Raw genomic sequence first — 57,671 nt, 5'->3', positions numbered from 1 at the left:
TCGCGGATACTGTGAACAAGGATAAGGCGGTAAATGACCGGCTGAAGGTATTTTTCCTTGAAAATTATTCGGTCTCTCTGGCAGAAAAAATTATTCCGGCCGCGGACGTCAGTGAACAGATCTCCACTGCAGGGAAGGAAGCTTCGGGTACGGGTAATATGAAGTTTATGATGAACGGCGCATTAACCATTGGTACGATGGACGGGGCTAATGTGGAGATGGCTGAGCAGGTTGGAGAAGAAAATATGTTTATCTTCGGTCTACGAGCGGATGAAGTACTGGATTATTATCGTTCAGGCAGCTATCGTCCTAACGAAATTGTGCAGCAGGATGAACGCATTCGCGAAGTAGTGGAACAACTCGTTCATCCAGGACCTTTCTGTTGTCGTGAAGGCGAATTCTGGGATATCTATGATTCATTGCTGGCACATGGAGATGAGTATTTTGTATTGCGTGACTTTGCTGCCTATGCCGATGCCCACGCGGCCATTGATAAGGCTTATCGTGATGTGCCCGGCTGGTCCCATAAAACGATTCTGAATACGGCGCAATCCGGTATTTTCTCCAGTGACCGTACCATTAGCGAATATGCTACCGATATCTGGGGGATTCATCCGGTTTCGGGACACTGGAAGGGCTAATGTAAATAAGTCAGGAGATGAAGTCCCCTTGAAGCAAGGGGACTTTGTTGTGTTATTTTTATTGGAAAAAGGGTTTAATACCGCACGCAATATCAAAAAAATAAACTTCCGATAAGTGATAATCAAATCAAGGGGACAGCATTCATCTCTATTTCTACGAAGAAAGGGAAATTACTCGTTATGGATCATTACTCGCAAATACAACGGGCCATTGGGTATCTTGAGGAGCATTTGCAAGATGAATTCAACATGAGGGAGGCAGCGGCAGCCGCGGGTTTTTCCGCGTTTCATTTTCAGCGTTTATTCCAGGCGATCACCGGGTTTACCGTACTTGAATATGTGCGCAAGCGCAGACTGACAGAAGCAGCTCGGCAATTGGTGGACTCGGCAGATGGCATCCTCCATGTGGCCTTGAAGTGGGGATATCATTCGCAGGAAGCTTTCACCAGAGCATTCACTGCCCATTGGGGGACGACACCGGCCCGCTTTCGCAAGCTGAATGAGCTGCCTGCTTCTGCTAAGATTCAGCAGAGTATTGACTTTAATGACTATCGTACCCGGCTGGGAGGAGAGTTTACCATGAACAAACCACGCCTTGTAACCATGGAGGCCATCCAGATCATAGGCTACGCTTACCACACGAATTTGAATAACGACCAGCATTATAACGAAATTCCGGGATTCTATCATGATTTTGGTTCAGAACAGAAATTTATGAATATCCCTGAACGAGCACGTCCTGATTTGGCCTATGGTGTCGCCTGTCAGTTTGAGGATGATGGTGCATTCACATTTCTTGTTGGTGAGGAAACTTCATCTGGCAAGGCACTACTTCAACCAGGTTATACAGCATTTGAGATCCCGGGTGGATTGTACGCCGAATTCACAGTGGATGGTTCCGGACAGGATATCCGCAAGATGATTTATGGCAGCTGGCTGCCCCAATCCAATTATGAACGCAGGGAAGGCCCTGATTTTGAGATAACCGATGTGTGGAAATCCACCCCTGAGCAGTTGGACATGAAGATCTATATTCCGGTAAAATAAGGAAGCCGCGCTGCGGTAATCAATCCGGAGGATAAAGTCATGCAAAAAGGTAGGGGAATATACAAGCCCTGGATCGTGGTTTTGGTTGCCGTTTTTGCAATAGTGTACTTATGGAATATGGGGAATTTGTTATTTATCCATGGAAGGGTCTCAGGGGAGCGTTATCAATACAATCTGGTTCCACTTGAGACGATCGGACCCTTGTTACTAGAGAGGGAAAGATACAGTACGGAGGCCTGGGTGAAAAACCTGTTCGGTAATATCGTATTGTTTATTCCACTAGGCATATGGATTCCGTGGTTGTTCCGTCCATTCCGAACGGGGTTGAAATTTACAACGACCGTTATTATGCTGCTGCTTGCCGTTGAATTGGCGCAACTGGTTTTACGTGTGGGTTCGTTTGACGTGGATGATATCATCCTCAATACCCTAGGTGCCTGGATCGGTTATATTGCATTTCGTCTGTTTATACAGTTCATGAAGACAAGGAGATCAGAATAGAAGTCTGCCACTCAGGCGGGATTCATTTTGGTCTTTTTTGTGTGCTTCGGGATACGTTTGTGTTTATACAGACGGCATTTCGGATAAAACATATTAACGGGTTGTTCAGTACCTATATGACCTATGTTCATGACAGATATCGGAATAATGGGAATGTGCGGACAAAAATTAGTGAAGAGCGGAAACGGGGTGATCCACATCGTGTGGTGGAAAGAGAGTGTTGTATATCAGATCTATCCCATCAGTTTCAAGGATTCGGATGGTGATGGTCACGGTGACTTGCAGGGCATTTATGAAAAGCTTGATTATTTGACGGATCTGGGGATCGACGTCATCTGGATCTGTCCCATTTATGAGTCTCCCGGACATGATAACGGTTATGATATCAGCGATTACTATGCCATTATGCACAAATTCGGCACGATGGAGGATTTTGACCGATTACTCGAAGCGGCTCACAGCAGAGGGCTCAAAATCATGATGGATCTGGTGCTGAATCACACATCGGATGAGCATGCCTGGTTTGCCGAATCCCGTTCTTCCAAGGTGAACCCCAAGCGGGATTATTACATATGGCGATCAGGTAAAAACGGTCAGGTTCCGAATAACTGGGAATCTTATTTCGGCGGGTCCGTGTGGAAGCATGATCCCGAAACGAATGAATACTATCTGCATTTGTACTCCGAGCATCAGCCTGACCTGAATTGGAACAATGCTCAAATGGCCGAGGAGATGTACGAAATGGTGCATTGGTGGCTGCAAAAAGGGGTGGACGGGTTCCGTTTTGATGCGGTAGCCCATATTGCCAAGGCTGAAGGACTGCCTAGTGCACATAATCCTGACAATCTGCCGGTTGTCCCAGCATATCAGCTCTTCTCCAACCTGGAGCAAGTACATTCCATATTGAACAAGTTAAACGACATGATTCTGAAGCCGTATGGCCCCATGACCGTCGGAGAAACTTCAGGTCTGGGTCCGGAGCAGGCTCTTGCTTACGTGGGAACAGATCGCAACGAATTGAATATGGTGTTTCAGTTTGAGCATATGTTTGTGGACGCCAAATCTTCCGGGATAGGGAAGTGGAATTACAGGGAGTGGAAGCTGACCGAATTGAAGGAAATCATGAGCCGCTGGCAGACGGTCCTGCACGGCAGAGGCTGGAATGCCAACTATATGGGCAATCATGATCAGCCGCGCCCGGTTTCCCGTTTCGGAGACGACGGCCGTTACAGGGTTCGGTCTGCCCAGATGCTGGCTACCTGGATGCTCACACTTGAAGGAACGCCTTACATTTATCAAGGTGAGGAGATCGGCATGACGAACGTCGCATTTCCGAATATCGAGCAGTATCGAGACATTGAAACGATGAATTATTACCGGCATTATATCGCCCAAGGGCGGGACAAAAATGACATTATGAAGGCGATCTGGCTGAAAAGCCGGGATAACGCACGTACACCCATGCAATGGGATGACACGGAGCATGCAGGGTTTACGGAAGGCGAGCCTTGGATTCAGGTCAACGATAACTACACAGAGATCAATGTGGCTTCTGCCGAAAATGACCCCGGATCCATATTGCATTATTATCGCAAGCTAATTGCCCTCCGGAAGAAGAGCAAAGTGCTGATCTACGGTGAGTATGAACTGCTCTTGCCGGATGATCCGGACATTTATGCCTATACACGTACGCTGGATGACGAGAAGATGCTCATAATCCTTAATTTTCGAGGACATGAACCGGAGATGCACTGGCCAGAAGGCTGGACAGAGGAACGTGCGAAGCTGGTCATCAGCAATGTGAAAAGACGGTATTCAACGGATGAAGGTACCATTCTGCTGCAACCCTATGAAGCCAGAGTCTACCGTTTGCAATCCTGAAGGCGACATTTTGCTTCCCGCAAACAGTTTGATTTATAATAAAGTAGGTAAATGCCATCAAGATGGATGTGAACGCAGCGGAATTGTGAAATGAGATTGCTCACATCCAATCGTCAGGAGGAATTAAAATGTTGAAAATAACGTACCACGGACACTCCAGCGTACAATTGGGTACGGAGGAAAAGTCTTTAATTATCGATCCGTTCCTGCGCGGCAATGAACTGGCCGTGACCAAGCCGGAAGACATCAAAACCGATGCCGTTTTGCTGACGCATGCACATATGGATCATATTCTCGACGCCGAACCGATTGCCAAGGCAAATAATGCCAAAGTCGTCGCGATCGTGGAACTGGCTACATATATGTCCTGGAAAGGGCTGGACACCATTGGCATGAATATGGGCGGAACAGTAGATCTGGACTTTGCTCAGGCCAAAATGATTCAGGCATTTCATACTTCGGGGATTGTGCTTGAAGAGGAACAGCGGATCATGTACGCAGGACTGCCTGCGGGATTTATCATTAACATAGGCGGTAAAACCATTCTGCATGCCGGAGATACAAGCTTGTTCGGCGATATGAAAATGATTGGTGACCGCCATCAGATTGACGTTGCTTTTCTGCCGATTGGCGGGCATTACACTATGGACCCTGAAGACGCACTGCAAGCTGCAGAATGGTTTAACGCGAAACTGACCATTCCTGTGCATTATGATACATTCCCGGTAATCCGTCAGGATTCTGAGAAGTTTGTACAGCAACTTGCTGCCAAAGGACTGAAAGGCCAAGTCCTTGCACCAGGCGAATCAATCACGCTTTAATTGAATTGAATGATTCATAATACACTTCATGTACATGAAATATAATCTTTTTTGCGCATGAACCGATCTCTTATAAAAAATGAATATCCGTCCAAAGGCGAATATCACGTTATGATAACTGACGTGATATTCGCTTTTTTTCGGTTTCAGGTTCAAAAAGTGGGCTTGAAGTTGGTACATATAACAAAAATATTGAATTTTCATTGTTGCAGGCTGGTTGGGGATGTTATAAAAAACTACACGTAAACAACGTTCCGAATGGAACGGAAAATAGGGGGAACGTTCATGTCATTTATGAAATCATTGTTTTTCCAAATTATTGTGGCGGTGATCATTGGGATAGGTGTAGGTATCTTGTGGCCTGATTTGGGCAGCTTACTGCAACCGTTTGGAACAGGCTTCATCAAATTGATTAAAATGATTATTGCACCTCTTATTTTCATGGTGATCGTTACAGGTATTGCCAAAATTGGTGATCTGAAGTCGGTTGGGCGAATCGGACTCAAAGCGATTATATGGTTCGAAATTGCAACGACGATTGCTCTCGTCCTGGGTCTCGGTACAGCCAACCTGCTCCGTCCCGGTGCAGGCATGAACGTTGATCCCTCAACACTTGATGCAAGCGGCATTGAAGCCAAAACGAACGGATCCGAGCTGCCGCATGTGGTCGATTTTATCATGAACATCATTCCGACCAGTGTTGTGGATGCTTTCGCACAAAATGCATTATTGCAAGTACTGCTTGTAGCCTGTCTGTTTGGAGTGGCTCTGGCGGCAACCGAGAACAAAGCAAAGGAAAATGTGCTCACATTGATTGAAAATATACTGGGAATTCTGTTCCGGATTATTGGGTACATCATGAAACTTGCTCCAATTGGTGCATTTGGTGCTATGGCCTACACGGTTGGAGCGTATGGAGCCTCCACGCTCTCCTCATTCGGAATGCTTATTATTGCCTGCTATGGAGCGGCGTTGTTGTTCTTGATAATGCTTGCACTTGCGGCTTGGTGGATCACCGGACTTAACTTTTTACAATTTGTAAAATATACCCGTTCTGAAGTCATGCTGGCGATTGGAACAGGTTCATCCGAAGTGGTTATGCCCCGTATGATGGATAAGCTAACGAAAGCGGGATGTAACCGAGCAGTCGTTGGTCTCGTTGTTCCGACAGGGTACTCGTTCAATCTGGATGGTGCTTCAATCTATCTTTCCCTTGCAACCGTATTTCTGGCCCAAGCCGTAGGTATCGACCTGACGCTCGGACAAGAGATCACAATCCTGCTCGTGTTAATGCTAAGCTCTAAGGGGATGGCTGGTGTTCCGGGTTCTGCCTTTCTTGCATTATCGGCTACTGCCGCTGCGCTCAATGCATTCCCGATTGCAGCGGTAGCCCTGCTGCTTGGAGCAGATCGTTTCATGGACACGATGCGTGTCTTCACTAATCTGATGGGCAATTGTGTGGCCGCTTTCGTCGTAGCGAAATGGGAAGGCCTGCTGGATCAGAAGCGCATGCGCGCAGTTCTTTCGGGTGAGATCAGCGCCGCTGAACTGGAACGTGAAGAACAGGCCTCGCTATCATCAATGCCAGTACATAGGTCTGAACAAGGGAAAAGAGCCGTATCGCCCGAATTGCTTTAGAAAGGCCAGAGTCTTGATTCCAAGGACACCCCCTTACAAGGGGAACCTGCCAACCATAAAGGCGTCTGTTTTTGCAGTGCTATCACTGCGCAAGCAGACGTTTATTTGCGTTCACCAATACATGTATCAGGGAGTTGTCAAACGCAAACCTGCAAATTTATGTTACAGAGCGATTATTAATGGGGAATGTGTAGAAGAGGAATATTCTAGGTATATTGCAGTTTCAACTTGTATATACATGTTTACTTATGTAATATAGAAATGTAGTTAACTGAGATCTTGATCATGTGCAATACAACTTATTGGAGGCGTTAACATGAGTTCAAACGATACAACTTCCTCATCGTGGTGGAGAACCTCCACGGTGTATCAGGTATATCCCAAGAGCTTCAACGACACCACGGGTTCAGGTACCGGGGATATTCGGGGGCTGACCGAGAAGCTCGATTATTTGCAGCACCTCGGAATTGATATTGTGTGGCTGCAGCCGGTATATGTATCTCCGCAGAATGACAATGGTTACGATGTAGCGGACTATTATGAGATTAATCCGGACTTTGGTACGATGGAAGATTTTGATGAATTATTGAAGGGCCTGAAAGCTCGTGACATGAAACTGATGATCGATATTGTGGTGAACCACTCGTCAACCGAACATGAATGGTTCAAGCAAGCGCGTTCATCCAAGGATAATCCATACCGGGATTATTACATTTGGAAAGATCCGGCTCCGGACGGCGGCGTACCGAACAACTGGCAGTCCAAGTTTGGCGGACCGGCTTGGCAGTACGACGAGCAGACAGGTCAGTACTTCCTGACTTTGTTTGACAAAACCCAGGCCGATCTGAACTGGGAAAACGAACAGGTTCGCAAGGCTGTAAGGGACATGATCAAGTTTTGGGCTGAAAAGGGAGTAGATGGCTTCCGGATGGACGTCATTAACCTGATCTCCAAGGATCAGCGTTTCCCGAATGATGACGGCAGCGAAGGACCAGGCGATGGACGGAAGTTCTATACGGACGGACCACGTGTTCATGAATATATCACCGAGATGTATGAGGAAGTATTTGGTCCTTATAACATGGTAACGGTTGGAGAGATGTCTTCCACAACACTGGAACATTGCATCCGCTACTCGAATCCGGCTTCCCGTGAATTTTCAATGACATTCAATTTCCATCACCTCAAGGTGGATTATCCGAATGGGCAGAAATGGGAATTGATGCCTTATGATTTTGAAGCGATGAAAAACTTGTTCAGTGAATGGCAGACAGGAATGCAGGCAGGTGGAGGCTGGAACGCACTCTTCCTTAACAACCATGATCAGCCGAGAGCACTGTCCCGTTTCGCAGATGATGGAGACTATCGTGCCGAGAGTGCCAAAATGCTGGCAACAACCATCCATGGCATGCAGGGCACGCCTTATGTGTATCAAGGTGAAGAGATCGGAATGCCGAATCCCGTCTGGAATGACGTAAGCGAATTCCGTGATATTGAATCCACGAATATGTACCGTTTGCTTCAGGAAGAACGCGGAAAATCAGCGGAAGAAGCCTTTGCCATCGTGAAAGAGCGCTCCCGAGACAACTCCCGTACACCGATGCAGTGGGATGACAGCAAGAACGCTGGATTCACAACAGGTACACCTTGGATCAAAGTAGATGAACGTTATCCTTCGACAAACGTAGCTGAACAATTGGCTGATCCGAATTCGATCTACTATCACTACCGCAAGCTCATCGCACTTCGCAAACAGGTTCCCGTACTTACGGACGGTTTGTATGAACGCCTGGATGATGCACATCCCGAGGTATTCGCTTATGCCCGGACAAATGGAAATGCAACACTGATCGTTGTGTCCAACTTCAGCAAGAGAGAGGTATCCTTCTCACTCCCAGCAGCGGTCTGGAACGATCACGTATCGGGTAAAACGGCTGAATTGCTCATTGGCAACACAGAGGAGGCACCTGCTCTGGGTCAGGTCATCTCACTCAGCCCGTACGCATCTTATATGTGGCTTGTACCACAACAGGACTAATTCACATTATCTAGATAGGAAGTGACAATATGGCAATCGATAGAAAACAGGTTGAGGAGATCGTACGGGCTGTCGGTGGAAAAGAAAATATCGAAGCTGCGACGCACTGCGTCACACGACTCCGGTTCGCCTTGTATGATGAGAGTAAAGTGGATACTGAAGGTCTGGATCAGAATGACCTGGTCAAAGGGCAATTTTCATCACAAGGACAATTCCAGGTTGTTATCGGACCTGGCCTTGTCGATAAGGTATATGATGAGATGATCCAGATTACAGGCGGCGACCGTGCGTCCAAGGACGATGTGAAGGCAGCTGCCGGCAAAAAGCAAAATCCGATTCAGCGCGCAATCAAAACGCTGTCGGACATTTTTATTCCAATCCTGCCTGCCATTATTACGGCAGGTCTTCTGCTCGGAATCAACAATATTTTGACAGGGCCGGGCATATTCTTTGATGAACAATCGCTGGTTGATGTCTACCCTGCATGGAAGGATCTCGCGTCCATCATTAATACCATTGCAAGCACAGCCTTCACCTTCCTGCCTGCCTTAATTGGTTGGGCAGCGGTAAAAAGATTCGGCGGAAGCCCGCTGCTCGGGATTGTGCTTGGGTTGATTCTGGTACACCCTGACCTGCTGAGTGCCTACAGCTATGCGAATGCAGTAAATGAAGGCACCGTGCCGACCTGGAATCTCTTCGGCTGGCACATTGAGAAAATTGGTTATCAAGGCCAGGTTCTGCCGGTATTGGTTTCGGCTTACCTGCTGGCCAAACTTGAGATTTTCCTGAACAAACGAGTGCATGACTCCGTCAAGCTGCTTGTCGTTGCCCCTGTAACATTGCTTATTACCGGGTTCCTTGCGTTTACCATCATTGGTCCGGTTACGTTCGCTATTGCGAATGCGATTACATCAGGCCTGATCTATATTTATGAATCCTATGCTGCGCTTGGTGGTCTAATCTATGGTGGTCTATATGCATTGCTGGTTATTACCGGTATGCACCATACGTTCCTGGCGGTAGACGTGCAATTGATTGGTAGTCAGGGAGGTACCTTCTTGTGGCCGATGCTGGCGCTGTCCAATATCGCCCAAGGTTCTGCAGCGCTTGCGATGATGCTTGTTCTGCGCGAACAGAAGATGCGAGGACTTGCGGCTACTTCGTCCGTATCAGCTTTCCTCGGCGTTACAGAGCCTGCAATCTTCGGGGTAAACATCCGTTATCGTTATCCGTTTATCTTCGGTATGGTTGGTTCAGCCATTGGTGGCGTTCTGTTGACCATGAATAATGTTCAGGCGACTTCCATCGGTGTAGGCGGGGTTCCCGGATTCCTGTCCATTTTCCCGAACAAATGGGGAGTATTCTTCATCGGCATGGCGATTGTGCTCATCGTTCCATTCGTCCTGACGGTAATTTTCGGCAGAGCGAAATTGAGAAAGCAAGATCGCAGTACTAATGCTGAAGCGGTAACCGGAAGCAAAACAACACCAGTCTCCGCGAGCAATACAACGGTTTCTGGTACGAATGCAGCCGTAGCAGAACGCACACGCACAAACGCACAAGTGGGAGACGAACCGGTGAACACGCTGGAAGTCATGGCACCATTAACAGGAACAGCGGTTCCACTGGACCAGGTGCCGGATCCGGCTTTTGCCGAGAAACAGATGGGTGAAGGGGTAGCCATTGAACCTTCAGGCAATCGGGTGGTCGCCCCGTTTGATGCCCAAGTTGCACATGTTATCAAGAGCAAACATGCGGTCATTCTGGAACATGCAAGTGGCTTGCAAATTTTGATCCATGTTGGAATCAACACCGTATCGCTGAAAGGCGAGGGCTTCAACATGCATGTCGAAGCTGGTGAACATGTAAGAGCGGGACAGACGCTGCTCGAATTTGATCGTAATGTCATTGAAGCTGCTGGATATCCTCTCATTACACCAATCATTATTCCGGATGGTCAGGATATGGTTGATCGGGTAGAAGTCACTACAGGTGACGTTTCATCGAATCGCAATGGTATACTAACCGTTCATTTGAAGGGCTAATTGCCCATCTGAGCTAATAAAATTATCCGCTTTCTTCTATTAAAGACGAACCAGTACAGGTATGTGAGCCTGGAACTGGTTCGTTTTTCTTTGGGGTCATGATACACTATATATAACTAAAATTTGAAATAGACTATCGTTGATCTCCACGTGTATGCATGTTACGGATGAATTATTCATATGGTTCTGAGGAGAGTTCCTAGTGATAAGGACGATAGGAGGAGAGCCATGACTCGTGTAGCAGTGATGGTTATACATGGACTGGGTATGCAAAAGGATGATTATGCGGATAAGCTGATTTCACGTTTGCATAAGGAATTTGATCAAGTGATGGTCATGCGTGGTGCAGCGGAGAAATACTTGGATATTGAGCCGGTCTTCTGGGCAGAAGTCTTTGAAGAGAGGGAAGAAGCACTGTTCCAACAGCTTGTAAGCTCTCAGCGGTTGAATTATCAGGTGCTGCGCAGATTTGTTATTCACTATTTGGCGGATGCCGTCGCCTATCAGCCTGTTGAGCATCAAGGCCATAATTATGATGCTGTACACAGCACCCTGAACCTGGCCATGCATGCACTAGCACAGCGCAACGGTCCCGAAACTCCACTCTGCGTGATTGCCCACAGCCTGGGTGCTGTCATTGCAAGCAATTTTTTTTATGATCTCCAGTTTCCATCGAGCCGGGTTCCATCGATCGTGGATGTAACCTCTGCACTGGAGCGGGGAGATACGTTAACCAATTTCTATTCGTTCGGAACGACGCTGCCTCTCTGGAGTCTACGTTATCATGACTTTAGCAGTCCGATTCAGGTGCCATCCTCCATGGCGGCACAGCAGTACTTTCCCGGGCTTGAGGGGGAATGGGTTAATTTTTATGATCGGGACGATATTCTTGGATATCCCTTAAGACCTATTGATCCGGCTTATGAAGCCGCGGTCAAGGAAGATATAGAGATTAACTCGGGTGGCTTGATAGGGAGTTGGAATCCGCTCAGTCATGGGGGATACTTCGATAACAGTGCCATGAACCGCAGGATTGCCCAAGGATTGGCACGGACCTGGACTTGGGTGAATCGTGAATGACATTCAGCATCAAGATAGAAACCGAAGGAAAGGGGGAATTATTTTGGAATGCAGGACAGGCTGTGCCGCATGTTGTATCGCCATATCCATCTCATCACCGATACCAGGCATGGAAGATGGTAAACCGGCAGGTGTACGCTGCGTACAACTGACAGCCGATAATCGATGCAGCATCTTTGGTCATCCGGATCGTCCGGCTGTTTGCAGTGGATTACAGGCTTCGGTTGATATGTGTGGAGATTCGGATCAGGAGGCTTTTCATATTTTGAAACGGTTGGAGGAAGAAACGAAACCCGGATTCTAACGTGAAGTTGTTTTGTTGAAAAAGGGTAATTATACTTATTATGGAAGTTATATGCGTAGAGAGGAGCATGGGATTAATGCATCTGGTCAAACAATTTCTGGTCGTGACAGCGAATATGATCGCTGAACTGTGGATGGGATTCTATCGACGAAACTCGGACTTCTATGATAAGCAAACTTCTGGATCGAAAAGTAAAACCGGCTATTATGTTTTTGTGATTGCTGCTGCGGTGGTTGCAGTAGGTCTTGTCAGCTGGATGTATAATCGCATGTACTCATAAGTGTCTAAGAAGAATGAACCCTGCACGAAACAAGTTCAACGTGTAAAATCAAACCAAAGGAGTATCCATGGATAACAACCAAGGGATACTCTTTTTTGGGTGTGCTTGTCCCTCAGAATCTGGAGGAACGAGCACGCTCTTCTTTTTTCTTCAGCAGGTGTGTAAGAAGCAGTTTTAACACGGAGGATACAATGAAGAAAATAAAAAGGATCCGGAACAGCTGATACCCCGAAACCACGGACAAGTTGGCGTTCACTTCATGAGCCATGATACTCATCTGATCCATTCCACCTGGCGCCATGCTGAGCAGGGAGGTAGCGGCTGAAAGAGAGAACAGCTGCATGAGTACATAACTTAGCCCAAGCGAGCCGGCAATGAGGAGAACACTGCTGAGCACAGCGAGGGTAATGGTCTGTGTTTTGCGCTGCAGATGCTGAGGCCTTAGCATGAGACCCACATGACTGCCAATCATCAGCTGCGAAATATTCAGCAACGAGGAAGGCAAGGGTGATGTTTGCATTGTTGTAGTCAGATGAATGACACACATAACAATCATTGGCCCAAGCATAAACGCTGTAGGAAAACGAAGCTTACGAGCAACCCAGGCACCAGCTACACAGAGCGGACCATAGAGCAGGATCTCCGGAAAGAGATTCATCCATGACGCAGCCTGGGCCGCTTGTGGATCTGCTGCAGCGCCCGCAGCACCGCCAATCCATGGACTGAACACCAGGAAAGGCACACAGAATACAATCAAGATCAACCGAGTCACTTGCAGGAAGGTGACCAGCGTCAGATTAATGGACTTCATTTCTTCCGCAAGCGAAACCATTTGGGACAACCCGCCAGGAATACTACCGACCAGGAGAGAAGGGAAGTCAAAATCAGTTAGCTTGGATGCGATGTATGCCGTTAACGTACATAATCCAATCAACAGCAGGGTCATGAGCAGCATCACGGGAAGCTGGTGGAGAATGCCCTGCAATGCATCTGCTGTCAGTGACAACCCGATAGAATAACCGACGATCAGAATCCCATAATCCCGGATGGACGTAGGCCATAGGAGCGGCAGTTTAACAACCTGGGACCCAAGCAGCATAAATACCATGGGGCCGAGCAGCCAGGGAATCGGGGTGTGGATGGCTGTGAACAAAAGTCCGCCGAGTACCGAGACGCTCAGACTAAGAATGAACCGGAAAAAGGCGGAGGGACTGAGCTTATGCATCAGTTCCATCCGCTTGATCTTTCTGCTGGATCAGGTTGTATCGATAGTGAGTATGAGTCTGAATTAATAGTCTGAACCATGGGTGATCACTCCTGATGATAAAATACGTCCCTCACAAACCGCTATTTATGAATGAACTACGACATGTTAAGCGAACTTGCTACAGCTTGATTAGTTTAACCGAACACGTGCTGAAGGTTTGGGTTCTTTAAACATCATATAGTACATCAGCGAGGAGATCACGTATAAACCGCCCGTAATACTAAACGTAATGGCGTATCCCCAGTACGTGCCGTATGTGGTTACGAGGTAGGATTGAACAGGTCCCATCGTTGCCCACCCAATCATAAATGCAGTTTGCATCAGGGAATTGGCGATTCCGCGACGCTTGTCGGAAACTCTGTCTACCAGAATGGCAGATTGAATCGGATTCGCTGCATTCATCAAAGCTTGTCTGAACAAAAAGCTGACCGAAGCAATGAAAAGTACGTTCGTGAAGCCGGTCAATAACAAAAATGGAAGGGAAAACACCTGGAATATGACTACAGCTCGGACACTTCCGACTTTGGCGGCAAGCGTCGGCCCGATGAGCATGGAGACGATCGTCATAATTTGTCCAAGCGAAATAAGTAAGCTCATCGCACTTAGCGAAACGGAAAAGCGGTTGGTAAAATACAAATTCAGGTAAGGCACAACGAGTCCGGAACCGAACCCAATCAGTAATTGAGTGATAACAAACTGACCAATCAGTCGGGAATCTTTCTTTTTGTCCTGTAATTTCCCAGGCTGTTCGGTAGTAGACAGATTCTTATCCTCAGAGGAAATCGCCGCAGGAACGGCACCAGTAGTGACAGTCTGTGCGGGAGTTTTATCATCGGATACAAACAGCATCGGAATAAATGCTGCCAAAGTTGCTGCACCCCCAATGAACAATACGGTTTGCAGTCCAGTAACTTTGGCGATTCCCAGCGTATGCAGAAGGTCAGCAAACACTCCGCCGCCAAGACTTCCGAGCACCTGTGAGGCGAGCACAAGGGAGGAATAGTAGCTGAACATCTTCAACCGCTGACTCTTCTTCACATTCTCTGCGAGAAAAGGAATGGCCAGAACCTGAAAAACGCCTGCAAATAGTCCCGAAAATACAGCAAACCAGATCAGGCCGCTCGCCGAATAATCAAAAGAACGACCGATCAGGAAGATTCCGCTGAATAAAGCTCCTGCGATAAGCAGTCTTTTTCGGCTGAAACGATCACCGCCAAGCCCGATAGGTACAAACATGATCGCTGTGGCTAACGATTGAATACTTACAATCTGGCCGTTCATTGTATCATTGTAGCCCAGACCCTGAATGTACAGATTGTACAAAACCGAGAACATGCCATTTCCGATCTGATACAGGATGCTTGCCAGAAAAAAGAGTTGAATATTTCGGGACCAACCCCGAATCTCAGCATGAATCTGTCGTAAAACTCTCAAGTGTAATCCCCCAGTCGTTACCAGTGCAGTAATTCCAGTGTAACAGGAAAGGGGGATTTGCGGAAGAATTGACCACTGTTTATTTTGTCATAAGGCTTTAATTACGCAATGACACGAGCGATAACCAATCCATCATATCCTTTGCTGCCTACCGTTTGCAGTGCAGTGGCTTCAAGCCGAGGGTGATCGGCGATCAGCTTCAGGAATTGGCGTACGCCCTGCACCCTGGGGTCCGTACTCTCTGCATGGATCACTTCGCCATCTCTGACGATGTTATCCCCGATAATCAGACTTCCAGGCCGGGACAGACGGAGCGCCCATCGGAGATAATCGGGATTACTCGGTTTGTCTGCATCAATAAAGATCAGATCAAAAGGCTCTCTGTAGTCTTCTTGAACATCAGGAAGGGTCGTTAATGCAGGTCCAATTCTCAGATCAACCTTGTCGATTAGCCCAGCCTGCATCAGATTGGTGCGTGCGATTTCCGCATGATGCGGATCAGCTTCAAGCGTTACGATTTTTCCGTGCTCAGGCAGTGCTCTTGCCATCCAGATCGTGCTGTAAGCACCCAGCGTACCTATTTCAAGCACACGTGCTGATCCATGGATTTGAAGCAGAAGCTGAAGGAATTTTCCTTGGTTAGGAGCAACATCATGGGCTGGCAATCCGGCTTCCGTGTTCCTACGAAGCGTTTGTTCCAGCAGAGGCTCCGAGGGAATAAGCAACTGATTCAAATAGTCGTCGACCTGACTCCAAGTGTGCTCAAGAGAAGAATAATCAGTGTTTTTCATCAAGGTTTCTTCCTTTCCAAAAACGATAGTTTGAATTTCATAATTCAACTATAATGATTGCATATGTATAAATAAAATATATATTATATATAAGATCATAAATTAAACTTATATATTGTAGACATAGGAGTGACAGAAATGAATTTACACGGACTGCGACTGTTTCATGCCATTGTAAGATATGGTGGCGTCACCCGCGCTGCAGAAGAACTGAATATTAGCCAGCCTGCGGTCTCTTCACAGGTGAAGAAATTTGAACATGAACTGGGCATACGTTTATTTGTTTCAGAGGGTAGACGACTGGTTCTTACCGATGTGGGTGTGCAGTTAAAAGAATACGCAGAACGTCTGTTTTTGCTTGAACAGGATGTGGAGAACTTTGTGCAGGATATGCGGGAAGGGAAGAAAGGCATCATTCGGTTAACGGCAACGTACTTGCCTTCTAATTTTTTGCTGCCTGGATGGATTGCGAAGTTCAAGCAAACGCACGAAGATGTGGAACTTGTGGTCAGTACGACCAATACCCGGATGGCCTTCGATCAACTGCTGCGATATGAGGCTGAAATTGCCGTGTACGGGGGGAGCGGGGTTACACATCAAGGCGTACATTGGGATGAATTGTTTGAGGATGATATGTGGTTTGTCGTGCATCCAGCGCATCCGTATGCTGATCGGGAAGTGGACTTGGCCCAAATGGTAGCAGAACCTTTCATCATGCGTGAAGAAGGCAGTGCGACGCGTGAGCGGCTATTTTCACTATGCAGTATGAATAACGTAGCTGCCCCTCGAATTGCGCTGCAGTTCAACGGGTTGAATGAAACGATCAGTGCGGTAAAGGCCGGTTACGGAGCAAACTTTATATCCTCATTGGTCGTGAAGGAAGATGTTCGAGAGGGCAGGCTTTCACGTGTGTATGTCCGAGGAATTCATCTGAAGAATAAGATTGCCGTGTGTACTCGAGCTGGTGAGGTGTTATCACCTGCAGCGCAGCATCTGGTACAGCTAATTCGGCAGGAGGCATCCCGGATAACCGGAGATGACATCCGATAAACGAATGGAGTATATCTGAAATGGATACCAACACTACATGCCTGCCAGAATGTTTCTTATGAAGATTGACATGCCATATCAAACTCGAATGTTAACGTTCAAGCTGTACCACCTTGCTGATCGTTAAACCGGTATAGGGCAAGCAAAGTCACGCCCCCAACCACGACTACGGGTATCCAGACAGCGATCATAGGAATGTTATGAAACATAAGCGCCGCGACAATGACCCCAATCAGATAAATGATTACGGCAAACACCCGCAAGTACGAGTCAGTGGATAAAGCCTTCATCAGTGAACCTATACTGGTGTGCCGTAGACGCTGCAGAATGCTTACGGCATCTTCGACGACTGCGGCAAGATTGTTTGTCAGTACTGTGGTGGAGATCCCGGCGATGCCGATCCGCCGCGCAGCTGTCGTCTGCATGCCCATAGCAGCAGCCAGTATGGCGATTAACAGATAGGCAAGCTGTTCTGAATAAGGGCTGATCATAACGATCGCGAATATCAGAAGCAGGATGCTTTCGACAACAAAAACACGGGTTACACGGGGTGACCATCCGTTTTTGGTCTGATGGGTACCGATCATGCGTGCGGCAATGGCATTGCCGGCAATGAAGCCCGCCAGAGCAATTAGGGAACGCAGCACGATAAATTCCTGCGCACGGGCAATCGCGATTCCCAACAGTACGATATTGCCGGTCATATTCGCGGTAAGTACATGCCCCAGTCCCAGATATCCAATGACATCGACCATTCCAGCCGCAAGACATAGAAGCAGAAGTGAATACTTTTGCAGAGGTTGCTGCATGGTGAATCCGTCCTTTCAATAAATGCTCAACCCCTCAAGTATACAGCATCATCTCATAAAATAAAGACAATACGTTCACTTATGGTGTGGAACTAAGGTGAAGCAAGCCAATCAAACATGTTGTTTACCGCGGCTGCATGGATATTGTCATGGAACCAGTGATTCTGTCCCCCATAGGCATGAAAGGTCACTTCAATTCCTCTTCGTTTCAACCAATGATACATACGGGTTCCATGACTATAGTTGACTTGGGTATCTTCTGTACCGTGTATGATCAATACGGGGCAGCGAAGCTTGGAGGCGGCAGCCAGCGGAGAACGGGCAAGATAGGCTTCGGGAACAGCACGGGGCGATCCGCCTAGAATACGTTTCAATGTGCGTCTCAGGTCGGTTCGTTCATGATATGTCCGTTCGACATCGGCAACACCGCTCCACAGCACAAGTTTATGTACATGGTGGGGGCCTTCATTGAAAAAGGTAGCTGTATGTACAGCGTTGATGGCCCCGCGGGAGAATCCCATAAGCGAAATACGTGCTGAATCGGCATATGGAAGTCCTTGTATTAGCCGGTATGCGGCTCGTACGTCTTCAATATCATGTCCACCATACTCGTCCCGGCCTTCACTGCCCTCATTGCCGCGATAGGAGGGAGCGAACACGATGTACCCCTTGTGCGCAAACTGCTCCACCCAGGCCGTTTTTACGCCGCCATAGTTGCCAAGGCCTCCGCGACAATAGATAAGAACAGGCCAACTATCTTGCTTATGGTTATCGATTTGCGTTGGAGGATAACGACTTGCCAGCAGCCGGAATTTCACATCATGTAATAAGTCCGTGCTGCATGTTCCAATACGTTCCTCTGTCTCTTGCTTGTGGCAAGGAGAAGAGATTATACAGCCTTCGGGCAGATACATATATGCTTTAACTCGGAATTCATTAGAGGAATAGGTCACTTGATACAGCAAGAAAAATCAGCCTCTTTCATGGTCAATAGATGTGGATATGACAAGTTATATGCATGGAATACCATGTAGCATGTGTCAAAAATCTGATCCCATACCTCTCGTTCTAGCTAACTGTCCACGTGTCACAAATTCGTTTATTGGCTCCATATGTTTTATAATGAATCTGAGACAGGTGCGACTGCCCGAATTCTTAGACCTGTAAATTACTCAAGTGTGCATAAAAGAAAGGAAGAAAACCATGATGAACGCTCCACATCCGATTGACCAATTCAAGAAATTCAAATACGAAATTACCAGATTCATGATGATTTATAAATTTGCTCTCGATCAGATGGAAACCAAAATTGAAGTTTTAAAGGAAGAGTTTCAGTCCTTGCATGATTACAGCCCGATTGAGCATACGAAATCCAGATTGAAGTCTCCTGAAAGTATCATGAATAAGATGTTTCGCAAAAATCACGAGCTGACCTTCGAAAGCATCAAGAAAAATATCAAGGACATTGCCGGCGTTCGTATCACATGCTCATTTATCTCGGACATCTATCGGATCAAGGATATGCTGTGCAATCAGAGTGATCTGCGTGTGCTTGAAGTGAAGGATTATATCCAGAATCCGAAACCCAATGGATATCAAAGCTTGCACCTTTTGGTGGATGTGCCTGTTTATATGTCCAATGGTGAAGAGCGGGCCTGCGTTGAGATTCAGATCCGTACTATTGCCATGGATTTTTGGGCGAGCCTTGAGCATAAAATCTTTTATAAATACAATAAGGACGTTCCTGAACGTCTCACCAAGGAACTGAAAAGTGCAGCAGATTCCGCCAATGCCCTTGATCAACAGATGGAGAGACTTCACCGGGAGATTCAAGAGATCAAGGATGCAGAGAATGAACGGGATGAAGAGGAGCTGCGCCGCATTATCATTAACAATCAGCAGTTTACACTGCCATCCAACCTGCTTCGGCTGCTTGGAGATGGAGAACACTAAGTAAACAGGAAACATCGTAAGGAAAGGAATAAGTTTAATCCCTATGAATAGTTCATCAGCATCCTTAAATCATCAATCATCATCACGTGTGCGTATGGCCTTAATATTGGGGACACTGTCTGCCTTCGGTCCGTTGTCTCTGGATATGTATCTGCCCGCACTGCCTACACTTGCTGAGGATTTCAATTCCTCTCCTTCGTATGCACAGCTCAGTTTAACAGCCTGTATGGTCGGGCTTGCTGCAGGGCAGCTCCTGGCAGGTCCCCTTAGTGATGTACGAGGACGTCGTACGCCGCTTATTGCAGGACTTGTGCTATATACGATTGCTTCCATACTATGTCTGGTGAGTCCGACAATGGGTTCTTTTGTTGTGCTGCGTTTTATTCAGGGGGCTGCGGGTGCAGCCGGAATTGTTATATCCCGGGCAGTGGTAAGAGATGTGTATTCGGGTCCGGAGTTAACCCGGTTCTTCTCCTTGCTGATGCTTATTAACGGGGTAGCGCCTATCGCAGCACCGATTATCGGTGGGCAGCTCCTCGCTTATACTTCATGGCGTGGTGTCTTTATCTTATTGAGTCTTATTGGGGTGCTTACGTTACTGGCCGTTATTTTTGGGCTTGGAGAGACACTGCCGTCCGAACGACGATCCAGCGGAGGCTTGAAGCAGACTCTGGTCACATTCCGGCAGATCGCATCGGACCGTCTGTTCATGGGATATGCATTGACTCAAGGATTTGTAGCAGCGGGAATGTTCGCGTACATATCGGGTTCACCGTTTGTACTGCAAAAAATTTACGGCGTCTCTCCGCAAATGTTCAGTATCTGCTTTGCCGTTAATGGTCTCGGAATCATTCTGGCAAGCCAGATTGCCGGGAGATTGGCGGGTAAAGTGTCCGAAACGCGTTTGCTCATAGCCGGCCTCGTTGCAGCTGCTGTGGGAGGCACATCTCTGCTCATTGCCATCCTATTGGGAGGCAATCTGAACTCCATCTTGGTTCCGTTATTTCTTGTCGTTTCCAGTGTGGGTCTCGTCAACACGGCTTCCTTCGCGCTGGCCATGGCCAACCAGGAGAAGTCAGCTGGCAGTGCCTCTGCACTTATAGGGGTCATGACATTCCTGTTTGGCGGGATCGTAGCTCCGCTCGTCGGTTTGGGAGGAGAGGGAACCGCGGTACCAATGGGGGTCGTTATCGCATGTGCCGACCTTGGGGCGTTACTGCTCTATCTGGTTATGGTCGGTAAGCGTGGGCACCGTCAGCAGACCCGTTAATCATATGAATATATCAAAATATCAAAGCGCCCCATTCGAAGCTCTATACTTCGGGTGGGGCGCCTTGTGTTTAGCAAAGAGCGAACAGGATTTGCGTATTGAGCAAAATGCCAGGGGTCAGGAACGGATAGAAGTAACCGACCACAAAACCAAAGATATTAGTGACAGGCCACATGAGAAAGACGTCATTGTATGTGAATACAAGGGACCACCGGTTGTAACAGAAATTCGGCAGTACACGCTGATTCTGATCCCTTGGGGCGGTTACGCCTGTTTGGGCGAATTGCACAGCCTGGGTCAAATTCTGTGGTTGCTGCTGGATAAACAACGGCAGGAGCCCGGGGCTGCTTTTGATCAGATTGTATAGAAATACCATCTCCGCTGGTGGCTGCCCAACCGGACGTGGATAGGCGCCTAACAGGGTAGGCAGATTGCCTTGCGACAACTGCGCGGGAACGCCTGGAACCGTACCTTGGCCTCCTCCTGGAAAGAACGGCGGCTGTCCGCCGGTGCTTCCACCTGGAAAGTATGGGGGAAAAGATCCCTGTCCTCCGGGAATTCCTTGGATGGGCTGCCCTCCCTGGCTGCCACCCGGGAATAATGGAGGAAACTGTACAGAGCGGTCTTCACCGTAACCTGCATGGGTATGATTGATGTAATCCATCTACGAACATCCTTCCTGTCGTCGTATTCTGAAAACATCATATGGCGGCATTCGCCCAAAGGTGAATGGATTTGGAGATAGCGGTCGTTGAAAAGTAAAATCGGATTGACAACTCAGTTGATAACAATTATCATTGTCAATGGAAATGGACAAGTACATACAGGGAACATATACAGGAAAGTATAGGGCCCCATTTTAAATTTTCCATACCAGCTCATATTGAGGTGTTCATCATGAAAGGGGATAATCACGTGCTGAAAAGAAATAAAAAAGGAATCATGCTGCTAATCACGATTATGGTCATGTCATTGTGGCTGGCTGCATGCGGAACGAAGTCGGCCGATAATGGAACTGCAGCAGGAGAGACCAATACAACAACGGAGACTGAGACACAGACAGAAGCTCCAACAGAACGTACGGTAAAAGATGCTCAGGGTCATGATGTGACGATTCCAGCTAATCCGCAGCGCATTATTGCTTCCTATCTGGAAGATCATCTGGTAACACTTGGCGTTAAGCCGGCTGCACAATGGTCAGTCCGTGATGGCAGCAGTGTACAGGCTTATCTTCAAGAAGATCTGAACGGAATTCCTACAATTGCAAGCGAACTTCCATTTGAAGCTGTTGCCAGCTTCTCGCCGGACCTGATCATTATGGGTTCTGAAAGTACTGTAGAAGGGGAGAAGTACGAACAATACAATAAAATTGCCCCAACTTATGTACTTGGTGATGATGTGAACAAGGATTGGCGTCAGGCTCTTTTGAAAATAGGCGAGCTGTTGAACAAATCTGATGTAGCTCAAAAAGCTCTTGACGATTACGATGCAAAAGCAAAAGAAATTAAGGAAAAAGTGGCTGCCGCAACAGGTGGTACAAAAACTGCAGCAGCATTGTGGCTTTTCAATAACAAGTTTTATGTTGTTAGTAATAATGTCTCCAGTGGTGAAGTCATGTACAATGAACTCGGACTGCAACAGCCTGAAGTTGTGAAGGAAATATCGGCAAAAGCAACAGGGAACTGGTCCGAGGTTTCCTTGGAAAGAATCGCAGATATGAATGCTGACTATCTTTTCCTGGTTAACAGTGATAAGGGAACAGGGGCAGAAGCGTTGAAAGATGCAGTGTGGCAAAGTATTCCTGCTGTGAAAAACGGAGAAGTATACGAGTTTGAGAGCACGAGCAGCTGGTTGTATAGCGGAGTGCAGGCAAATACTCGAATTCTGGAAGATATCCAGAAAAGTATTGTTAAATAAATGAATGGCATAATGATGTGTGCTGCACATCATCGTACAACTCTCTGGTGTGCATGGGCATCAGGGAGTTTTTTGTTTTTTTAGTATGACCCGATATATACTTACGAAGTAACTGTGTCCGTAAGGGGAACCATCCGTTCCCGATTAAGAAAGGGGATAGGTCTATGATGTATACATTGAATCCAAATGATCTGACGAGCAGAGATAATTATAAACTGATGAGCGGTTCGGTAGTGCCGCGACCGATTGCTTTTGTCACAACCCTCTCAGAAGACGGCAGCGTCGTGAATGCAGCCCCGTTCAGTTTCTTTAATGTCGTTAGCTCCGATCCGCCGTTGTTGTCCATTTCCATTAACCGTAAGGATGGAGTGATGAAAGATACCGCCCGCAATGCAATTGCAGGGCAAGAGCTAGTCGTACATATCTGCGATGAATCAATCGTTAACGAAGTGAATGAGACAGCAGCACTGCTCGAGCCGCATGAGAGCGAGCTGGAGCGAACCAATCTAACGACGGTACCAAGTTCAGTTGTGGCGGTGCCCGGAATACAGGAAGCACTGATCCGCATGGAATGCCGTCTGTATCAGCATATACCGGTGTCTAATGACGTAGGAAAACCTGTAACGGATTTGCTTCTCGTTCGCATCGTACAGTATCACTTTAATGAAAAAGTGTATGACCCCGCTCATCACTACATTTTGATGGATCACCTTCAACCCGTAAGCCGGCTTGCGGGCAATGATTACGCTAAACTTGGTGAGCGATTTACGGTAGTTCGGCCTGTATAAGGTCATTTACTTGATCATTTACTTGTTATCTTTTCATATGAGATCCCAATGCTAATTAACTAAATTGATGAATCAAGACGGACTACCTGTTCGAACATACAGGTCTTGTCCGTCTTTCCTTGTTTGCTGAACATAAACTCATTCTGGCGTGAATAGACTTGTACTATTCTGATGTGTTACTGGATTGTATTATAGGCCCCTGCTAGTCATCATAAATGAAGAATGAAATGTCAATCTGATAGAAGAGGAGCTTGGATATGGGTTATCGCAGCCTTGCCTACCTCATTGGCCAATATCCACGGTTCATCATGATCAGCTGGGTTTTTATTATCGGGGTATCAGCCGTATGGGCATGGAACCTGCCCGGTGTTCTTCAGGATCATGGGTTGAAACAGATTCATGGAGATGCACATCATATTGAGCGTATTCTCAAGGAAGAATTCGGAATTCCGGATGATCCGATTATTGTCGTTTATGAAAAGCAGACAGGCACCTCTCCAGCAGAATTTCGGAGTTGGGTCAGCAGGCATTTACAGGAGGTACGCTCTCTTCCCAATCTTTCAACCATAATCTCTCCGCTTGAGGATGGAAGAAGTGCAATGATGCGGGATGGTACGGCATATGCACTCCTAGAATTTAATGTTCCAGCGCACCGGATGAATACTCCCATTGAGCAGCTTCGTTCCCTGAATACATCAGGTGATCAAGGAGCTATTCATTTAACCGGCAAGCCTGTAGTTCAGCAGGATGTGAATCAATTGAGCTTTCGAGATCTGGAGCGTGCGGAAATCGTTGGCTTACCGATTGCTTTGTTAATTCTATGTTTTGCCTTTCGAGGTCTATATGCGGCTCTTGTTGCTGTAATTATGGGTGTCGTCGGTGTGGTCACAGCAATGGGGATGACCTCTCTCATGGGGCATTACGTGGAACTTTCGAATTTTGTTATTAATGTCATACCGATGGTGGGAATGGCGTTAAGCATCGATTTTGCGCTGATCATTCTAAGCAGATTCAGGGATGAGATGCAGCTGTATCCGCATGATCATGGGCATAGTTCGTATGAGATTATCCAGAGGACACTGCGTACAGCCGGAAGGGCTGTTTTGTTTTCTGCTGCTTGTGTGCTGCTGGGCCTGTTGTCGCTGATCTGGATCAGACTTCCCATGTTTCTGAGTGTCTCGCTTGGTGCCATGACGGTCCTGATGATATCCGTGTTAATCAATGTGACCTTGCTGCCAGCCATTCTTACACTCTATGCCGAGCAGATCTTTAAACGAAAAAAGCATTTTTCAATTCGTACGCCGCCGCGTAAACCCTCCATATGGCTTAAGTGGTTTGGCACAGTGATGAAACGACCGATACGGATGACCTTGTTGGGTACAGGCATTCTGCTGTTCTGTGTGCTTCCGGTTAGGCAGTTGGAGATGGCGATTCCGGACGCAACCTCATTGCCAGCAACCATAGAATCCAGACAAGCTGCTGAGAGGATACAGCAGGTTTTCGCTCAAAAGGACATCGCTTCCGTTGACATCCTCATCGGAGGAACCGGAGAGAGTTTAACCGCATTACACTGGAACACGGCACTTCGAAAGGTAAGGGAATTGCAAAAGGATGAGGATGTCCTTCAGATTGAATCCGTCTGGGGAACGGATCAGAAGTACATGCCTGGACAGTACAGAACATCGCCGATTGGAGGCGCGAGCAGCGAGCTGATCTTGCACGATTTGCTTCTCTCCTCATACGTATCTGAGGATGCTATTCGGATGGTGGTGACCATCAAGGGAGCACCAGGATCGGAACAAGCTGCAGACTGGCTGAACATGATGAATGAACGGGACGCGCAACAAGGCGCTGAGGGGATACCTATTCGTTATGGCGGAGAAGCTGCTTCCCAAGTTGAGATTATGCAGGAAATTTTGGGACAGCTGCCCAAGGTGCTGGTTTTCGTAATCGTATCTAATTACATGGTACTGCTGACGGCATTTCGTTCGCTGTTGATTCCAATCAAAGCAATCCTGATGAATATACTCAGCCTGACAGCTTCTTTTGGAGTCTTGGTGCTGGTCTTCAATCAGGGTCATCTGGGGATGGAGCCCTCGGCGATTGCCATCATGATTCCGGTGTTTATCGCTGGACTTGTCTTCGGCATTTCAATGGACTATGGCGTATTTATGCTCAGCCGGATCCAGGAGTTGTATCGTCTGACAGGAGACAGTGACCGGTCGGTCATGCAGGGACTTGCATCAACGGGTCGACTGATTACATCGGCGGCTGCCATTCTGCTTGCTGTGACAATACCGTTTGCCTTTGGAGATGTGGAAGGAGTGAAGCAGCTTGGTGTCGGCATTACTGCTGCAGTGCTCATTGATGTCACCATCATTCGTTTGCTGCTTGTGCCAGCACTAATGAAGCTGATGGGAAAATGGAATTGGTGGCTCCCAGGACAAAAAACATAACGCTTGATCAGCATGGATCTGATTGCCCAGCGTGCAAAATGTTCCTATAAGGTAGCCATCATATGATAAAGGGAGATTCCTGAAGTCTGCATCGCCGGCCTGGGGAATGTCTCTTTTTTTCATAAGAATAGCAGGGTTTCGGGGTAATCCGGCATGAATATTAAATTCATGGGCCATGGGCTTACACTATAATGTACTGGAAAATAGTACAGATGTTGATCAATTTAGTTCATCTAATATGTTTTATTTCATATGGATTGGTGCAGCGAATGAACAAGGAGGTATACCATTAATGACTCAGATTGAATCTTATCTGCAACAACAGACGACTGAGCGCGGACGTTATGTATATCAGGCAGGACAGCCTCTGGAACAATGGAGTGAACAGCTGCGTTCAAGTATACGTGCACGACTTGGTGGTTTTCCGGCTGATAATGCAGAGCCAAATGCTGTCGTGCTGGAGCGTATTGCTTGCGAGGGTTACGTGAGGGAACGCGTGGAAATAACGACCTATGCAGGCTTGCGAATGCCAATATACGTATTGATTCCTAATGAGTTAAGTAATACAAATACACCTGTGCCTGCCATGATTGCCTGTCATGGCCATGGTTATGGGAGCCGGGAGATAAGCGGCATGGAGCCTGACGGTTCACCGCGAGCGGCATCACCGGGACTGCATAAGGATTTTGCCGTATCCCTGGTACAGCGAGGGTACATGGTTGCCGCTCCGGAACTGCTCGGATTCGGTGATCGAAGACTGGAAGAGGATAAGGATGAACCGCCAGGAATCAGTTCCTGCACGAAGATTGCAGTTCATCTGCTCATGGCCGGACAGACTCTGGCCGGGCATCGTGTCTACGAGACGATGAGGGTGCTCGATTATTTGTCTACCCGCCCTGAAGTTGATGCAGAGAGGATTGGAATCATGGGCATCTCGGGTGGAGGGCTGGTTGCTGCCTTTACTGCCGCGCTGGATGCAAGATTCCAGGCTGCGGTAATCAGCGGATACGCCAATACCTTTCAAGCAAGTATTTTGGACAGGAATCACTGTCTTGATAATTACATTCCAGGTATCTTGCGGGAAGCGGAGATGCCCGATATTATTGGTCTGATCGTGCCAAGACCATTATTCATTGAAGCAGGAAGAGATGACCGGGTATTTCCACAGACCGCGGCGAGAGAAGCTTTCACCAGGTTGGAGGAGATCTATGCACAAGAGAGTGCACTGGATGTTCTGGGTGCCGACTTCTTTGCAGGCGGGCATGAAATTAGTGGTGCCAAAGCGTATGATTGGCTGGAAAGGTTTTTATAATTTACCGCGTTACTGAAGCTGAAAACAACCCCGTAACAACACGCCTCTGGTGCGTGTGCTGCGGGGTTGCTTTTGATTTTTCTAATAGGAATTGAAGTAGTCTTCATCATTCCATCATTCCATCATATCCTTGGCCTCATGGTTGGCTTTTTTACCTTTGAGCAGCGGTTCAAGTTCGTCCTGTACGCTCTGTTCCCAGAGTGGAACGTCTGTCCGATATGCTGCGCGTGCATTCAGATGCCCGGCAACCGGAGCGGTAATAAAGACAAACACAATGCCAAGAAGTACGCGTGCACTAATGTAGTTGTCGAAGTACCAGAAGAAGAAAAATGTTCCGATGAGTACGCAAAACACACCGAGTGTTGTACTTTTAGTCGCGGCATGCGCACGCAGGTAAACGTCTGGTAATCGTATGAGTCCAAAGGCGCTAAGTGCACTCAGTAGAGCTCCGCACAGAACGATCAGACCGATAGCAATTTCAGCGGTTCCATTAACGATCTCCTTCATTTTTGAATACCGCCCCCCGTTCAATATAACGTGCGAATGCAACTGTACTTAGAAAAGCAAGAATACCAATCAGCAGAATGATATCCAGATAGGCCTGCGTGTGAAGCATCATGGACAGCACAGCTACAATGGCGATGACGTTAATGCCGATGGTATCCAGTGCCGTAATCCGGTCAGCCATGGAAGGACCGCGCAGCACACGGTACAAGCAACCCAGGATGGCCAAGGACAGTACAAGCAGGGATATAAATAACATTGAGGATAGCATTATCGCGTCACCTCCATAATGGCTTTTTCGAATGTATTTTTGATATCATCCCTCATTTTCTGTTCATCCTTGATATCCAGTGCATGGATGAACAGCTTCCGTTGATTCCCGGATATCTCAAGAGGTAACGATCCCGGTGTCAGCGAGATGAGCAGGCATAAAAAGGTAACCTCCCAGTCGGAGGACAATTGAGTCCGGTAGGTGAATATGCCAGGACGAATTTCAAGCCTGGGCTTGATAATCTGGCGAATGACCTCAATACTGGCTCGTATTAATTCCTTGAACAGCAGATAGAGCAGCTTCATGATGGCCCAGACTCGAACGATATAGAAGCGCTGGGGGAAGAACCGCCGCATACTCCCGATTAACAGCAGACCGAGCAGGTAACCAATAAGAAAACCAACGCCATTCCATGCATTATTCAGAAACATCCACACAAAGGCAATGATAAGATTCAGTATGATCTGAAAGGCCATAAGCATCTACTCCTTCAATACTGCATCAATATAAATATTGGGATGCAGTAGAATGTCGCCTGCCCGGGAGGTTAGCTGAAACATTCCTTCAGCCCCCAAGCCCATGACGATAATAAATATGAACAGGATGCCGGCAGGGATTAAGAGTCCGTTTACCGCATAAGGCCGTCTAACGACACCTGCTGGCGGTTCGCCCCAGAAAGCCTGAATGAAAATACGCAGGACCGAGTAGAGCATCAGCAGACTGGAGAGCACCGCAATTCCCGTAAGACCATATAGACCGGCCTGCAAGCCACCCTCGAAGAGCAGCAGCTTACCCGGGAAACCACTGAATGGAGGAATACCTGCCAGTGCAAGTGCGCTGATGAAGAACATCCATCCAAGCAGCGGATAACGATGGAGCAATCCACCCATGTTTTCAAGTTTGGACGTACCCGCAACGGCGATCAGGGCACCTCCCAGCAAGAAGAGCAGCGTTTTGATCAACATATCATGCAGCATGTAGAAGAGCAGCCCTTCCAGAGCCTGACGACTTGCAGCAGCCATGCCGAAGGCCACAAACCCGACACCTGCAACCACGTTATAGACCAAAATTTTGTTCACATCACGATAGGAAATGGCGCCAATAACCCCGAGGATCATGGTTGCGCCAGCCATCCAGCCGATTAGGGCATTGAAGAAATCCGGATCATGATAAAAAATGAGCGTGAATGTGCGCACAATCGCATACAGCCCTACTTTGGTCAGCAATCCCGCGAACAAAGCCGTTACCACTGCAGGGGGAGCTGCATAGGAGCCTGATAGCCAGAAGAAGAGGAACAGGCCGGCTTTGATGCTGAATACAATGAGAAACAGGACAGCAATCAGTGTAATTACACCACTCTGACCCACCTCGGCAATCCGATTAGACAAGTCCGCCATATTCAGAGTGCCTGTTACCGAATAGAGGAAGCCGATGGAGGCGACAAACAAAGCGGAAGAAACGATGTTGATCAGGACATACTTGATCGTTTCACGAAGCTGTCTTTCCGTCCCTCCCAGCACAATTAGCGCATAGGAAGAGATCAGCATCAGTTCAAAACAGACAAAGAGGTTAAACAGGTCGCCTGTCAGAAAAGAACCGTTCACGCCTGCAATCAGAAAGTGAAAGAAGACGTAGAAATGATGTTCCTCCCTCTCTTGGTTAATGCTTCGGAAAGCATACAGCAGACATGCCAGAGCAATGATGGAAGCAGCCACTACGAGCAGCGCAGATACCATATCAGCTACCAGAACAATACCGTATGGCGGGGCCCAGCCGCCCATATTAAGGGTCTGTACGCCCGAGCTGGCAACCTGTGTAATTAATACGGTTGATGCAGCGGCAGTCAACAGCGTCCCAATGACACTGACGATGCGCTGAATGCGGACTTTACGGAAAAACAGTATGGTAATAACACCTGTGATCAGCGGCAGCAGCAAAGGCAGAACCACAAGATTATTCATATGGACGCCCCCTTACTTCTTCCATGTCGTCCGTTCTCAATTTTAGATATGAGCGATAGGACAGAACAAAGAAGAAAGCGGTTAGCCCGAAATTGATGACAATGGAGGTCAAAATCAGCGCTTGAGGCAGCGGATCGACATAGCTTTCTGCCTTTTCTCCCAGCAACGGAGGAGCACCTGTCTTAAGACGTGACATCGTAATCAGCAGCAGATGCACCCCATGCGTGAGGATGGACATGCCTAATACGATTCGGAGCAGGCTCCGTGACAAGATTAAAAAGACGGCGACGGCAAACAGTATGCCAACGGCAACGCACATCAATATTTCCATATCAGCGATCCTCCCCGATCTGTAGAATGATGGTCATGGTGACACCAAGGACAGCGATATACACGCCGAGATCGAACAGCATCGCGGTAGCAAGCTCGGTCTCTCCCAGCAAAGGAAGTTCGAAATAACCGAAGGTCTGGCTGAGGAAGGGAGCCCCGAACAAAAAGGAGCCGGCCCCCGTCAGCAGGGCAATAGCCAATCCAACAGCCGTCAACGTACGAAAATCAATGGGCAGCGCCTTGCGTACCGTATCCGTACTGAATGCAAGAGCAATCAAGACCAGTGCAGCGGCCGTGACCAATCCACCAATGAAACCGCCACCAGGGTTATGATGTCCCGCGAAGAACAAATGCAGCGCAAACGTCAGAATGATAAAGACGACTACCTTGGTTGTCGTTTGCAGCAGCACATCGTTACTCTGTAAGGGAACGGTATCCCATGTGGAGGAGCTGCGTTCCTGATTGCCATATTTTTTCGTATTATCCGCTTCTTCATCCAGATTATCGTTATCTTTGGTTTCTTCTTTTTTGCGGAATTTCAATCGCGCTCCGAGATCCTTGGCTTCAAGATTCAGATTAATCATGGAATAAATGGATAGTGAGGCAACTCCCAGTACCATAATTTCCAGTATCGTATCAAAGCCGCGGAAGTCTACAAGCAGTACATTGACGACGTTCTTGCCGCCAGCAAGGTCATAGCTCTCCTGAATGAAGAAATTGGAGATACTCTCCAGCGAAGCAGTTCCGCTTGCGGCAAGAGCTACGAAAGTCATTACAATACCCACCGCAATCGCAACAATCATGTTCACGCTGAGATACCTGCGGCTGGACCGTCCACGTTGAAGCTCAGGCAGATGGTAGAAGCACAGCAGGAACAGCGCAACCGATACGGTCTCCACAATCATCTGGGTCAATGCCAGGTCGGGAGCTCGGAACAATACGAATAGCAGCGTGACCAGATACCCGACAGCACCCGTCATAATGACCGCAGAGAGTCTGTTTTTCGCAAAAGGTATGGAGACTGCAGCAGCAATCAGGGCGACAAGCAGGACTGCTTCATAGAATGAGAAGGGAGCATGCCCCTTGAAATTCCAGGTAATATTTTCGCCTGAGCGGAAAAAGGCATATCCGAGCAGTGCAACGGTGAACGAGAAGATATACACCAGATAATTGCGGACAGATCCATTCATGTAAGCTTCCGTCCATTTGCGAGCATAATGCTGCACATTATCCAGAATGACGTGATACATATTGTTAATGGTCAGGCCCTGCGGGTAATGTTCATACACATTTCTCCAGCGAGGTAACCGTTTATACAACGTGATACCAAGAATAATGACACCGATCGTCATGATTAATTCCGGTGTTATTCCGTGCCATAAGGAGAAGTGAACGTCAAAATGCTCGTTTCCGTCCAGCAGCGCTGGAAGCACGGAGGCCATCGCCGGCTCAATAAGCGATCCAGCCAGCAGATCCGGGAAAAGTCCGAATGTAATGACAAGTACACCCAGGATTACCGGGGGAATAAGCATACCCACCGGAGCTTCATGCAGCTTCTCCGCCGGAAGCTCCGTGCGGCGGTTACCGAGGAACGTTTTGAACACGATGATCAGCGCATAGATTAAAGTAAATACACTGGCGAGCCAAGCGAGTATAGGCAGTAGGATGCTCCACGAACCAAGTCCGAAGATGCGCAGATGTGTCACTTCAACCATGGCTTGGAAGAATAGCTCTTTACTCAAGAAACCATTGAAAGGCGGAATACCCGCCATGGCAAGTGCTCCCACAAGCGCAACTGTGAATGTGAAAGGCATAAAGGAAGCCAGACCTCCGAGCTTGCGAATATCGCGGGTCCCCGTTTCATGATCGACAATGCCGACGACCATAAACAGCGCTGCCTTGAAGGTTGCGTGATTGAAGAGATGAAGCAGGGCAGCTGTGATTGCAACTGTATAGACGGCAGAAGACTCGCCATAACCGAAGTAGAGTGCAGCGGAGCCGACACCGAGCAGGGACATGATCAATCCAAGTTGCGAGATCGTGGAATAAGCGAGAATTGCCTTAAGGTCGTTCTTTTTTACAGCAAGGAACGATCCATAACACAAGGTCAGGAGACCTACGCCAGTGACCAGCCAGAACCAGGTTCCCTCTCCCCCAAAGATGGGGGTGAAGCGGGCTATAACATACAAGCCAGCCTTAACCATTGTGGCCGAATGCAGATATGCACTGACGGGTGTTGGGGCTTCCATCGCATCCGGCAGCCAGATGTGGAAGGGAAACTGGGCGGATTTGGTAAATGCCCCGATCAGGATCAGCACCAGTGCAGGCAAAAATAATGCACTATCCTGAATCTGTCCCCATTCCGTAATGGTAGCACGGATACTAAATGTTCCAGTCATCAAGTACATCATCATGAATCCCGCTAACATGGCGAACCCGCCAAACACGGTTATTAAAAACGACTTCTGTGCGCCTGAAGTGGAAGCCTTGCGTTTGTAATGAAACGCGATCAGCAAGAATGAGGTGATACTTGTAAGTTCCCAGAATCCGTACAATACAATCATGTTATCGGACAGTACAACGCCCAGCATGGCCCCCATAAACATGAGCAAATACAGGTAGAAGCGGTTCAAATCCTCTTTTTTGTCCATGTAGTAGATGGAGTAAAACACCACCAGAACCCCGATCCCGGTAATAAGTAGTGTCAAAAGCAGACTTAAGCCATCCAGATATAGATTAAATCCTATGTCCAGTGACGGAATCCAGGGCACATAGCCGGATATCATATTTCGCTGAGACACGGAAGGTATGAGGCTTGCAAAATAACCGAACAACAGTGCCGGAACAATAAGAACTGGCCACCCCATATGTATTCTACGGAAAAAGCGGTTCAGCATCGTAAGCAAAATCCCCATGGCAAAAGGGAAAATAACAGCAAGATGAAGCAGGCTCAATATTACACCCCCAATTTCTAGTTGAAGTTCTCTCTGTACGACAGACATGCTGAATCATCATCTCATCATTGGATGATATGCTTGCTCTCTATATTCATAACCCAAGTATGTATATACAGAATCGTGACTATTCTTTGAATGGAAGAAACTAGGTTATTCTGACGGAGCAAATGGAATCGAATCATGCACAAGGCATGTATAATAAAACAGGTCATTATTTCCGATAAAGATGAAAACGAATAGGTGACATCGCGTGTGCCCTTTACAGCATGTTTCGTGTTGAAGAAGCAAGATGGTTTCACCGATTATTGGAGGCCAACATGTCTTACAAACTCAGAACGATACTTACCGTGACCTTCGCCATATTGTCCTTGCTGGTGACATTAACGATCGGTTATATTTTTAGTCAAAAATCAGCGGTCGCTGTTGAAACCGAGATCGGTCACTCGCTGACCAGCACGGCTTCTCAAACAACAGACAAGCTGGATCGCTTCATGTGGGCGCGTTCTGGAGAACTGGATCTTCTTGGCCAGATGGCTGCACTTGAAGACCGCTTCGAGCCTGCTAGTATCCAGATGCTGCTGAATCAGCTACAGAATAGCTTTCCCACATTCTCCTGGGTTGGATTCATGGACCCGAAAGGAAAAGTGTTGGCCTCAACGGACGGCATATTGCGCGGTGAAGATTTATCTGAACGGCCTGTGTATCAGGAGGGAATCAAGGGTAAGTTTATTGGAGACGTACATAACGCAGTGCTTCTAGCCAAGCTGCTTCCGAACCCTACAGGAGAACCATTGCAATTTGTCGATATCAGCTTTCCCTTGAAATATAAAAATGGTGAGATTGCTGGCGTACTGGCTGCGCATTTAAGCTGGGAATGGGCTAAAGAAGTGGAAAAAGGCGTTCTCGAGCCTTTGAAATACCGGGAAAAGGACATTGAAATGTTCATTGTAAGCAAGAGAGAGCATACGGTGCTGCTTGGTCCTGACGAATGGGTTGGCAAACCATTGAAATTGTCCGGAATGGAAACAGCGGAGATCAACAAGACGAGTTGGTCTATAGAGAAGTGGGCTGACGGTAAGGAATATGTTACCGGACTCGCATACAGCCAGGGTCATCTGGATTATCCGGGTCTCGGCTGGACTGTTGTCGTTCGCCAGCTCAAATCTACGGCTTTTGCTTCCGTATCCGATATGTTATGGTTCAACGTTTGGGCGGGGCTTGCCGTTACCGTATTGTTTGCGCTCATTGGATGGCTGGTTTCTCGCCTAATCTCTTCGCCAATTACACGATTAACTAAAGTGGCAGACCAACTTCGTGCAGGTAATGAGGTACAGATTCCGGAGAACAGGGGGATTAAGGAGATCGAAGTGTTATGTCGCTCGCTCAGGGGCATGCTAACCGCACTTACCAATAAAGACTCGGAACTGGTTTTTATGCAGAATTTGGCCCATTACGACCAACTGACAGGTTTGCCGAACCGGACAGCGCTTGAAGTTTATCTGGAGGAATCACTTGAGACGGAAAGTACGGATCATACATTGACGTTCCTCTATCTGGATTTGGATGGATTCAAAAGTGTGAATGATACCCTCGGACACCAAACCGGAGACGTCCTGCTTCAAAAAGTGGCCCAGCGTCTGATGGCCCTCAGCCACGACAAGGGAATAACAGTTCGTTTGGGCGGCGATGAATTTCTCATTGTACTCCGTTCCATTGGGGCTAATCCCAAAGAAGAGGCGCAAGCATATGCGGATGAGATTATCCAGAGCTTGAATAAACCATTTATCATTGAATATGAGCGGATCCACATTGGGTGCAGTATCGGCGGTGCCGAGTATCCGACAAACAGCGGCAATCCGAGTGAAATTATTCGTATGGCTGATGAAGCCTTGTATGAATCGAAGCGTTCGGGCAAGAATAAAATGACATTCTATGTGGATTTGAACAAGGAGCAGGATGAGCAGGATACCCAAAACAAATAAGCATTTATAACGGACTGGAGGAAGATCATGTCTGGAAATTATACAACGGTTCCGTACGGTTACGAACCGCCTGCAGCAAGCCGGAAAGGTACACTGATTTTCTATGATTCATTCGAGCATGTGACCAATGAACAACTTGAACGTGCGGCATCCACTTCGGATACACGCGCTTTTACACAGTTGGTACTCTATCCGCTGCATGAGAGCACCGTCAAACGCATGAGCAAGGATGGAGTGCAGCCGTATTATAAGAGAGAGGACCGCCTGCATGAGTGGAAGCGAGATCATACGGAGTTCCGCATTAAGGTGGAGGGACTGGAAGGCAAGAGGAAGAAGTACACACCGATGGATTCGGCTCTGCGTCATCTGACGGCTGAATATCCTGCGCCTCATTTTCTGTATCTTACCTCTGAAATGGCGAATCTGTTTGCATCATTCGACTCGTTCAAGGACTGGATTACGAAACTTCGTCTGCTTATCGATGGCCAGCCAGGTACGCTTCATCCCAAGTTGGAGCAATATGCCCATCGCTGGGAATGGACCGAGTGAGACCAAAAATATTAGATGCAAAAAAAGTTGTACTGCACAACCGAATTCGGTTTGCGGTACAACTTTTTTTGATGTCTCTTGTATTCACTAAACCTCAACTAGGTCAAGGGAAGTCACGGTTTTGTTTTTACCCGTCCGTTTGGCAGCGTATAGACAGGCATCCACCTCTTCAAACAGCTTTTCTTTGGTCAGCCGGGCATTGAAACTTTTGAGTCCCACACTTACGGTGATGGAATTCCCCTCCAGTTCCAAATGGCCCATCAGGGCTATTTTCTGACGAATCTGTTCAACGAGAGCGTAAGCCTGATCGAAGGACTGTTCAAACATAAGCAATGCGAATTCCTCACCTCCATAACGGGCTGCAATATCGCTTGAAGTGATGTTCTCCTGAATGACATGCGAAACTTTCTCCAGAATGATATCGCCCACTCGATGTCCATAGGTGTCATTAATTGATTTGAAATCATCAATATCAATGAGAGCCAAATGAAGGCTCATACCGCTCTTGGCATACTCATATGCTTTATCGTAATAGTCTTTGAAAGAGCTCTGGTTATACAGATTGGTAAGCCCATCGGTTTTGGACTGCTTGGTCATAATGGCATTTCGTACAATCAGTTCCTGTTTGGCTAACATGCTGTCCTTGAGATCATCCAGTACCTCAACACCACTTGTGACAATGACCTGAGCTACATATGTACCGACAATGAGAAAGGCTGGGATGGAGACCATGTCAAAGGAAGTCAGATAGGAACGATAGTCTGAATCAAACAAAACCAAAACATAACCCGTCGTTTGCATTAAACATGCGGTCCAGACCCGTTTTCTGCTAAAAAACAAAACAGACGTAAAGATGGGCAGCAGGCTGATCGCTTGAATAATTCGAATGTCATAATTGACATGAATGATGGTCCAGGCAACAACCGTACTGGCCACAGACATGGCATAGAACGAAAAGGCACTGAAGCGTCGGTCAATCCAGCTGGCAATCAAAATGGAAGCAATACCCGAGGCTGTGGGCCAGATTAGAACATAAATGATGAAATCCTCAGGAGTGCGATCATATTCCAGGAACAGGAAACAGCCGATCTGAACAACGAAATGTGTGATTACAACAACCCAATAAGCATGAAGCATTTTTTTGATCCATTTGGAATGCTTGAATTCATATTCTGTTGGAATATGGTTGCTATCTGTAGACAAAATCTTCATATATCACCGCTGACTGCATCATAATGGTACGACAGATTGACTCTCGTATTAGTTGATTATAAAACAGATTGTGCAAAACGCAAATGTTAATTAAATGGGTGAAAACAAAGTGACATAACGCAGAACCGAGCGAAACTTTTCACAGGGACAAACAAATTTCGGAATGAACCTCATAGACTGAACCAATGCTCCGTCTCATACGATGATTACAATCCTTGATGAAGGAGGTGATCTCTATTCCTCTTGTCGTTCGTTCAACCGTCAACGCAACGGGAGCAATTACGTTTACAGGCAATACACTTGGTTTGAGTCGTTCTGATACGGCAGGGGTACCCGGAACACTGGACAGTATTGGGGCATTCACGACGACCAATACGGCCTTGACTTTTGGGACATATCCAGCAGGTACGACGAATTTGTATCAGAGCAACAGCTCAGCTGCAGTACTCGTCTTTCCTGCAGGCAGTACCGTTTTGTACGCAGAGTTGATCTGGGGCGGAAGCTATATTAATGGCAATGTGAACCTGAGTGCAGCCATCAACAATCCGGTCACATTTATCACCCCTGCAGGGACATCAAGCGTTACTCCTGACCCGGCGACATACAATCAATTCGATCTGGGGAACGGCGCTGCCGGATATGTGCGTTCGGCCAATGTTACAACGCTGGTGCAAAATGGGGGAGCGGGTACATATATCACTGGAGCGGTCGTGGGAACGATCGTTACCAATAATGATGCCACGGCCAACCATGCAGGCTGGACACTAGGAGTCATTTATCAGAATCCGAATCTGCCATTTCGAAACATGTCACTCCGGGCTGGCGGCGTGCTTGTCCAAGCCACTTCAGCACCGGTGGTGACCACACTGACCGGATTTGCGACTCCAATCTCTGGCACGCTCGGAGGAAGAGCGCTGTTCAGTGCGCAGGAAGGAGACGCGAATCGGACTGGAGACCAGGCGTTATTTGGACCAACGTCGGCGACTTCGGTTGCTTTATCGGGGCCCAACAACCTGGCTGCCAACTTTTTTGCATCCCAAATCAACGGAGACACCGGAGCACTTAACACGACTGGAACCTTCGGAACCCGGAACCAGATCAACGGTGCACCAGGCTCCAACATTTCTGGCGGACGACAGGGCTGGGACATAACCAATGTGGATGTGTCAGCCAGACTGATTAACAATCAATCTTCTGCCGTGTTGACGTTAACCACCTCAGGAGATGCATACATCGTCAACGGCAATGCCATTCAGGTCGATATTAACGCACCAAGAATTACCGTATCCAAGGGATCAACGGCAACCGGTGCAATAGCAGGGGATAGCATTCTCTATACGGTTACCGTTGCCAATGCAGGTACGGCCAGCGCCGCCAGTGTGGTGCTATCGGACTCATTACCTGCAGGACTTACTTTTATTCCAGGAAGCGTCACAGTTGCAGGTGTACCCCGTCCAACACTGGATATAACCGCAGGCGTTCCGCTGGGGTCATTAAACCTGTCCAGCAGTATTGTTGTAACCTACCGGGCACTTATCGGACAGGATGCAAGCATCCTGCAGCTTGTGAATTCGGCCAATGCGGCTTTTACGTTTCAGAGTGTGGCAGGAGGTCCGACCATAACTGGCGTAATTCCCTCCAACAACTCGACACTTCCTGTATATTCACCAAACCTGTCCATTGTGAAGTCGGGGAGTACCACCAATGCCACGGTGGGTGACACGGTAACGTACACGCTTCAGGTAAACAACGGAGGGAATGTTGCCGCTAACGTCACATTGACAGATAACATCCCAAGTGGCAGTTCGTATGTAGCAGGCAGCTTCCGCCTGAACGGAAACGTCATTGCAGGTGCCAATCCGGCGACGGGTGTGAATTTGGGCAGCCTTGCTGCAGGCAGCGCGAATACGGTCACCTTTCAAGTGCTTGTCACAAGCTTGCCTACACCGCCAACCCTTGTGGATCAGGCTACCGCTTCATATTCGTTCAACTCACCTGACGGAAGGACCATAACGGGGACGGTCGCATCGAACACCTTGACGATTCCGGTCAGATTACCTAATGTAACCGCGGTTAAATCAGCCTCGGTCAGCGACGTGGCCGTAGGGGAGACATTCACTTACACCGTAGTGAGCAATAACGGAGGTATTCAACCGATTAGCAATGCCATTCTTACTGATGCTCTCCCTGCGGGAACTGCATTTGTTCCCGGGAGTGTGACTGTAAGAGGAACCGTTGTACCGTCGGCTAATCCAAGCAGCGGCATCTCTATTGGAACGCTGACTGCCGGAAGTTCTGCGACGGTGACGTTCCAGGTTATTGTTCAATCCCTGCCCGCATCAGGTTCGCTGCTTAATCGGGCTTCTGTGTCCTATAGTTCAGGTGCCTTTACAGGCATTTCCAACTCCAATTCAATTACTACTCCTGTGTATCAGCCAATCATTGCGATCAACAAGTCGGCGAGTCAAACGAATGCAACGTTGGGAGATCAGCTTGCATATACACTGGTGCTGACAAACAGCGGAAACATTGCAGCTCAAGTTACGGTAACCGATACCATCCCGGCTGGACTAACGTTTGTACCGGATTCCGTAACGGTGAATGGTACTGCGCGTCCGGGAACCAGCCCACTAACCGGTATAACGCTGGGCAGTCTTTCGCCAGGAGCCACGGCAACGGTCGTGTTTCGCGCTACACTGAGTACACTTCCATCTCCGCCAACACTAGAGAATCAGGGTACTGCAACTTATACGTATCAGCTTCCGAGCGGACGCAATCTCTCAGGTGCCAGTCAGTCCAATACGGTTCGCATACCTGCATCTGCCCCCAATATCTCGATTAGCAAAACCGTAAATACACCAGATGCGACCGTAGGTGACATTCTTACCTATACCGTAATTGCAACCAATGCCGGAATTGGTGCGGTTCAAAATCTGGTGATTTCGGATACGCCGACCGGCTCGGAGTTTGTGCCGGGCAGTGTCACCATTAACGGAACAGCTTCCGGAAGTGCAAGTCCGGTCTCAGGCATTGTTGTCGGAACCTTGAACAGCTCAAGTAGCGTCACCGTGACCTATCAGACCAGAGTGACCTCTGTTCCTTCCACAGGATCAGTTACGAACCGTGCCAGCGCAGCCTTTACGTCGGGCAGTTTTAATGGAGTCTCTTCATCGGTTACGGTTAGTACACCCATATTTCAGCCCGTCATTCAAGTGGTGAAATCAGCAAGTACAACCAATCTGACGGTAGGAGATACCTTTAATTACAGCATTCAGATTAACAACTCAGGTAATATCGCGGCTTCGGTTACCTTGACGGATCCGATTTCTGCGGGAGCTGTTTTCAGTACGAACAGTGTCATCATTAATGGTGTACCTACACCAGGTGTAAGTCCGGCAACAGGTATTAGCTTGGGATCCATTGCAGCGAACTCAAGCACAACAGTTACTTTTGTCGCAACGGTCACAAGTTTGCCTGATTCAAGACAGTTGACTAACCAGGCGGTCGCTTCATTCTCCTACACACTTCCAAGTGGAAGGACGATTGCCGGATTCTCGTCATCCAACACCATTACGATTCCTGTCTCTCTGCCCAATGTAACGATTGTTAACAGTGACAATGTAGAATACGGCGTAGTCGGGGATGTCATCAGGTACACATCTGTTATTCGCAACAACGGAACCGTAGCCGTTAACAATGTGGTATATGTCAACCCTCTTCCTCCGAATACCCCATTTGTACCCGGAAGCGTCATTGTGAACGGGACTTCATTCCCGCTCTCCAATCCGACCGCCGGCATTCCAATCGGTACTTTGGCTCCAGGAGCTGAGGTTACCGTAACTTTTGAGGTGACGATTACCATGCCGATCCCTTCGCAGATTAACAATCAGTCGACGGTCAGTTTCACATCCGGTTCATTTTCGGGGTCATCCTCGTCCAATACAACACAGACTCCGGTTATCCAACCGCAGATTTCACTCGTCAAAACGGCCAATACAGTCAATGCTACCGTAGGTGATACGGTTGTATACACGGTGACTGTCAGCAACACGGGCAATTTGCAGGCCAATGTTACGGTCACAGATACAATTCCTGCTGCGACTTCATTTGTAGCCAATAGTGTTGTGGTATCAGGTGTGCCACAGCCTGGAGCGACGCCGGGAACGGGTATTCCGGTAGGTATTGTTGCAGCTGGAGCAACCGCAGTTGTTACGTTTGCTGTGGTCGTGGATACACTTCCTTCTCCGCAGCAGCTCAGCAACTTTGCCACGTCTTCCTTTACCTTTACACCTCCTGACGGACGTACGTTGACAGGAACAGCCACCTCAAATACGCTGACGTTTCCGGTTTCTTCTCCAAATGTTGCTGTCGTTAAAAGTACACCTTCAACTGCGGCTGCCGTAGGTGATACCGTCACTTACTCCATTCAAGTAACGAACAGCGGTATAGCACCGGTAAACAATATTCAGTTTTCGGATCCGATTCCTGCCGGAGCCTCCTTTGTCACAGGCAGTGTGACGGTGAATGGCGTGGCACAACCTGCAGCCAACCCGGCAGGAGGGATATCACTCGGCACACTTGCTCCAGGAACGTCCGCAACCGTAACCTTCAGCATCCGTGTGGATGCGATACCGCCAAGCGGCCAGCTGAATAACCGATCCACAGTCAGTTTCACTTCAGGGGCATTCTCGAGCACAACGTTTTCCAATACGGTGGTCACGCCGGTATTCCAGCCCATTCTCTCTGCAACCAAGACGGCAAGCACACAGAACGCTACCGTAGGTGACACCGTTAGCTACACGGTCACTGTCTCCAACACGGGTAACTATGGGGCCCAGATTAACCTGACGGACAATATCCCGGCGGGAACCATTCTTGTTCCGAACAGTGTCATTGTGAATGGCCAGCCGCTGCCAGCTGCCAATCCAGCTACAGGCATTTCGGCAGGCACTGTCGCTGCCGGTGCGACAACAACCATTACCTTTTCTGTGGTTATCGATACGCTTCCATCTCCACAGCAGCTGGTGAATCAGGCTTCGGTGGCTCTATCCTTCATATTGCCGGACGGTCGGACGATTACAGGCTCTGTTCTGTCCAATGTACTTACCATCACCGTGTCGGCTCCGGATGTCGATGTGGTGAAATCAACGACATCCACAGCGGTATCCGTGGGTGATATTGTGACATACAGCGTAGCAGTGACAAATAACGGAATTGCGACGGTCAATAATGTAGTCTTCACAGACGCGGTTCCGGCAAGCACCGTACTTGCGCCGACCGGTGTATTTGTGGATGGGGTTCTTCGCCCAGGTGCTAACCCTTCAACGGGAATTACCATTGGTTCCATTGCACCTGGTGCTACCGTGACCGTTGTTTTTAGTGTGCAGGTTACATCTCTTCCTACAAGTGCGGTTTTGAACAATCAATCCACGGTCAGCTTTACATCAGGCGCGTTCTCAGCCACCACGTTCTCCAATACGGTTACAACACCGGTGTTCCAGCCGATTCTGACGGCGGTCAAAACCGGAGATCAGGCGATAGCCACGGTAGGGGATACCGTTGTGTACAGCATCGCCATCTCCAATGCCGGGAACTACGGAGCCTCCGTAACGTTGACCGATACGATCCCTGCCGGAACCGAACTTGTACCCAATAGCGTTATCGTCAACGGTGCATCTGTACCGGGTGCCGATCCGGCTTCGGGCATTCCGCTTGGCGTCGTTTCAACAACAACCATGGTCACGTTCTCCGTTGTCATCGTCACTCTTCCGTTGAGCCAATCGATAACGAATCAGGCTTCTGCAACCTTTACGTATACGCTGCCAGACGGAAGAACACTGGGAGGCAGTCTAACATCCAATTCCCTTAATATTCAGGTGTCCGCTCCAGATGTGAGCGTAACGAAGACAACAACGGCGGTAGATGCAGTGGTCGGCGACACGATTGTGTACCAGATGGTTGTGACCAACAACGGAATCGATCCTGTTAACAATGTGGTATTAACCGATCCCATTGATCCAGCCACCACATTTGTCGCTGGAAGTGTTCTGGTGGAAGGTGTTCCGCGTACCTCGGCTAACCCAGCATTGGGTATCGCCATTGGATCACTGGCTCCGGGTGCCTCAGCAGCAATATCCTATGCAGTGCGAGTCAATACGCTGCCTACACCACCTGTTGTGAGCAGTCAGTCTGCCGTAAGTTTCACATCGGGTGTCTTCTCGGGTGCTTCATATTCGATTATCGTAGTAACACCAATTTATCAACCGATCATAGGTGTAACGAAGACGGCCAATACATCCAATGCAACGATCGGCGACACCATTATTTACTCTTTCTCCATCAACAACAGCGGAAATCTGGCTGCCAATCTGACATTGACAGATAACATTCCGGATGGGGCTGTGCTTCTTCCGAACAGTGTCTTGATTGATGGTGTTCCGCAGCCAGGAGCGAACCCGGAAGCAGGCATTGTTGTAGGTACCATACCGCCAGGGGGATCTGTTAATGTGACCGTCACTCTCGAGGTTACTGTGGATTCACTTCCGCAGAATCAACAGCTGGTGAACCAGGCTGTGGCCAATTATACATTCAGTCCGCCGGATGGCCGTCAGTTGACGGGTACCGTATCTTCCAATGTTTTGGTCATTCCCGTATCTTCTCCGGATGTTGTTGTCGTCAAAAGTACTGATGCCATTGATGCTGTTGTCGGTGATGTAATCACCTATACGGTTGTTGTAACCAACAGTGGTATTCAGGTGGTCAATAATGTGGTCATGGTTGACCCTGTGCCGGTCGGAACGGTGTTTGTACCGGGAAGTGTAACGGTGGATGGAGTAGCACGACCAACCGGCAATCCGAATACGGGAATCACGCTAGGATCGATCGCTGCGGGTGCTTCAGTCACGGTTACATTCAGAGTAGAGGTCGTGGTGATATGAGCCAATCCTCCGGTCCGTTGTCCCACTGGCTACAGAATCAGTCCCTGGTTCGGTTCAGCTCGGGTACGACTGAACTGGAACAGGTGGCCTACTCTAATACGGTTGTTACACCATGGGTTGGACCCAGACTTGAAGTAAGAAAGGAAGCCGATGTCACTGTTGCTGCACTGGGACAGTCGCTCACTTACCAGATTGAGATTACGAATTCCGGTAATCGAACCGCCATCGTGTACGTAGTAGATCCGCTCTCGGAAGATACATCACTGCTTCCGAATAGTGTACTTCGTGATGGCATTCCATTACCCGGCGCATCACCTCAGCTTGGGCTGCCTCCTGCAGAGGTTACGCCGGGAGCTACACTGCGCTACCACTTTCAAGTTGCCATCGTGCGATTACCTCCGACATTGAAGCTGCTCAATCAGGCGCAGGTAAACTATGAATTTCTAACACCAGAAGGCAGGACGGTTACAGGCCGGGAATTTTCCAATACGGTTGAGGTCACTCTGGCCTCATCCCGCCTGGAGGTGGCCCTTCAGTCGGACCATATCCCGACCTTTTCAGGGGATATTGTTTTGTACAGTGTCGTTGTGAGCAATCCGGGATTTCTGACAGCTGCAGGTGCCAAGGTGACCATCGCTTTGGCTCGTGGCCTTGTGTTTATTCCCGCAAGTGTTGTAATCAATGGAATGTTCGCCCCCCAGATGACCCCGGATTCTGAAATAGAGATCGGTGACGTTGAGCCCGGAAGTACGGTTACCATTCAATATCGGGTACAGGTTGTTTCGGTAAGAGATGCTGAAAGCATTCCAACTCAGGCGGTGCTGGAGTATACTTCTGCAGGCAAGCAGGAGATCGTGTATTCCAACGAAGTTACACTTGAAGTCATTCAGCCTTTTATTTCGATTCAAAAAAGGGTACATCCGGTAGTTGCCTCAGTCGATGACACCATACGATATGACATAACCATTGCGAATGAAAGCAATTATGCGGTGGATGCCAAGGTATCGGATTCATTGCCAGCCGGGATGACTTTTGTGGAAGGGAGCCTCAGCTGGAATGGAGTCAAGCGGCCCGGGGCCAATCCGGTCAAAGGCGTTAGCCTGGGGACATTGACTGCACGATCTGTCATTAACATTCAATTTGAAGCAAGAATTAATGAACACTTGACTGCGATGTCTGATCCATTCGAGCTGGTTAACCAGGCGCGGCTCTTGTATACGTATCGATTGCCTGATTCGCGTACGGTGCAGCGCATGGCCGCTTCCAACGAAGCAACAGTCTACCTGAAGAGCCCAATGATTAAGGTCCATGTTGAAGTAAACCCCAATTTAGTCGAGCAGGGAGGATCCGTTATTTTTCAGGTCCGGGTCGAGAATACAGGTTCTCTGTCTGCACGTGTACAATTGACAGGCGTTCTTCCACCGGGAGCCAAATGGCGCGGTCAGGCGGAAGGTCAAGTTCAATGGAACATACCCGAATACTCTTCGCCAAGGTATCTGCATCTGGGAGAACTGGCCCCGGGTGCGGAGAAAAATATTTGTTATGTAGCGCAGCTATCGCCAGAGGAGACAGGGACGCTGAATGGTTTCCTGACGGCCCTGTACACCTATGAACTGAACGGACAGAGAAGAAGCGGGGAAGCTCGATCGAACGAGTACACGATTGTGATCGAATACCGTGATGAATAACGTCAATCCACTTACAGTGATGAATTGGGAAATTTGCTCCAAATGACTTCCATGACATTACACGAACGCAAATGAATGGTATACTAATTGAATATGCCCTCGGCAAACAACCCGTGGAATCGGGACGTCGGATTAGCTGTAGAGGAGGCCTCCACATTGGCAAAAGCAAAAGTTGCAAAAAGACCTACCCGGGATGAATTTGAGCTGGAAGAGCTGGGGAATCAATTGGTTGAAGCGTATCATGAGCGTTCGGAAGTGCTGTTGACGGTATGGGGGAAAGAAGAGCAGGTGCAAGGGGTTATTGTTAAGCTGGATTCCCGTACTCGGCTGGTACATGTAGAACACACCGAAGAGGAGTTCATGGCAAAAGTACCTTTTCTCGATATCATGCGGGTGGAATCTCCCCGTTATTAAGTAGTGCAATTTTAAATAATAGGGCATTCGCCCGGTCAAACCCGTTCTTCCTGCATAAGATATCCCATACCTGTTGCAGAGGAGGTACGGTCAATGAGCGAAGTATTAGGTGGAGAAACAAGAGGCTACGGATACGGAGGTTTCACTTCTGTAGGTGCCATTCTGGTTCTGTTCATCCTGTTGGTTATCATCTCCAAAGCGTTCTTGGTATAATTCATTTCTCCAAATGAATGAAGAGAGCTCTGCCATTCCGGCAGAGCTTTCTTTTTTTCTGATTCGCTGCACATCTCATATGAAGAACATAAATTCGTTCATTGGCCGATTAGGTAGATAATCCATGTCAGTCGATCGTTCATTATGATAGAATAGGACCATTCCTAGAGAAAGCATGAGGTGTGTCGAACATGAGTAAAGAGCTAACACAAGCATTGAACCAACAGATGAACTTTGAATTTTATTCTGCCCATGTATACCTCGCGATGGCAGCATACTGTTCCAGTGAAAGTCTGGACGGCTTCGCGAATTTCTTCATTGTACAGGCTGAAGAAGAACGATTCCATGGCATGAAAATATACAAGTTCCTGAATGATCGCGGACAACGCGCGACGCTGGAGGCTTTGCCGGAACCGAAAAATGAGTATACTTCCATGCTGGATGTGTTCGAGCATGGATATGCACATGAACAGCAAAACACGAAAAAATTCTACAACCTGGCTGACCTTGCCTTGAATGAACGCGAACATGCCACAATGTATTTCCTGAAATGGTTCATTGATGAGCAGGTAGAGGAAGAAGCGTTGTTTGACAGCATCATTCAGAAGCTGCGTCGTATTGAAAAAGACAGCAATGCCTTCTACATGCTTGACGCTGAGTTTGGTAAACGTTCATTCACCGCTCCTGCAGAGTGATAGCGAGTGCAAATTAGTCACACGTATTCCACGTTCATGGAGTATACCGTTCTACATATGAAAAGTCTGCCTTTGTGCAGGCTTTTTTGCTGTGTTTTTTGTTCTAAATTAATCAAAGAAGAAACTACTTCTAATCTGAATCTATCAGATCATTCAAAATAGGTTAATGAAACATATGTCAAAAATGATCTATCCTGACGGGCATGATTTTCACTGCAAATCTATCAATTTCGTTTTATTTCATTGGCTAATCTGACAAAAGTGTAACTCGAACGTAGCATTTGAAGCGAGAATGAGGCATGTCCTTTTTGTTAGTATTAGGATTATCGCCAAGGGATGCAATGAGAGATTCGTAGACACCCGGGGAAATACGAGACACAAGGGAGATTTATATTTATGCTACATATTCGCAAGTCATTTATTGCTGCACTCGCCATCTTACTTATGATTCCACTCCTGCTGCCTCAGTCGGTATCCGCGAAGCCAAGTGCTTCAAGCTCTGCTGGAGCAAAAGCGAATGCGAAGATCATATATCTTACGTTTGATGATGGGCCTACAGCCCATACAGGACAACTGCTGGATATCTTGGATCAGTATCATGCCAAAGCGACATTCTTTATGCTCGGACCGGAAATGAAGCAATTTTCAAAAGCAACGAAACGTATAGTTGCGGATGGGCATGGCTTGGGACTTCATGGTGTGACACACGTTCCTAGCAAGTTTTATCAATCGGCATATAGCGGCTTGAAGGAAATGCAGCAGGCGAATGTGACACTGAACAAAGTAGCCGGGGTGAAAACAAGTCTTGTTCGTACACCATACGGCAGTAAGCCTTATCTCAAGTCGTCATACCGTAATGTGTTGCTTGCTCAGGGTGGATTCCATCTCTGGGATTGGAATGTGGATTCTGAAGATTGGAAATACAAGAAAGATCACCAAAAGGTCTACAACAGTGTAATGAAACAGATTCACAACGTGCAAAAGAGCGGTACAACACCGGTTGTACTCATGCATGATCAGGAAGCGACATTAAAAGTACTTCCGCAATTGTTGAAAACATTGAAAGCAGAAGGATACCAGTTCAAAGTATTGACCAAAAAAGTACAGCCGGTTAACTTCTGGAACGATAAACGTTAATCTAGTTACACTTTATGCAACTTTTACTGAAACATAATTCACTGGAAATAAAGACATCGAGGAGGCTATCATCATGAAAAAGCAAAAACGTTGGGTTATCATTCCTGTTACTACTGCTGTGTTACTTGCTCTTGCAGGTTGTGGGGGGCAGGATAACAATACGTCAGAGGCAAGCAACACGCCTATCTCGACTTCAGGAGAGCAAGCTCAATCCGGGAGCGGTGGGGCTGATTTTTCGAACACTTCAGAAGGAAACAACACGGCAGCAGGCTCAGCCAATAATGAAAATAGCTCAGAGGGTACCAGTACATCCGCAGGTGAAGCAACCGGAACACAAGGGCAGTCCAGCATGAACGATATCATTCAGGAAATTCGCAGCCAGTTGAAGATGAAGAATACCGTGCTGCCAACTTCATTCGCCCTGGATAAAGGAAAACATCTGGCAGCAGCTATTCCTGTCAATTCGTCAGATGCCTTCAAAGTGAATTTCTATTCCGTGGATCAGTCCATTCCGGTCAATGATGCTTCGTTGACGTCTTCCAACAACACACCAGATGTGCTCGCATCCTATGAAGTGAAAACCTATAAGGACCCGGATAGTTCAGGGATTTTCCCGGATACGGATCTGGACAACATTCCCGATGATATGTCAGTTGATCTTGGACATGGAATCAAAGGCATGGCCGAAGGTGCCGCAGGGAGTCAGTATCTAACCTGGAAGGAAGGCAGATGGACGCTGCAAATCCGATCGGTTTCCGAGGACAAGATGAACAACCCGGGGATTGCCAAGAAAATGGTCGAGTACCTTGAATCACATACACTGCCTGCTCCGAAGGACAAAGGCTTCGTAAACGTGGAATATCCGAGTGGCGGGAAAACGGTGGATGTCACGATCTCATGGCAGGAAGGCAAACAAATCCATCAGCTGCAAACGAACCAGGTGCCGAATGACGCATTAGGTATGGTTGCATCGGTCAAATAAATATATGTAAATGAAATAGCTTGGCTGGGAGTGGAAGCTCCTGACCAAGCTATTATTTGTGTCGTAATGGGTTGAAGCGGTACTTTCATTTGAACCAGCCCTTTTCCTTGGAACGGGTGATGGCTTCAATCCGATTGCTTGCATTTAATTTGTTCAAAATGATGGAGATATAGTTGCGCACCGTACCGGTTGTAATAAAGAGGTGTTTGGCAATTTCCTTCGTGTTCTTGCCATCAGCCATGAGACCGAGAACGGCATTCTCTCGTTCTGTAAGCGGATTTTCCTCTACATAAGCCTCGTCAACCAGATCGGGGGCGAAGATCCGGCGTCCGTTCATGACCTGGCGTATAGCTTCAGCCAATTCCTCGATCGGACTATCCTTTAACAGGTAACCTCTCACTCCGCCTTTTAGTGCACGTTCGAAATACCCTGTCCGAGCAAAGGTTGTTAAGATAATAACCTTGCAGTTCATACCTTTCAATTCCTCTGCAGCTTCCAGCCCACTTTTGATAGGCATTTCAATGTCCATTAGGCATATATCTGGTGCATGCTGCTGGACGAGTTCGAGAGCCTCCTGCCCGTTGCTTGCCCGGCCAACCACTTCCATGTCTTCTTCCAAATTAAGCAGGGAGGAGAGGGCACCCAGCATCATGCGTTGGTCTTCGGCGATGACGATTCTGATCATGTTTATTCCTCCTTGATTGGTTTACGAACCAGCTTCGGTACCTGAATAATAAGCTGCGTTCCGTCTATGTTTGTTCCAGAGCGAATATCCAGACAACCATTAACAAATTCCAGCCGTTCTTTCATGCCAAGAATTCCTGTACCGCGGCGTTCTTTGTTATTACTGTGTTCCAATCCAATTCCGTTGTCATGAACAGTCAATATGTTATCGGAAGGTGTCTCTATCAGGCTGATGGTACAAATTGTTGCCTGGCTATGCTTGACCACATTCGTAACGGCCTCTTTCAGACACATCCCCATCACATTTTCGTTAAGCTGAGAGGTGTCCTGCAGCTTGGGGTTGCCATCCAGCTTGAACTCGATCGCAGCAGCTTTCAGGATCTGCTCGGCACGGTGCAATTCATCAACCAGCTGTGTTCCGCGCATGGTAGTAACCATTTCCCTAACTTCCTTGAGTGCTGTGCTTGCCGTTTGACGCAAGTCGTTCAGCTCCAGCTCGGCCTGCTCGGGATTGACACGAAGCAGGCGTTTCGCCAGATCGGTTTTGAGGCCGATCAAAGAGAGTTTCTGTCCGAGGGTATCGTGCAGATCACGGGCGATTCGCTGGCGTTCTTCCATTTTGACCAGATCATCCAGTCGTTTGTTGGCATTCTCCAGCTGACCCTCCAATTGCTCACGGTTGTTTTTGTTATACGTGCTGATCGGAAGCAGGATCGATGCCATCAGACTAATAAATACAAACGGAAACTGACTGAGTAATCTAGAGCTCTGATTAATGAATCCATAATTAATAGTTAAAAAACTGGCTGCCAGGTTGATCGAATAGAGGGTGAAAAAACCTGCTTTATTTTTAATATTCCCAATGAAAAAAGCAAGAAATAGCGAGAAGTACGCATAATCATACGCGATCGTCATCGTAATGGATATGGCAATCAGGAAGCCGATCCACATATACACCTGCCAACCCTTGGTGATGAAGGCTAGCAAATAACAGACAAAGAAGACAAGAATGATCACAATTCCTGTCACCAAAGTCCAAAGTTGTGAGTATTGCGAAATATAATAGAAAGGCAGGATGAAAAAGACGAGCCACACGTACGGATTCAAGCCTGTATTTTTATAAAAGAGCTGCATCCACTTTTGAATGAAAATTCTCCTCCTTGCACGACTTTGCGCTGTATTCCAACTTTAGCCTGACTGTAGCACGACTTCAGCATGAATACAAGAAAACGAATCCGACAGAGTTTAAGGCTTCTCTGTCAGACCCGCTTGATTGTTTACGCGTATAGGTGGCTGAGTATAAGGTTTGCGGTATACCGATTTGATTTCCTTGAAGCTGATAAATCGTTTGGATTCCTCATCCCACAGACGGAAGCGAAGGGCAACCAGACTGGAACGAAGGGTAATTGTCGTTGCCTTTTGCAGAGGTGGTGTCGCATTATGTGCCTCTTCCAGGTAATAGTTCGGTACACGCGGACTCAGGTGATGCACATGGTGAAATCCGATATTACCGCTGATCCATTGCAGCAGCTTCGGCAGCTTGTAGTATGAACTGCCTTCAACAGCAGCCTTGACGTAACTCCATTCATCCTCATGCTCGAAGTAGGTGTCTTCGAACTGATGCTGAACGTAAAACAGCCAGATTCCGAAGAAACCGGAGAAGAAAAAGACGGGTGCCTGCACCATGACAAAGGCCTGCCATCCGACCAACCAGGACATGAATGCATAAAGCGCTATGATTAGTACCGTTGTCAGATGTGTGTTGATGCGTTCTTTGCGACGAGCAGCCTTGCGGTTAAAACGATAAGCAAGCAGGAATACATAGATTGGACCGAGTCCAAACATGACCAACGGATTACGATAGATGCGATACCACAGTCGTCCCCAAGGAGATGCGGCTTTGTATTCTTCAACCGTCATGACCCAAATATCGCCTACTCCACGTTTGTCGAGATTACTGCTGGTGGCATGGTGGATGGAATGCTCAGCTTTCCATTGTTGGTAGGGAGTAAGGGTTAAGACGCCTGTAATGGTACCCAGAATGTCATTGGCGCGTTTGTTTTTGAAAAAGGAACCGTGACAGCAGTCATGGAAAATGATAAACGTTCGTAGTACAAATCCGGATGCCACCAAGGCAATCGGGAAAGTTAGCCAATACGAAACGGACAGGCTATAGTAGGCTGCGGCCCATAATAAGAAGAGTGGAAGGATTGTATTCATAATTTGTCGGATACTTAATCGAAGATCATTTTTCTCGTAAGGGGTAACTTCTTTTTTCAGTGCCATTTCTTTTGCTCTGCTCATGAATGGTAGTCCTCCTTCAGTGGTTATGGCCAAGTAAGGCTATAACTCTGTGTTTCCCAATTGTGTCTACAAGGGAAGCTTTTTTATTATTGTAAAAGAATCCGTTTCATCCGGTAAGTCATAAACGTCAGCCTATTGTAATGATGAATATCAAGGATGACACATGACATTTGTCATGGGTGGAAAAGGTGTGGCTATTTTTTTGTTTACCCATTCAAAAATGATCCCAATCGAGAATCCTTTGCACATTTCGTGCAACAATTTGTATTATGTATACAAATTTTGCTGGTGACATGGTAGAATCTATCATTGTGAGTGCATATGACAACTTATGAGCCTGATGGATAGGTTGATTTCTGAAGGATTGGAAGGAACACATGATGAAGAAACGATTAACGGATATTTTATTTATTATGGCGGGGGCTTTTTTATTTGCCCTGGCGGTGAATCTATTCGTCATTCCAAATGATCTTGCTGAGGGTGGCGTTACGGGGATCACCATTATTTTGTATTATCTGTTCGAATGGTCACCCGGTTTAATGAACTTGATTCTGAACGGGATTTTGTTAATTGTGGGTTACCGGTTTCTGGACAAGACCACGACGGTATATACCATTATTGCAGTGGTGTTCAATTCCTTGTTCCTGCATCTGACCGAGAGTTGGACGATTGATTCGCATGAGCTGTGGATCAATACGATTTTTGGGGGATTATTTGCCGGTCTCGGGATTGGTTTGATTGTGAGAGTTGGCGGCACAACCGCGGGAACTGTCATATTGGCGAGACTCGCCAATAAGTATCTGGATTGGAACATCAGCTATGGACTTCTGTTTTTTGATCTGATCGTGGCGTTCTCCTCTTTCTTCATTATCGGGGCACAGGGACTCATGTGTACGATTGTCATGCTGTTTGTTGGAACCAAAACGATGGAATTTATCATAGAAGGGCTGAATCCGAAAAAAGCGGTTACCATCATCTCGACAAAGCAGGATGCGATTGCGAAGCAGGTCATCGAGAAAATGGATCGCGGAGTAACGGTTCTGTCGGGCCATGGTTACTATACGAAAACACCGAAAGAAATTCTCTATATTGTCATTAGCAAACAGGAAGTTCCCATGTTGAAGAAGATTGTACGTGCTGAGGATGAGATCGCGTTTATCACGATTCACGATGTTCGTGATGTGTTCGGCGAAGGATTTATCGAACTATCCAAAACCTAATATGATGTGGAAGAAAAACCGGAGGCACGATGCCCCCGGTTTTTTTGGTATCAAGAAAGCCCTTCTCTATCGAGAAGGGTTGAAGGCTACTATTAATGATGATTTCTTTTTCTGATTACACCATATTTAATGGTAACATGACAGTGCTTTTTAACCTTGGTGGGAACATATTTGATTTTAGTAACACAAGTTTTGGTGATCTTTTTGTAATAACATCTCGTTACGGGTGGATGACATCTATGCTTCTTTCTATTCATTGCGACCCCTCCTGACTAGTGATAGTTCATTCTATGTAAGGGTCAACATTTCGGAAACAGATAAACGTCTAAAAGAGTATAAAAAGTTTACGAGAAATGTATGGCTCTAGTTACCGTACATGTGTCTCTCAACTTCGGATAGAGCCACATTCACATCTTCCTCTGAATTATCGATATAAACGACGGAAGAAGCAGGCAGCGGCCAGGCCACTTGCTTGCGGGCAAGGGAAGCGGTGAAGGTGTCCCAGTTAGCCAGCTTGTATTCATCAAGAGGAGATTGTCTTGCCACAATCCGCTTGTGATACAACTCTTCGTTTGCCAAATAAATGTACGCTACGCGGACATCCGTATCTTCCAGTGAACGCCCGATTCGGCCGAGCTCTTGCTCAATCCAACCCGTTGTTTCGGTTTCTTTGGTAAACGGTCCGACGACCACGGTATCAATTCCTAATTGAACGTTATCCAGTGCCGCATCCATTGTAATGCGATATCCCAGATCACGACATAAGCGTTTGTATTCAGGTGAATCCCGATCAGATGGATCAAGTCCCTGAAGCGTCATGATTGCCTCGGCTGCCGGGCGGAGCAGGATATCCATATCGAAGAAGGCTGCCTTATATTTGCGGGAAAGGGCTTTGGCAAGGGTCGTTTTGCCGCTTCCTGCACCGCCGAGAAAGAAAATCAGTTTACTCATGAGAGTCACCCTCCTTAATAGGGTTATTTTATCACAAAGCAGATCGAAACGATGGATAGACAGAAAAGGAAGAATAAGGTAGTATAATACCTAGATTAACTATGCATAGGTTTCCGATGTAACAAATTGAATGTCAGGAGGGAGGAGAATTCCTATGAATGTAAATAAACAAATGATTAAAGGAAGTACAGAAACTCTAATTTTGACGTTATTATACAATCAGCCACTATACGGTTATGAATTGATCAAGGAACTTCACCGTCAATCGGAAGGTGTATTTAATTTGAAAGAAGGCACATTATATCCTATCCTCCATGCCATGGAGATTGAAGGTTGGGTGGAATCCTATTGGATGGAGGTAGATGGCCGAAAACGTAAATACTATTCCATTCGCGACAAGGGTGTGGAGGCTTTACAGCACAAAAAAAACGAGTGGCTTTTATTCCGACGTGCTGTGGATCGTGTACTTGGGGAGGGAGGCTTAACATGACGGATCAACATGATAAGATTAAACGTTATCTGGACGAGATGTGCAGTCAAGTCAAAGCTCGTGAAGTACATACCGATCTGCGCGATGAATTGGGAAACCACATGAGAGAGATGATGCTGGATAAGGAACAGGAGGGTTTAACTCAGGAAGAGGCTGCCGAGTATGCCATAGAGCAAATGGGTGATCCCGGAGCAGTAGGCAAAAGCATGCATAGGCTGCATCGTTATCGGATGCATTGGGGACTGATAATCGGATTGATTAGTTTAGCCATCGTCAGCCTGTGTCTGATGTGGATTTTTACAACTAATGTCACGGATGATAGGTTTCAGAACTCTTATAACATTCAAGTAACTTACACCATCTTGGGGATAATGTTTATGTCCTTCTTTATGTTCTTTGATTATCGTAAATGGAAAAGAGCCGCTTGGTGGATATATATCCTCCTTAATACCATGTTGATGATCAACCCGATGTTTTCTAAAAGTATCAATGGCATATACAGATATTTTGGCGCACATGGATTCTATTTGGATCTGACTACTGCTGCAATGTGGGTATTACCACTAGCCGTAGGTGCAATTATGCTGGACAAGCTTCGTTTCAATTGTAATGCCAAATCCATACTATCCTACATAGCGTTGGTGGCGTTACCGGTAGTGCTGTTGTTTCAAATACCGGATTTGGTTCGCCTGCTGCTGTTTAGCACAATATCACTTGTCCTATTTTGTTGGATCACGCGTAAATGGCTCTATACAGCTATAGCAACAATTCTAACTGCATGTATCGGATTTTTGTTCTTGCTTACAACGGATTCTTACCATCGTTTGGAAAGATTCTCGGTGGTATTCAATCTTGAGGACGATCCAATGGGAGATGGTTACTTCAACCGCTCCATCATGGGCATCCTCCAATCAGCTGGATGGTGGGGAAATGGGCTTGACACAGCATTTGACAACTTTAAAACGAGTTATTTTGATTACCCAGGTGTGCTGCTCATCGATGTGTTTGGCTGGGCAGCCGGAATAGGGCTACTGGTGGCTATCATCTGGTTTGTAGCAAGTATGGTGAAGACGCTCCCTCGCATTCGGGATGACTTTGGTCGGATGATTATCGTCATTATTACGTCCATGTTTGCACTGCAAATGGTTTATTCGCTGGCAATGACCACTGGTAGAGTTCCGATTTTAAGTGTGGTCTTTCCTTTTATAGGATACGGCAACCATCTCATCTTTGATTATGCCATGATGGGATTGCTACTTGGAGTGTATCGCCGCAAAGACACCGTTTCACTTAAGAACAATAAAAGCCGACCAACGACGACACCAATACAATGAGCAGATCTATTATCATGTAGACATTAATTGAACTGTAACTTGCCTTTCAATCTTCTAACACTGTACTTCCAGATGGAAACCAGATATGGCGCAAGTTGACCCAGCCCTGACTATTAAACGAAAGCCCCCGCACGGAAGGCAGATAGGCGGTCTCCACAGGTTTCTCAGATAAATGGAACATCAGATGATGATCCAGCAAAAATTGTTCAATCCGGTCAAGGCTTGCAGTTCGTTCTGTCATTAATGGTGACTCAATAACGGTTTGCAGCATCATCTGCACACGCCATTGTGAGGATTCATCCAGATGTTCCGACAGGGTTAGATAGAGGTCTGTCCTGCGTAATTCTTCATCCTGGTCCCGGATCAGGGAGAATAGAATGAGATCGGACTCCAGTCGCAATGGACCTTTGAATTGTTCCATTGTTGCCGTATGAATCTTGCAAGCATATCCGCATTGTTCCAGTTTGGCTGCAATGAGAGCAGCATCCTTGCGATATTGTGGAATGGTAGCCAGCTGTAAAGAAATAGGCTTATCATTCTCCAACGGAGTTTCAGAGGATTGGATCACGCCAGAAATACATTCGTATAGATGAGTTCGTATAGCCGGATCGCTTAGCGGTCCGGTTTTTTGCGTGTTACAAGTGAGCAGCTTGTTCACCATGACACCCGCACTAATTTGTGTCCAGTCCGCACCCTTTGCGGCAGCCGGATTCTGAACAAGGTGAAAGAAAGGCGTTTCCGCTTCGGCATGTTCTCCCCATTCGGTGTGAGAACTCCAGGGAATCTGCAAAATATCCACCCGGTCCAGATGGGCTCTTCCTTGGAAATAGGCCGAGAATGCTTCCAGTCTACACAGATGTTCATCCCACAACGTCACTTTGAAGGGGCCAGTTCCTACAGGCTTTGGCATGGTCTTGGATTCAACTGACTTGTCATAACCAGGCTTCATGGTGCTGTCCGAAGGGACAATGGCTGCACGGCTTGTGGCTAGAAAGGAAAGAAATAGTTCATGCGGTGCTTTGAGACGGAAAACTACGGTGAGCGAATTCAGGGCTTCGACAGACAGAATCTGTCTGCTCACATCCCGATACAATGTCCGTCTCTCTGTAGACTGCAACCTGGCAAAGGTATGCACCACATCTCCCGCTGTCAATCGTCCTCCATTGTGAAACAGGACACCTTTGCGCAAATGAAAAAGCCAGGTTTTCCGATCCTGGCTAATATCCCAGGTGTGGGCAAGACATGGAATGATGTCTCCTTGCTCATTACGCTGAACCAGCCCATCAAACACATGACTGGTGACAAAGGACTCGGCAAGCAGATTAATATACAGCGGATCAAGGGCATGGAGCTGCTGCTGTAGTGGCAGTCTCAACGTATCAATTCGCTCGTTATGCTCTCCTGCTTCCGTATGATGGCCCGAGTAACCGAGCAGCCAGTGGTTTAAATGCTCCCGCATCATGGTTGAGGTGGAGAAGGCGCGAACCTGTTCAGCGGCTTGATGCAATTCCCGGCGATTGAGGGCTTGCATC

The 57,671-nt window shown here is 47.5% G+C and carries 48 protein-coding genes (2 of these 48 only partly in view); 30 read left to right on the top strand and 18 right to left on the bottom strand.

Annotated elements, in window-relative coordinates:
* The 11 genes from CHI14_RS06400 to CHI14_RS06350 all read left to right on the top strand — a co-directional run.
* Window positions 1-641, top strand: partial view of a glycogen/starch/alpha-glucan phosphorylase gene (locus CHI14_RS06400; protein ID WP_095287556.1) — the 3' end only. The gene continues 1,792 nt to the left of window position 1, outside the view; only the last 641 of its 2,433 coding nucleotides appear in the window; its start codon lies beyond the left edge, outside the window; its stop codon occupies window positions 639-641.
* A gap of 180 nt (window positions 642-821) precedes the next feature.
* Entirely contained in the window at window positions 822-1,688 is an 867-nt protein-coding gene (locus tag CHI14_RS06395) for an AraC family transcriptional regulator (RefSeq protein WP_095287555.1), read from the top strand.
* 39 nt (window positions 1,689-1,727) lie between these two features.
* Entirely contained in the window at window positions 1,728-2,189 is a 462-nt protein-coding gene (locus CHI14_RS06390; RefSeq protein ID WP_095287554.1) for a VanZ family protein, read from the top strand.
* A gap of 171 nt (window positions 2,190-2,360) precedes the next feature.
* Window positions 2,361-4,070, top strand: a complete 1,710-nt coding sequence (locus CHI14_RS06385; RefSeq protein WP_481856389.1) for a glycoside hydrolase family 13 protein — start codon at window positions 2,361-2,363, stop codon at window positions 4,068-4,070.
* A 128-nt stretch (window positions 4,071-4,198) separates the two neighbouring features.
* Entirely contained in the window at window positions 4,199-4,891 is a 693-nt protein-coding gene (locus tag CHI14_RS06380) for a metal-dependent hydrolase (RefSeq protein WP_095287553.1), read from the top strand.
* Window positions 4,892-5,176: 285 nt separating this feature from the next.
* Entirely contained in the window at window positions 5,177-6,529 is a 1,353-nt protein-coding gene (gene dctA, locus CHI14_RS06375; protein ID WP_095287552.1) for a C4-dicarboxylate transporter DctA, read from the top strand.
* A 316-nt stretch (window positions 6,530-6,845) separates the two neighbouring features.
* On the top strand, window positions 6,846-8,567 hold the full coding sequence (gene treC, locus CHI14_RS06370) for an alpha,alpha-phosphotrehalase (RefSeq protein ID WP_095287551.1): 1,722 nt from the start codon (window positions 6,846-6,848) through the stop codon (window positions 8,565-8,567).
* A 29-nt stretch (window positions 8,568-8,596) separates the two neighbouring features.
* A complete protein-coding gene (gene treP / locus CHI14_RS06365; protein WP_095287550.1) occupies window positions 8,597-10,612 on the top strand; it encodes a PTS system trehalose-specific EIIBC component in 2,016 nt (671 codons plus the stop codon).
* 228 nt (window positions 10,613-10,840) lie between these two features.
* Complete coding sequence (locus tag CHI14_RS06360; RefSeq protein WP_095287549.1) at window positions 10,841-11,692, top strand: chemotaxis protein; 852 nt, start codon at window positions 10,841-10,843, stop codon at window positions 11,690-11,692.
* A gap of 43 nt (window positions 11,693-11,735) precedes the next feature.
* The gene (locus CHI14_RS06355; RefSeq protein ID WP_095287548.1) at window positions 11,736-11,996 is read left to right on the top strand and encodes a YkgJ family cysteine cluster protein; all 261 of its coding nucleotides are present in this window, start codon (window positions 11,736-11,738) and stop codon (window positions 11,994-11,996) included.
* A gap of 76 nt (window positions 11,997-12,072) precedes the next feature.
* The gene (locus CHI14_RS06350) at window positions 12,073-12,276 is read left to right on the top strand and encodes a hypothetical protein (RefSeq protein WP_095287547.1); all 204 of its coding nucleotides are present in this window, start codon (window positions 12,073-12,075) and stop codon (window positions 12,274-12,276) included.
* Window positions 12,277-12,388: 112 nt separating this feature from the next.
* Here CHI14_RS06350 and CHI14_RS06345 read toward each other — a convergent pair whose 3' ends face one another.
* The 3 genes from CHI14_RS06345 to CHI14_RS06335 form a co-directional block, all read right to left on the bottom strand.
* Window positions 12,389-13,510: an AbrB family transcriptional regulator gene (locus CHI14_RS06345; RefSeq protein ID WP_249281020.1), complete on the bottom strand. Its 1,122-nt coding sequence runs from the start codon at window positions 13,508-13,510 to the stop codon at window positions 12,389-12,391.
* Window positions 13,511-13,672: 162 nt separating this feature from the next.
* Entirely contained in the window at window positions 13,673-14,977 is a 1,305-nt protein-coding gene (locus tag CHI14_RS06340) for an MFS transporter (protein ID WP_095287546.1), read from the bottom strand.
* 101 nt (window positions 14,978-15,078) lie between these two features.
* Window positions 15,079-15,768: an O-methyltransferase gene (locus CHI14_RS06335; protein WP_095287545.1), complete on the bottom strand. Its 690-nt coding sequence runs from the start codon at window positions 15,766-15,768 to the stop codon at window positions 15,079-15,081.
* Window positions 15,769-15,906: 138 nt separating this feature from the next.
* Here CHI14_RS06335 and CHI14_RS06330 point away from each other — a divergent pair, with 138 nt between their 5' ends.
* Window positions 15,907-16,818: a LysR family transcriptional regulator gene (locus CHI14_RS06330; protein WP_095287544.1), complete on the top strand. Its 912-nt coding sequence runs from the start codon at window positions 15,907-15,909 to the stop codon at window positions 16,816-16,818.
* A 98-nt stretch (window positions 16,819-16,916) separates the two neighbouring features.
* On the opposite strand, the gene CHI14_RS06325 is transcribed toward CHI14_RS06330, so the two are convergent.
* Both CHI14_RS06325 and CHI14_RS06320 read right to left on the bottom strand, forming a co-directional pair.
* A complete protein-coding gene (locus tag CHI14_RS06325; protein ID WP_095287543.1) occupies window positions 16,917-17,627 on the bottom strand; it encodes a YoaK family protein in 711 nt (236 codons plus the stop codon).
* A gap of 92 nt (window positions 17,628-17,719) precedes the next feature.
* Entirely contained in the window at window positions 17,720-18,445 is a 726-nt protein-coding gene (locus CHI14_RS06320; protein WP_249281019.1) for an alpha/beta hydrolase family protein, read from the bottom strand.
* A 388-nt stretch (window positions 18,446-18,833) separates the two neighbouring features.
* Between CHI14_RS06320 and CHI14_RS06315 the strand changes: the two genes are divergently transcribed.
* Both CHI14_RS06315 and CHI14_RS06310 read left to right on the top strand, forming a co-directional pair.
* Entirely contained in the window at window positions 18,834-19,580 is a 747-nt protein-coding gene (locus CHI14_RS06315; RefSeq protein WP_095287774.1) for a GTP pyrophosphokinase, read from the top strand.
* Between the two features lie 43 nt (window positions 19,581-19,623).
* A complete protein-coding gene (locus CHI14_RS06310; RefSeq protein ID WP_095287542.1) occupies window positions 19,624-20,850 on the top strand; it encodes a multidrug effflux MFS transporter in 1,227 nt (408 codons plus the stop codon).
* 70 nt (window positions 20,851-20,920) lie between these two features.
* Here CHI14_RS06310 and CHI14_RS06305 read toward each other — a convergent pair whose 3' ends face one another.
* Window positions 20,921-21,514: a hypothetical protein gene (locus CHI14_RS06305; RefSeq protein ID WP_095287541.1), complete on the bottom strand. Its 594-nt coding sequence runs from the start codon at window positions 21,512-21,514 to the stop codon at window positions 20,921-20,923.
* A gap of 251 nt (window positions 21,515-21,765) precedes the next feature.
* Here CHI14_RS06305 and CHI14_RS06300 point away from each other — a divergent pair, with 251 nt between their 5' ends.
* From CHI14_RS06300 to CHI14_RS06285, 4 genes are all read left to right on the top strand, one after another.
* Entirely contained in the window at window positions 21,766-22,767 is a 1,002-nt protein-coding gene (locus CHI14_RS06300; RefSeq protein WP_095287773.1) for an iron-hydroxamate ABC transporter substrate-binding protein, read from the top strand.
* Between the two features lie 167 nt (window positions 22,768-22,934).
* Entirely contained in the window at window positions 22,935-23,555 is a 621-nt protein-coding gene (locus tag CHI14_RS06295; RefSeq protein ID WP_095287772.1) for a flavin reductase family protein, read from the top strand.
* A 257-nt stretch (window positions 23,556-23,812) separates the two neighbouring features.
* Window positions 23,813-26,011, top strand: a complete 2,199-nt coding sequence (locus CHI14_RS06290) for an MMPL family transporter (protein ID WP_095287540.1) — start codon at window positions 23,813-23,815, stop codon at window positions 26,009-26,011.
* Window positions 26,012-26,303: 292 nt separating this feature from the next.
* Window positions 26,304-27,323 (top strand): alpha/beta hydrolase family protein, encoded by a 1,020-nt coding sequence (locus CHI14_RS06285; protein WP_095287539.1) that lies wholly within the window; start codon window positions 26,304-26,306, stop codon window positions 27,321-27,323.
* Window positions 27,324-27,437: 114 nt separating this feature from the next.
* On the opposite strand, the gene mnhG is transcribed toward CHI14_RS06285, so the two are convergent.
* From mnhG to CHI14_RS06255, 6 genes are read right to left on the bottom strand one after another with little or no spacing between them, the layout of a single operon-like run.
* Entirely contained in the window at window positions 27,438-27,830 is a 393-nt protein-coding gene (gene mnhG, locus CHI14_RS06280) for a monovalent cation/H(+) antiporter subunit G (protein WP_095287538.1), read from the bottom strand.
* Window positions 27,814-28,098, bottom strand: a complete 285-nt coding sequence (locus CHI14_RS06275) for a Na(+)/H(+) antiporter subunit F1 (protein ID WP_095287537.1) — start codon at window positions 28,096-28,098, stop codon at window positions 27,814-27,816. The genes mnhG and CHI14_RS06275 overlap by 17 nt, the downstream gene beginning before the upstream one ends.
* Complete coding sequence (locus CHI14_RS06270) at window positions 28,098-28,574, bottom strand: Na+/H+ antiporter subunit E (protein ID WP_095287536.1); 477 nt, start codon at window positions 28,572-28,574, stop codon at window positions 28,098-28,100. The genes CHI14_RS06275 and CHI14_RS06270 overlap by 1 nt, the downstream gene beginning before the upstream one ends.
* Before the next feature lie 6 nt (window positions 28,575-28,580).
* Window positions 28,581-30,059 carry a Na+/H+ antiporter subunit D gene (locus tag CHI14_RS06265; RefSeq protein ID WP_095287535.1) on the bottom strand — a complete coding sequence of 493 codons (1,479 nt, stop codon included), beginning with the start codon at window positions 30,057-30,059 and terminating at the stop codon, window positions 28,581-28,583.
* Window positions 30,052-30,390, bottom strand: a complete 339-nt coding sequence (locus CHI14_RS06260) for a Na(+)/H(+) antiporter subunit C (protein WP_095287534.1) — start codon at window positions 30,388-30,390, stop codon at window positions 30,052-30,054. The genes CHI14_RS06265 and CHI14_RS06260 overlap by 8 nt, the downstream gene beginning before the upstream one ends.
* A 1-nt stretch (window position 30,391) precedes the next feature.
* Entirely contained in the window at window positions 30,392-33,391 is a 3,000-nt protein-coding gene (locus CHI14_RS06255) for a Na+/H+ antiporter subunit A (protein WP_283163800.1), read from the bottom strand.
* Between the two features lie 221 nt (window positions 33,392-33,612).
* Between CHI14_RS06255 and CHI14_RS06250 the strand changes: the two genes are divergently transcribed.
* Window positions 33,613-35,328 carry a diguanylate cyclase domain-containing protein gene (locus tag CHI14_RS06250; protein ID WP_249281018.1) on the top strand — a complete coding sequence of 572 codons (1,716 nt, stop codon included), beginning with the start codon at window positions 33,613-33,615 and terminating at the stop codon, window positions 35,326-35,328.
* Window positions 35,329-35,355: 27 nt separating this feature from the next.
* Window positions 35,356-35,877 carry a hypothetical protein gene (locus CHI14_RS06245; RefSeq protein WP_095287531.1) on the top strand — a complete coding sequence of 174 codons (522 nt, stop codon included), beginning with the start codon at window positions 35,356-35,358 and terminating at the stop codon, window positions 35,875-35,877.
* A gap of 87 nt (window positions 35,878-35,964) precedes the next feature.
* Here the strand turns inward: CHI14_RS06245 and CHI14_RS06240 are convergent, their stop codons facing one another.
* Window positions 35,965-37,080 (bottom strand): GGDEF domain-containing protein, encoded by a 1,116-nt coding sequence (locus CHI14_RS06240; protein ID WP_349290353.1) that lies wholly within the window; start codon window positions 37,078-37,080, stop codon window positions 35,965-35,967.
* Window positions 37,081-37,307: 227 nt separating this feature from the next.
* Here CHI14_RS06240 and CHI14_RS06235 point away from each other — a divergent pair, with 227 nt between their 5' ends.
* From CHI14_RS06235 to CHI14_RS06205, 7 genes are all read left to right on the top strand, one after another.
* A complete protein-coding gene (locus tag CHI14_RS06235; protein WP_249281017.1) occupies window positions 37,308-44,027 on the top strand; it encodes a DUF7507 domain-containing protein in 6,720 nt (2,239 codons plus the stop codon).
* The gene (locus tag CHI14_RS06230) at window positions 44,024-45,715 is read left to right on the top strand and encodes a COG1361 family protein (RefSeq protein WP_095287529.1); all 1,692 of its coding nucleotides are present in this window, start codon (window positions 44,024-44,026) and stop codon (window positions 45,713-45,715) included. The genes CHI14_RS06235 and CHI14_RS06230 overlap by 4 nt, the downstream gene beginning before the upstream one ends.
* 156 nt (window positions 45,716-45,871) lie before the next feature.
* Entirely contained in the window at window positions 45,872-46,129 is a 258-nt protein-coding gene (locus tag CHI14_RS06225; protein ID WP_095287528.1) for a YolD-like family protein, read from the top strand.
* Window positions 46,130-46,222: 93 nt separating this feature from the next.
* A complete protein-coding gene (locus CHI14_RS06220; protein WP_017688846.1) occupies window positions 46,223-46,342 on the top strand; it encodes a hypothetical protein in 120 nt (39 codons plus the stop codon).
* Window positions 46,343-46,533: 191 nt separating this feature from the next.
* Complete coding sequence (locus CHI14_RS06215) at window positions 46,534-47,037, top strand: ferritin (RefSeq protein ID WP_095287527.1); 504 nt, start codon at window positions 46,534-46,536, stop codon at window positions 47,035-47,037.
* Between the two features lie 396 nt (window positions 47,038-47,433).
* A complete protein-coding gene (locus CHI14_RS06210) occupies window positions 47,434-48,174 on the top strand; it encodes a polysaccharide deacetylase family protein (protein WP_095287526.1) in 741 nt (246 codons plus the stop codon).
* Between the two features lie 73 nt (window positions 48,175-48,247).
* On the top strand, window positions 48,248-49,156 hold the full coding sequence (locus CHI14_RS06205) for a hypothetical protein (RefSeq protein ID WP_095287525.1): 909 nt from the start codon (window positions 48,248-48,250) through the stop codon (window positions 49,154-49,156).
* Between the two features lie 85 nt (window positions 49,157-49,241).
* Here CHI14_RS06205 and CHI14_RS06200 read toward each other — a convergent pair whose 3' ends face one another.
* From CHI14_RS06200 to desA, 3 genes are all read right to left on the bottom strand, one after another.
* Window positions 49,242-49,841: a response regulator transcription factor gene (locus CHI14_RS06200; RefSeq protein ID WP_095287524.1), complete on the bottom strand. Its 600-nt coding sequence runs from the start codon at window positions 49,839-49,841 to the stop codon at window positions 49,242-49,244.
* A 2-nt stretch (window positions 49,842-49,843) separates the two neighbouring features.
* Entirely contained in the window at window positions 49,844-50,974 is a 1,131-nt protein-coding gene (locus CHI14_RS06195) for a sensor histidine kinase (RefSeq protein WP_481856388.1), read from the bottom strand.
* 111 nt (window positions 50,975-51,085) lie between these two features.
* Complete coding sequence (desA, locus tag CHI14_RS06190) at window positions 51,086-52,144, bottom strand: Delta(5) desaturase DesA (protein WP_095287522.1); 1,059 nt, start codon at window positions 52,142-52,144, stop codon at window positions 51,086-51,088.
* A 380-nt stretch (window positions 52,145-52,524) separates the two neighbouring features.
* Here desA and CHI14_RS06185 point away from each other — a divergent pair, with 380 nt between their 5' ends.
* The gene (locus CHI14_RS06185; protein WP_095287770.1) at window positions 52,525-53,364 is read left to right on the top strand and encodes a YitT family protein; all 840 of its coding nucleotides are present in this window, start codon (window positions 52,525-52,527) and stop codon (window positions 53,362-53,364) included.
* 363 nt (window positions 53,365-53,727) lie between these two features.
* On the opposite strand, the gene CHI14_RS06180 is transcribed toward CHI14_RS06185, so the two are convergent.
* A complete protein-coding gene (locus CHI14_RS06180; protein ID WP_095287521.1) occupies window positions 53,728-54,315 on the bottom strand; it encodes a P-loop nucleotide/nucleoside kinase family protein in 588 nt (195 codons plus the stop codon).
* A gap of 154 nt (window positions 54,316-54,469) precedes the next feature.
* Here CHI14_RS06180 and CHI14_RS06175 point away from each other — a divergent pair, with 154 nt between their 5' ends.
* Together CHI14_RS06175 and CHI14_RS06170 are read left to right on the top strand one after the other, a co-directional pair.
* Entirely contained in the window at window positions 54,470-54,805 is a 336-nt protein-coding gene (locus tag CHI14_RS06175; RefSeq protein ID WP_095287520.1) for a PadR family transcriptional regulator, read from the top strand.
* Window positions 54,802-56,139 carry an FtsW/RodA/SpoVE family cell cycle protein gene (locus CHI14_RS06170; RefSeq protein ID WP_095287519.1) on the top strand — a complete coding sequence of 446 codons (1,338 nt, stop codon included), beginning with the start codon at window positions 54,802-54,804 and terminating at the stop codon, window positions 56,137-56,139. Before CHI14_RS06175 ends, CHI14_RS06170 begins: the two co-directional genes overlap by 4 nt.
* A gap of 46 nt (window positions 56,140-56,185) precedes the next feature.
* On the opposite strand, the gene CHI14_RS06165 is transcribed toward CHI14_RS06170, so the two are convergent.
* On the bottom strand, window positions 56,186-57,671 hold the 3' portion of the coding sequence (locus CHI14_RS06165; protein ID WP_095287518.1) for an ABC transporter substrate-binding protein. Its footprint extends 236 nt past the window's final position; only the last 1,486 of its 1,722 coding nucleotides appear in the window; its start codon lies off the right edge, out of view; its stop codon occupies window positions 56,186-56,188.

The organism is Paenibacillus sp. 7516 (assembly GCF_002272715.1).
GTDB lineage: Bacteria > Bacillota > Bacilli > Paenibacillales > Paenibacillaceae > Paenibacillus > Paenibacillus illinoisensis_A.
This window is presented reverse-complemented; position numbering and strand designations above follow the sequence as displayed.

Coding starts and splice junctions, on each gene's coding strand:
- CHI14_RS06315 (WP_095287774.1), top strand. CDS start 18,834: ATGAACGCTCCACATCCGATTGACCAATTCAAGAAATTCAAATACGAA.
- CHI14_RS06175 (WP_095287520.1), top strand. CDS start 54,470: ATGAATGTAAATAAACAAATGATTAAAGGAAGTACAGAAACTCTAATT.
- CHI14_RS06265 (WP_095287535.1), bottom strand. CDS start 30,059: ATGAATAATCTTGTGGTTCTGCCTTTGCTGCTGCCGCTGATCACAGGT.
- CHI14_RS06360 (WP_095287549.1), top strand. CDS start 10,841: ATGACTCGTGTAGCAGTGATGGTTATACATGGACTGGGTATGCAAAAG.
- CHI14_RS06330 (WP_095287544.1), top strand. CDS start 15,907: ATGAATTTACACGGACTGCGACTGTTTCATGCCATTGTAAGATATGGT.
- treC (WP_095287551.1), top strand. CDS start 6,846: ATGAGTTCAAACGATACAACTTCCTCATCGTGGTGGAGAACCTCCACG.
- CHI14_RS06245 (WP_095287531.1), top strand. CDS start 35,356: ATGTCTGGAAATTATACAACGGTTCCGTACGGTTACGAACCGCCTGCA.
- CHI14_RS06310 (WP_095287542.1), top strand. CDS start 19,624: ATGAATAGTTCATCAGCATCCTTAAATCATCAATCATCATCACGTGTG.
- CHI14_RS06200 (WP_095287524.1), bottom strand. CDS start 49,841: ATGATCAGAATCGTCATCGCCGAAGACCAACGCATGATGCTGGGTGCC.
- desA (WP_095287522.1), bottom strand. CDS start 52,144: ATGAGCAGAGCAAAAGAAATGGCACTGAAAAAAGAAGTTACCCCTTAC.
- CHI14_RS06345 (WP_249281020.1), bottom strand. CDS start 13,510: ATGGAACTGATGCATAAGCTCAGTCCCTCCGCCTTTTTCCGGTTCATT.
- treP (WP_095287550.1), top strand. CDS start 8,597: ATGGCAATCGATAGAAAACAGGTTGAGGAGATCGTACGGGCTGTCGGT.
- CHI14_RS06305 (WP_095287541.1), bottom strand. CDS start 21,514: ATGGATTACATCAATCATACCCATGCAGGTTACGGTGAAGACCGCTCT.
- CHI14_RS06325 (WP_095287543.1), bottom strand. CDS start 17,627: ATGCAGCAACCTCTGCAAAAGTATTCACTTCTGCTTCTATGTCTTGCG.
- CHI14_RS06195 (WP_481856388.1), bottom strand. CDS start 50,974: ATGCAGCTCTTTTATAAAAATACAGGCTTGAATCCGTACGTGTGGCTC.
- CHI14_RS06390 (WP_095287554.1), top strand. CDS start 1,728: ATGCAAAAAGGTAGGGGAATATACAAGCCCTGGATCGTGGTTTTGGTT.
- CHI14_RS06220 (WP_017688846.1), top strand. CDS start 46,223: ATGAGCGAAGTATTAGGTGGAGAAACAAGAGGCTACGGATACGGAGGT.
- CHI14_RS06170 (WP_095287519.1), top strand. CDS start 54,802: ATGACGGATCAACATGATAAGATTAAACGTTATCTGGACGAGATGTGC.
- CHI14_RS06260 (WP_095287534.1), bottom strand. CDS start 30,390: ATGGAAATATTGATGTGCGTTGCCGTTGGCATACTGTTTGCCGTCGCC.
- CHI14_RS06255 (WP_283163800.1), bottom strand. CDS start 33,391: ATGTCTGTCGTACAGAGAGAACTTCAACTAGAAATTGGGGGTGTAATA.
- CHI14_RS06335 (WP_095287545.1), bottom strand. CDS start 15,768: ATGAAAAACACTGATTATTCTTCTCTTGAGCACACTTGGAGTCAGGTC.
- CHI14_RS06270 (WP_095287536.1), bottom strand. CDS start 28,574: ATGGCCTTTCAGATCATACTGAATCTTATCATTGCCTTTGTGTGGATG.
- CHI14_RS06285 (WP_095287539.1), top strand. CDS start 26,304: ATGACTCAGATTGAATCTTATCTGCAACAACAGACGACTGAGCGCGGA.
- CHI14_RS06275 (WP_095287537.1), bottom strand. CDS start 28,098: ATGCTATCCTCAATGTTATTTATATCCCTGCTTGTACTGTCCTTGGCC.
- mnhG (WP_095287538.1), bottom strand. CDS start 27,830: ATGAAGGAGATCGTTAATGGAACCGCTGAAATTGCTATCGGTCTGATC.
- CHI14_RS06210 (WP_095287526.1), top strand. CDS start 47,434: ATGCTACATATTCGCAAGTCATTTATTGCTGCACTCGCCATCTTACTT.
- CHI14_RS06215 (WP_095287527.1), top strand. CDS start 46,534: ATGAGTAAAGAGCTAACACAAGCATTGAACCAACAGATGAACTTTGAA.
- dctA (WP_095287552.1), top strand. CDS start 5,177: ATGTCATTTATGAAATCATTGTTTTTCCAAATTATTGTGGCGGTGATC.
- CHI14_RS06230 (WP_095287529.1), top strand. CDS start 44,024: ATGAGCCAATCCTCCGGTCCGTTGTCCCACTGGCTACAGAATCAGTCC.
- CHI14_RS06395 (WP_095287555.1), top strand. CDS start 822: ATGGATCATTACTCGCAAATACAACGGGCCATTGGGTATCTTGAGGAG.
- CHI14_RS06205 (WP_095287525.1), top strand. CDS start 48,248: ATGAAAAAGCAAAAACGTTGGGTTATCATTCCTGTTACTACTGCTGTG.
- CHI14_RS06185 (WP_095287770.1), top strand. CDS start 52,525: ATGAAGAAACGATTAACGGATATTTTATTTATTATGGCGGGGGCTTTT.
- CHI14_RS06380 (WP_095287553.1), top strand. CDS start 4,199: ATGTTGAAAATAACGTACCACGGACACTCCAGCGTACAATTGGGTACG.
- CHI14_RS06295 (WP_095287772.1), top strand. CDS start 22,935: ATGTATACATTGAATCCAAATGATCTGACGAGCAGAGATAATTATAAA.
- CHI14_RS06350 (WP_095287547.1), top strand. CDS start 12,073: ATGCATCTGGTCAAACAATTTCTGGTCGTGACAGCGAATATGATCGCT.
- CHI14_RS06235 (WP_249281017.1), top strand. CDS start 37,308: ATGAAGGAGGTGATCTCTATTCCTCTTGTCGTTCGTTCAACCGTCAAC.
- CHI14_RS06180 (WP_095287521.1), bottom strand. CDS start 54,315: ATGAGTAAACTGATTTTCTTTCTCGGCGGTGCAGGAAGCGGCAAAACG.
- CHI14_RS06250 (WP_249281018.1), top strand. CDS start 33,613: ATGTTTCGTGTTGAAGAAGCAAGATGGTTTCACCGATTATTGGAGGCC.
- CHI14_RS06290 (WP_095287540.1), top strand. CDS start 23,813: ATGGGTTATCGCAGCCTTGCCTACCTCATTGGCCAATATCCACGGTTC.